At 58.1% G+C, this 57063-nt stretch carries 54 protein-coding genes, 1 tRNA gene and 1 pseudogene (1 of these 56 only partly in view); 40 read left to right on the top strand and 16 right to left on the bottom strand.

Annotated elements, in window-relative coordinates; genetic code table 11:
- The 16 genes from rseP to ispD form a co-directional block, all read left to right on the top strand.
- Positions 1-7: the 3' portion of a sigma E protease regulator RseP gene (rseP, locus tag BZL43_RS07235; RefSeq protein ID WP_095631668.1), read on the top strand. Its footprint begins 1346 nt before the window's first position; 7 of the gene's 1353 nt are visible here — the last part of the coding sequence; its start codon lies off the left edge, out of view; its stop codon occupies positions 5-7.
- A 72-nt stretch (positions 8-79) separates the two neighbouring features.
- Positions 80-2470, top strand: coding sequence for an outer membrane protein assembly factor BamA (gene bamA / locus BZL43_RS07230; RefSeq protein WP_095631667.1), 2391 nt, complete (start codon positions 80-82; stop codon positions 2468-2470).
- Between the two features lie 45 nt (positions 2471-2515).
- Positions 2516-3019, top strand: a complete 504-nt coding sequence (locus BZL43_RS07225; RefSeq protein WP_007907155.1) for an OmpH family outer membrane protein — start codon at positions 2516-2518, stop codon at positions 3017-3019.
- A 3-nt stretch (positions 3020-3022) separates the two neighbouring features.
- Positions 3023-4078 (top strand): UDP-3-O-(3-hydroxymyristoyl)glucosamine N-acyltransferase, encoded by a 1056-nt coding sequence (gene lpxD / locus BZL43_RS07220; protein ID WP_095631666.1) that lies wholly within the window; start codon positions 3023-3025, stop codon positions 4076-4078.
- Between the two features lie 108 nt (positions 4079-4186).
- Positions 4187-4627, top strand: a complete 441-nt coding sequence (gene fabZ / locus BZL43_RS07215; RefSeq protein WP_007907157.1) for a 3-hydroxyacyl-ACP dehydratase FabZ — start codon at positions 4187-4189, stop codon at positions 4625-4627.
- Positions 4624-5400, top strand: a complete 777-nt coding sequence (gene lpxA, locus BZL43_RS07210) for an acyl-ACP--UDP-N-acetylglucosamine O-acyltransferase (RefSeq protein ID WP_008010226.1) — start codon at positions 4624-4626, stop codon at positions 5398-5400. Before fabZ ends, lpxA begins: the two co-directional genes overlap by 4 nt.
- 2 nt (positions 5401-5402) lie before the next feature.
- Positions 5403-6530, top strand: a complete 1128-nt coding sequence (gene lpxB, locus BZL43_RS07205) for a lipid-A-disaccharide synthase (RefSeq protein WP_095631665.1) — start codon at positions 5403-5405, stop codon at positions 6528-6530.
- Entirely contained in the window at positions 6530-7171 is a 642-nt protein-coding gene (gene rnhB, locus BZL43_RS07200; RefSeq protein ID WP_095631664.1) for a ribonuclease HII, read from the top strand. The genes lpxB and rnhB overlap by 1 nt, the downstream gene beginning before the upstream one ends.
- Positions 7172-7253: 82 nt before the next feature.
- On the top strand, positions 7254-10775 hold the full coding sequence (gene dnaE, locus BZL43_RS07195) for a DNA polymerase III subunit alpha (RefSeq protein WP_095631663.1): 3522 nt from the start codon (positions 7254-7256) through the stop codon (positions 10773-10775).
- Between the two features lie 151 nt (positions 10776-10926).
- The gene (locus tag BZL43_RS07190) at positions 10927-11874 is read left to right on the top strand and encodes an acetyl-CoA carboxylase carboxyltransferase subunit alpha (protein ID WP_095631662.1); all 948 of its coding nucleotides are present in this window, start codon (positions 10927-10929) and stop codon (positions 11872-11874) included.
- Positions 11875-12021: 147 nt separating this feature from the next.
- A complete protein-coding gene (gene tilS / locus BZL43_RS07185; RefSeq protein ID WP_095631661.1) occupies positions 12022-13350 on the top strand; it encodes a tRNA lysidine(34) synthetase TilS in 1329 nt (442 codons plus the stop codon).
- Between the two features lie 274 nt (positions 13351-13624).
- Positions 13625-15256 carry a CTP synthase gene (locus BZL43_RS07180; RefSeq protein ID WP_095631660.1) on the top strand — a complete coding sequence of 544 codons (1632 nt, stop codon included), beginning with the start codon at positions 13625-13627 and terminating at the stop codon, positions 15254-15256.
- A 5-nt stretch (positions 15257-15261) separates the two neighbouring features.
- A complete protein-coding gene (gene kdsA / locus BZL43_RS07175; RefSeq protein WP_095631659.1) occupies positions 15262-16107 on the top strand; it encodes a 3-deoxy-8-phosphooctulonate synthase in 846 nt (281 codons plus the stop codon).
- Positions 16108-16263: 156 nt separating this feature from the next.
- On the top strand, positions 16264-17553 hold the full coding sequence (eno, locus tag BZL43_RS07170) for a phosphopyruvate hydratase (RefSeq protein WP_095631658.1): 1290 nt from the start codon (positions 16264-16266) through the stop codon (positions 17551-17553).
- 242 nt (positions 17554-17795) lie between these two features.
- Positions 17796-18074: a cell division protein FtsB gene (gene ftsB / locus BZL43_RS07165; protein WP_007907178.1), complete on the top strand. Its 279-nt coding sequence runs from the start codon at positions 17796-17798 to the stop codon at positions 18072-18074.
- Positions 18071-18778 (top strand): 2-C-methyl-D-erythritol 4-phosphate cytidylyltransferase, encoded by a 708-nt coding sequence (gene ispD / locus BZL43_RS07160; RefSeq protein ID WP_095631657.1) that lies wholly within the window; start codon positions 18071-18073, stop codon positions 18776-18778. Before ftsB ends, ispD begins: the two co-directional genes overlap by 4 nt.
- Here ispD and BZL43_RS07155 read toward each other — a convergent pair.
- Complete coding sequence (locus BZL43_RS07155; protein WP_095631656.1) at positions 18765-19673, bottom strand: LysR substrate-binding domain-containing protein; 909 nt, start codon at positions 19671-19673, stop codon at positions 18765-18767. The two genes, ispD and BZL43_RS07155, sit on opposite strands and share 14 nt — an antisense overlap.
- 106 nt (positions 19674-19779) lie before the next feature.
- Between BZL43_RS07155 and BZL43_RS07150 the strand changes: the two genes are divergently transcribed.
- From BZL43_RS07150 to rpoS, 8 genes are all read left to right on the top strand, one after another.
- Positions 19780-20892, top strand: coding sequence for an S-(hydroxymethyl)glutathione dehydrogenase/class III alcohol dehydrogenase (locus BZL43_RS07150; RefSeq protein ID WP_095054145.1), 1113 nt, complete (start codon positions 19780-19782; stop codon positions 20890-20892).
- Between the two features lie 90 nt (positions 20893-20982).
- A complete protein-coding gene (fghA, locus tag BZL43_RS07145; RefSeq protein WP_095631655.1) occupies positions 20983-21837 on the top strand; it encodes an S-formylglutathione hydrolase in 855 nt (284 codons plus the stop codon).
- Positions 21838-21928: 91 nt separating this feature from the next.
- On the top strand, positions 21929-22402 hold the full coding sequence (gene ispF / locus BZL43_RS07140; RefSeq protein ID WP_095631654.1) for a 2-C-methyl-D-erythritol 2,4-cyclodiphosphate synthase: 474 nt from the start codon (positions 21929-21931) through the stop codon (positions 22400-22402).
- The gene (truD, locus tag BZL43_RS07135) at positions 22399-23457 is read left to right on the top strand and encodes a tRNA pseudouridine(13) synthase TruD (protein ID WP_095631653.1); all 1059 of its coding nucleotides are present in this window, start codon (positions 22399-22401) and stop codon (positions 23455-23457) included. Before ispF ends, truD begins: the two co-directional genes overlap by 4 nt.
- Positions 23445-24194, top strand: coding sequence for a 5'/3'-nucleotidase SurE (gene surE / locus BZL43_RS07130; protein ID WP_095631652.1), 750 nt, complete (start codon positions 23445-23447; stop codon positions 24192-24194). The genes truD and surE overlap by 13 nt, the downstream gene beginning before the upstream one ends.
- Before the next feature lie 41 nt (positions 24195-24235).
- Positions 24236-24871 carry a protein-L-isoaspartate(D-aspartate) O-methyltransferase gene (locus BZL43_RS07125; protein WP_177409319.1) on the top strand — a complete coding sequence of 212 codons (636 nt, stop codon included), beginning with the start codon at positions 24236-24238 and terminating at the stop codon, positions 24869-24871.
- Positions 24872-25081: 210 nt separating this feature from the next.
- Positions 25082-25939, top strand: a complete 858-nt coding sequence (locus BZL43_RS07120; RefSeq protein WP_095631650.1) for a peptidoglycan DD-metalloendopeptidase family protein — start codon at positions 25082-25084, stop codon at positions 25937-25939.
- Positions 25940-26045: 106 nt separating this feature from the next.
- On the top strand, positions 26046-27053 hold the full coding sequence (gene rpoS, locus BZL43_RS07115; protein ID WP_095631649.1) for an RNA polymerase sigma factor RpoS: 1008 nt from the start codon (positions 26046-26048) through the stop codon (positions 27051-27053).
- Positions 27054-27551: 498 nt separating this feature from the next.
- Here rpoS and fdxA read toward each other — a convergent pair whose 3' ends face one another.
- Positions 27552-27875, bottom strand: coding sequence for a ferredoxin FdxA (gene fdxA, locus BZL43_RS07110; RefSeq protein WP_095631648.1), 324 nt, complete (start codon positions 27873-27875; stop codon positions 27552-27554).
- Between the two features lie 142 nt (positions 27876-28017).
- A complete protein-coding gene (gene mutS / locus BZL43_RS07105) occupies positions 28018-30597 on the bottom strand; it encodes a DNA mismatch repair protein MutS (RefSeq protein WP_095631647.1) in 2580 nt (859 codons plus the stop codon).
- Positions 30598-30798: 201 nt separating this feature from the next.
- On the opposite strand from mutS, the gene BZL43_RS07100 reads away from it, so the two are divergent.
- The 7 genes and pseudogenes from BZL43_RS07100 to recX all read left to right on the top strand — a co-directional run bounded on the left by BZL43_RS07100 (position 30799) and on the right by recX (position 35632).
- Positions 30799-31533 (top strand): XRE family transcriptional regulator, encoded by a 735-nt coding sequence (locus tag BZL43_RS07100; protein ID WP_095631741.1) that lies wholly within the window; start codon positions 30799-30801, stop codon positions 31531-31533.
- A 521-nt stretch (positions 31534-32054) separates the two neighbouring features.
- A complete protein-coding gene (locus BZL43_RS07095; protein ID WP_095631646.1) occupies positions 32055-32402 on the top strand; it encodes a phage holin family protein in 348 nt (115 codons plus the stop codon).
- A gap of 217 nt (positions 32403-32619) precedes the next feature.
- A complete protein-coding gene (locus BZL43_RS07090; protein WP_095631645.1) occupies positions 32620-33162 on the top strand; it encodes a glycoside hydrolase family 19 protein in 543 nt (180 codons plus the stop codon).
- Positions 33144-33439: pseudogene (locus tag BZL43_RS28510) on the top strand (hypothetical protein). The gene BZL43_RS07090 and the pseudogene BZL43_RS28510 overlap by 19 nt, the downstream one beginning before the upstream one ends.
- Positions 33440-33519: 80 nt before the next feature.
- Entirely contained in the window at positions 33520-34020 is a 501-nt protein-coding gene (locus BZL43_RS07080) for a CinA family protein (RefSeq protein WP_095631644.1), read from the top strand.
- 83 nt (positions 34021-34103) lie between these two features.
- Complete coding sequence (recA, locus tag BZL43_RS07075; protein ID WP_095631643.1) at positions 34104-35156, top strand: recombinase RecA; 1053 nt, start codon at positions 34104-34106, stop codon at positions 35154-35156.
- Positions 35157-35164: 8 nt separating this feature from the next.
- Entirely contained in the window at positions 35165-35632 is a 468-nt protein-coding gene (gene recX / locus BZL43_RS07070; protein ID WP_095631642.1) for a recombination regulator RecX, read from the top strand.
- A gap of 44 nt (positions 35633-35676) precedes the next feature.
- Here the strand turns inward: recX and BZL43_RS07065 are convergent, their stop codons facing one another.
- The gene (locus BZL43_RS07065; protein ID WP_095631641.1) at positions 35677-36795 is read right to left on the bottom strand and encodes a TIGR00730 family Rossman fold protein; all 1119 of its coding nucleotides are present in this window, start codon (positions 36793-36795) and stop codon (positions 35677-35679) included.
- Between the two features lie 487 nt (positions 36796-37282).
- Between BZL43_RS07065 and BZL43_RS07055 the strand changes: the two genes are divergently transcribed.
- On the top strand, positions 37283-37477 hold the full coding sequence (locus BZL43_RS07055) for a hypothetical protein (RefSeq protein WP_095631639.1): 195 nt from the start codon (positions 37283-37285) through the stop codon (positions 37475-37477).
- Here the strand turns inward: BZL43_RS07055 and BZL43_RS07050 are convergent, their stop codons facing one another.
- Positions 37478-37903: a PA3611 family quorum-sensing-regulated virulence factor gene (locus BZL43_RS07050; RefSeq protein WP_095631638.1), complete on the bottom strand. Its 426-nt coding sequence runs from the start codon at positions 37901-37903 to the stop codon at positions 37478-37480.
- Positions 37904-38092: 189 nt separating this feature from the next.
- Between BZL43_RS07050 and BZL43_RS07045 the strand changes: the two genes are divergently transcribed.
- From BZL43_RS07045 to BZL43_RS07035, 3 genes are all read left to right on the top strand, one after another.
- Positions 38093-38836, top strand: a complete 744-nt coding sequence (locus tag BZL43_RS07045) for a tRNA-uridine aminocarboxypropyltransferase (RefSeq protein ID WP_095631637.1) — start codon at positions 38093-38095, stop codon at positions 38834-38836.
- A 229-nt stretch (positions 38837-39065) separates the two neighbouring features.
- The gene (gene erdR, locus BZL43_RS07040) at positions 39066-39716 is read left to right on the top strand and encodes a response regulator transcription factor ErdR (protein WP_095631636.1); all 651 of its coding nucleotides are present in this window, start codon (positions 39066-39068) and stop codon (positions 39714-39716) included.
- Between the two features lie 76 nt (positions 39717-39792).
- Entirely contained in the window at positions 39793-40155 is a 363-nt protein-coding gene (locus tag BZL43_RS07035; RefSeq protein ID WP_019580981.1) for a diacylglycerol kinase, read from the top strand.
- On the opposite strand, the gene BZL43_RS07030 is transcribed toward BZL43_RS07035, so the two are convergent.
- A complete protein-coding gene (locus BZL43_RS07030) occupies positions 40152-41078 on the bottom strand; it encodes a LysR family transcriptional regulator (protein WP_095631635.1) in 927 nt (308 codons plus the stop codon). The genes BZL43_RS07035 and BZL43_RS07030 overlap by 4 nt on opposite strands.
- Positions 41079-41199: 121 nt before the next feature.
- Here BZL43_RS07030 and fpr point away from each other — a divergent pair, with 121 nt between their 5' ends.
- Positions 41200-41979 carry a ferredoxin-NADP reductase gene (gene fpr / locus BZL43_RS07025; RefSeq protein WP_003443014.1) on the top strand — a complete coding sequence of 260 codons (780 nt, stop codon included), beginning with the start codon at positions 41200-41202 and terminating at the stop codon, positions 41977-41979.
- Positions 41980-42074: 95 nt separating this feature from the next.
- Here the strand turns inward: fpr and tsaA are convergent, their stop codons facing one another.
- The 6 genes from tsaA to rimO form a co-directional block, all read right to left on the bottom strand.
- Positions 42075-42788, bottom strand: a complete 714-nt coding sequence (tsaA, locus tag BZL43_RS07020) for a tRNA (N6-threonylcarbamoyladenosine(37)-N6)-methyltransferase TrmO (RefSeq protein ID WP_095631634.1) — start codon at positions 42786-42788, stop codon at positions 42075-42077.
- Positions 42789-42973: 185 nt separating this feature from the next.
- Positions 42974-43744, bottom strand: a complete 771-nt coding sequence (locus BZL43_RS07015) for an SDR family oxidoreductase (protein ID WP_095631633.1) — start codon at positions 43742-43744, stop codon at positions 42974-42976.
- Positions 43745-43897: 153 nt separating this feature from the next.
- Positions 43898-44365: a DUF1456 family protein gene (locus tag BZL43_RS07010; RefSeq protein WP_095631632.1), complete on the bottom strand. Its 468-nt coding sequence runs from the start codon at positions 44363-44365 to the stop codon at positions 43898-43900.
- A gap of 77 nt (positions 44366-44442) precedes the next feature.
- Positions 44443-45153, bottom strand: a complete 711-nt coding sequence (locus BZL43_RS07005; RefSeq protein WP_095631631.1) for an rRNA pseudouridine synthase — start codon at positions 45151-45153, stop codon at positions 44443-44445.
- Positions 45154-45341: 188 nt separating this feature from the next.
- Entirely contained in the window at positions 45342-45815 is a 474-nt protein-coding gene (locus tag BZL43_RS06995; protein ID WP_095631629.1) for an acetyltransferase, read from the bottom strand.
- A 113-nt stretch (positions 45816-45928) separates the two neighbouring features.
- Complete coding sequence (rimO, locus tag BZL43_RS06990) at positions 45929-47266, bottom strand: 30S ribosomal protein S12 methylthiotransferase RimO (RefSeq protein ID WP_095631628.1); 1338 nt, start codon at positions 47264-47266, stop codon at positions 45929-45931.
- A gap of 289 nt (positions 47267-47555) precedes the next feature.
- On the opposite strand from rimO, the gene BZL43_RS06985 reads away from it, so the two are divergent.
- The gene (locus BZL43_RS06985) at positions 47556-49457 is read left to right on the top strand and encodes a potassium transporter Kup (protein WP_095631627.1); all 1902 of its coding nucleotides are present in this window, start codon (positions 47556-47558) and stop codon (positions 49455-49457) included.
- A gap of 238 nt (positions 49458-49695) precedes the next feature.
- Here the strand turns inward: BZL43_RS06985 and BZL43_RS06980 are convergent, their stop codons facing one another.
- Positions 49696-50022, bottom strand: a complete 327-nt coding sequence (locus BZL43_RS06980; RefSeq protein WP_095631626.1) for a DUF3077 domain-containing protein — start codon at positions 50020-50022, stop codon at positions 49696-49698.
- A gap of 483 nt (positions 50023-50505) precedes the next feature.
- Here BZL43_RS06980 and BZL43_RS06975 point away from each other — a divergent pair, with 483 nt between their 5' ends.
- From BZL43_RS06975 to BZL43_RS06965, 3 genes are read left to right on the top strand one after another with little or no spacing between them, the layout of a single operon-like run.
- Positions 50506-51273: a MarR family transcriptional regulator gene (locus BZL43_RS06975; protein WP_095631740.1), complete on the top strand. Its 768-nt coding sequence runs from the start codon at positions 50506-50508 to the stop codon at positions 51271-51273.
- Between the two features lies 1 nt (position 51274).
- Positions 51275-51973 (top strand): hypothetical protein, encoded by a 699-nt coding sequence (locus BZL43_RS06970; protein WP_095631625.1) that lies wholly within the window; start codon positions 51275-51277, stop codon positions 51971-51973.
- Positions 51970-52641 carry a PP2C family serine/threonine-protein phosphatase gene (locus BZL43_RS06965; RefSeq protein WP_095631624.1) on the top strand — a complete coding sequence of 224 codons (672 nt, stop codon included), beginning with the start codon at positions 51970-51972 and terminating at the stop codon, positions 52639-52641. The genes BZL43_RS06970 and BZL43_RS06965 overlap by 4 nt, the downstream gene beginning before the upstream one ends.
- 121 nt (positions 52642-52762) lie before the next feature.
- On the opposite strand, the gene BZL43_RS06960 is transcribed toward BZL43_RS06965, so the two are convergent.
- The 3 genes from BZL43_RS06960 to BZL43_RS06950 form a co-directional block, all read right to left on the bottom strand.
- Positions 52763-54058, bottom strand: coding sequence for a virulence factor family protein (locus BZL43_RS06960; RefSeq protein ID WP_095631623.1), 1296 nt, complete (start codon positions 54056-54058; stop codon positions 52763-52765).
- Complete coding sequence (gene mprF / locus BZL43_RS06955) at positions 54058-56688, bottom strand: bifunctional lysylphosphatidylglycerol flippase/synthetase MprF (RefSeq protein ID WP_095631622.1); 2631 nt, start codon at positions 56686-56688, stop codon at positions 54058-54060. The genes BZL43_RS06960 and mprF overlap by 1 nt, the downstream gene beginning before the upstream one ends.
- Before the next feature lie 278 nt (positions 56689-56966).
- Positions 56967-57043: transfer RNA gene (locus BZL43_RS06950), tRNA-Met, on the bottom strand.
- Positions 57044-57063 lie beyond the last annotated feature (20 nt).

Here is a 57063-nt window from a genome sequence, read left to right as displayed (position 1 = left end):
ACTGTAACGCTTCGCTTAATTGCGAATCTGCCGCATTTTGCGGCAGTTTTTATTGCCAGTTGGAATAAGAAAGGACTTCATGAAACGTCTGCTGCTAACTGCGGTTCTCACCGTATTGATGATCGCCGAAGTTCACGCCGAGTCCTTCACTATCTCTGATATTCGCGTCAATGGCCTACAGCGGGTCTCCGCGGGTAGCGTCTTTGGTGCCTTGCCGTTGAACGTCGGCGAACAGGCGGATGATCGTCGCCTGGTGGAATCCACTCGGGCGTTGTTCAAAACCGGGTTCTTTCAAGATATCCAGCTGGGGCGCGATGGCAACGTCCTCGTCATTACTGTAGTCGAGCGTCCGTCAGTCGCCAGTATCGAGATCGAAGGCAACAAGGCGATTTCCACTGAAGACCTGATGAAGGGTCTCAAGCAATCCGGTCTGGCCGAAGGCGAAATCTTCCAGCGCGCCACCCTTGAAGGTGTGCGTAACGAGCTGCAGCGTCAGTACGTCGCTCAAGGCCGCTACTCCGCGACCGTCGATACCGAGGTGGTGCCACAGCCGCGTAACCGCGTGGGCCTGAAAGTCAACATCAACGAAGGCACCGTTGCAGCTATCCAGCACATCAACGTGGTGGGTAACACGGTTTTCCCTGAAGAAGACCTCATCGACCTGTTCGAACTCAAGACCAGCAACTGGTTGTCGTTCTTCAAGAACGACGACAAGTACGCTCGTGAAAAACTCTCCGGTGACCTGGAGCGTCTGCGTTCCTACTACCTGGATCGCGGCTACATCAATATGGATATCGCCTCGACCCAGGTATCCATCACCCCGGACAAGAAACACGTCTACATCACCGTCAACGTCAACGAAGGCGAGAAGTACACCGTTCGTGACGTCAAGCTCAGCGGCGACCTGAAAGTACCTGAAGACCAGGTCAAGTCCCTGTTGCTGGTTCAGAAAGGCCAGGTGTTCTCGCGCAAGCTGATGACCACCACGTCCGAACTGATCACCCGTCGCCTGGGTAACGAGGGTTACACCTTCGCCAACGTCAACGGCGTGCCTCAGCCTCATGATGAAGATCATACGGTCGACATCACGTTTGCTGTCGATCCGGGCAAGCGTGCCTACGTGAACCGCATCAACTTCCGTGGCAACACCAAGTCCGAAGACGAAGTGCTGCGCCGTGAAATGCGTCAAATGGAAGGCGGTTGGGCTTCGACTTACCTGATCGATCAATCCAAGACGCGTCTGGAACGTCTGGGCTTCTTCAAGGAAGTCAACGTCGAAACGCCAGCCGTGCCCGGTGTCGATGACCAGGTTGATGTGAACTACAGCGTTGAAGAGCAGGCGTCCGGTTCGATTACCGCCAGCGTCGGTTTCGCCCAGAGTGCCGGTCTGATCCTCGGTGGTTCGATCACCCAGAACAACTTCCTCGGTACCGGTAACAAGGTCAGCGTCGGTTTGACCCGCAGCGAATACCAGAGCCGCTATAACTTCGGTTATGTCGATCCGTACTGGACTGCAGACGGCGTGAGCCTGGGTTACAACGCTTTCTACCGCACTACCGACTACGACGACCTCGATGTCGACGTGGCCAGCTATGCCGTAGACAGCCTGGGTGCTGGCGTGAGCGTCGGCTACCCGATCAGCGAAACTTCGCGTCTGACCTTTGGTCTGACGGCGCAGCAGGACGAGATCAAGACCGGCCAGTACACCGTTGACGAAATTTTTGACTTCGTTAACCGTGAGGGCGACAGCTACCTGAACTTCAAGGCTTCGGCCGGTTGGTCCGAGTCCACGTTGAACAAAGGTGTATTGGCGACCCGTGGCCATTCCCAGAGCCTGACTCTGGAAACCACCACCCCGGGTAGCGACCTGTCGTTCTTCAAGCTTGATTACCGCGGCCAGTTGTTCCAGCCCATTACTGAAAACTACACAGTGCGTCTTCACACCGAACTGGGTTATGGCGATGGCTACGGTTCGACCGATGGCTTGCCGTTCTATGAGAACTACTATGCTGGTGGTTTCAACTCGGTTCGTGGTTTCAAGGACAGTACACTTGGTCCACGCAGTACACCTAGCCGTGGTGAGGCTGTCACGGGTAACGCCGGTACGCTCGCCGACCCGGACCAGGATCCGCTGCCATTCGGTGGTAACGTCCTGATCCAGGGTGGTGTCGAAGTATTGTTCCCGCTGCCCTTCGTCAAGGATCAGCGTTCCCTGCGTACTTCGGTATTCTGGGACGTGGGTAACGTATTCGACTCCAATTGCGACAAAACGACCAACGCCAATGTCGGCTCGACCGCTCAAACCGAATGCAACGACATTAGCCTGAGCAACGTGGCCAGCTCCGTCGGTCTCGGCGTGACCTGGGTTACCGCGCTGGGTCCTTTGAGCTTCGCGTTGGCCATGCCGATCAAGAAACCGGATGACGCTGAGACTCAAGTGTTCCAATTCTCCCTCGGCCAGACGTTCTAAGCGTCTGACCCAAGATAACGACAATGGATTTTGTAGGAGTGCATCGTGCGTAAGTTGACTCAATTGGTTCTCCTGGCGACCGTACTGGTTGCAGGACCGGCTTTTGCCGACATGAAAATCGCCGTTCTGAATTATCAGATGGCCCTGCTGGAATCTGATGCGGCGAAAAAATACGCCGTGGACGCCGAGAAGAAGTTCGGCCCGCAACTGACCAAGCTCAAGAGCCTGGAAAGCAGCGCCAAGGGTATCCAGGACCGTCTGATGGCTGGTGGCGACAAGATGCAGCAAGGCGAGCGTGAACGTCTGGAACTCGAGTTCAAGCAAAAGGCCCGTGATTTCCAGTTCCAGTCCAAGGAGCTGAACGAAGCCAAGGCTGTTGCCGACCGTGAAATGCTGAAGCAGCTCAAGCCGAAACTGGACAGTGCTGTGGAAGAAGTCATCAAGAAAGGTGCTTTTGACCTGGTCTTCGAGCGTGGCGCAGTGATTGATGTCAAGCCTCAGTACGACATCACTCGCCAGGTTATCGAGCGCATGAATCAGCTGAAGTAACCCATGACAGCGACTATAAAGCTCGGCCAGTTGGCCGAGTTCCTCGGCGCCACCTTACGTGGCGACCCGAAGAAAGCAATTACTGGGCTAGCCACTTTGCAAGAGGCTGGCCCAGCTCAGTTGAGCTTTCTGGCAAATCCTCAATACCGCAAATACCTGGCTGACTGTCAGGCCGCCGCCGTATTGCTCAAGGCCGCTGATGCTGAAGCGTTTGCCGGTGATGCCTTGGTGGTGCCGGATCCTTACCTGGCCTACGCACGGGTTTCCCACCTGTTCGATCCCAAGCCCAAGGCGCCTGCCGGTATTCATCCGACAGCGGTGGTGGCGGCGGATGCAGTGGTCGATCCGGCGGCGAGCATCGGTGCTTTTGCGGTGATTGAAAGTGCCGCGCGTATTGGCGCGGGTGTGACCGTTGGGGCTCATTGCTTCATTGGTGCGCGCTGCGAACTCGGCGAAGGCGGCTGGTTGGCCCCACGTGTCACGCTGTATCACGACGTGCGCATCGGCAAACGGGTGGTGATTCAATCCGGTGCCGTGCTTGGTGGTGAAGGCTTCGGCTTTGCCAACGAGAAAGGCGTCTGGCAAAAAATCGCCCAGATTGGCGGTGTCTCGATCGGCGATGACGTAGAAATAGGCGTGAATACCGCTATTGATCGCGGAGCATTGGCCGATACCGTTATCGGTAATGGTGTGAAGCTCGACAACCAGATTCAGATCGCTCACAACGTCCAGGTCGGTGACCATACCGCCATGGCCGCCTGTGTGGGGATCTCCGGGAGCACGAAAATCGGCAAGCATTGCATGCTCGCCGGTGGCGTAGGGCTGGTGGGCCACATCGAGATTTGCGACAACGTTTTCCTGACCGGGATGACCATGGTGACCCACTCCATTACCGAGCCGGGTTCATATTCTTCCGGTACGGCGATGCAACCGGCAGCCGAATGGCGCAAAAGCGCGGCCCGTATCCGTCAGCTCGATGACATCGCGCGACGTTTGCGACAGCTGGAAAAGCGTGTAGGGGACGTGACCCCTGGCGGTAATGCTTCATCAGATGGCTGATACCATTTCCATATCAAGTGTGCACAGCCGTTAGACTGCCTCCTTGATTTGCTAGAGGAGTGCGCGTCAGTCGCGCGCTCCCAATCTTTACATAGGCTTCCCCCCGAAATGATGGACATCAACGAGATTCGCGAATACCTGCCTCACCGTTACCCGTTCCTGCTGGTGGACCGGGTTGTGGATCTGGATGTGGAAGGCAAGCGCATTCGCGCCTACAAGAATGTCAGCATCAACGAACCGTTCTTCAATGGTCACTTCCCTGCGCATCCAATCATGCCGGGCGTACTGATCATCGAAGCGATGGCTCAGGCTGCCGGGATCCTTGGTTTCAAAATGCTCGACGTGAAGCCTGCCGACGGCACGCTTTACTACTTCGTAGGCTCCGACAAACTGCGCTTCCGTCAGCCCGTGCTGCCGGGTGATCAATTGATCCTGGAAGCCAAGTTCCTGAGCTGCAAGCGTCAGATCTGGAAATTCGAATGCCAGGCGTCGGTTGATGGCAAGCCAGTCTGCTCCGCTGAAATCATCTGCGCGGAACGCAAACTATGAGTTTGATTGACCCTCGCGCAATCATCGATCCGACGGCCATTCTGGCCGACGACGTCGAAGTCGGCCCTTGGTCGATCATCGGCGCAGGTGTGGAAATCGGCGAGGGGACAGTGATCGGGCCGCATGTGATTCTCAAGGGCCCGACCCGAATCGGTAAGCACAACCGCATCTACCAGTTTTCTTCGGTAGGCGAGGACACGCCCGATTTGAAGTACAAGGGCGAAGAAACCCGTCTGGTCATCGGCGACCACAACGTCATCCGTGAAGGCGTGACGATTCACCGCGGGACCATTCAGGACCGTTCGGAAACGACCCTGGGCGATCACAACCTGATCATGGCCTATGCCCACATCGGTCACGACAGCGTTATTGGCAACCACTGCATTCTGGTCAACAACACCGCGTTGGCCGGCCATGTGCACGTTGAAGACTGGGCGATCCTGTCCGGTTTTACCCTGGTTCACCAGTATTGCCATATTGGCGCCCACAGCTTTTCGGGCATGGGCACTGCCATTGGCAAGGACGTTCCAGCCTACGTAACGGTATTCGGCAACCCGGCCGAAGCCCGCAGCATGAACTTCGAAGGCCTGCGCCGTCGCGGTTTCAGCGAAGATGCGATCCACGCCCTGCGTCGTGCCTACAAGGTGGTTTACCGCCAGGGCCTGACGGTCGAGCAGGCGCTTGCCGAATTGGCCGAACCCTCGCTGCAGTTCCCGGAAGTCGCGGTGTTCCGTGACTCCATCCAGTCTTCGACCCGCGGCATCACCCGTTAACCATGGCCAATTTGCGTATTGCGCTGGTGGCGGGAGAGGCTTCCGGTGACATTCTGGGTGCGGGGCTCATGCGCGCGCTCAAGGCCCGGCATCCGGCAGTCGAATTCATCGGTGTCGGCGGTCCGCTGATGCTGGCTGAAGGCTTGGCGTCGTATTTCCCGATGGAGCGCCTTTCTGTCATGGGCTTGGTGGAAGTGCTGGGCCGTTTGCGCGAGCTGTTGGCACGTCGCAAGAAGCTGGTCGCGGACCTGATCGCCCAGAAGCCGGACGTGTTCATCGGTATCGATGCTCCGGATTTCAACCTCAATATCGAACTCAAACTGCGTCAGGCCGGGATCAAGACCGTGCATTACGTCAGCCCGTCGGTCTGGGCCTGGCGGCAGAAGCGGGTGCTGAAGATTCGCGAAGGTTGCGACCTGATGCTGACGCTGTTCCCGTTCGAAGCTAAATTTTATGAAGAGAAGGGTGTGCCGGTGCGGTTTGTCGGCCATTCCCTGGCCGATGCGATTCCGCTTGAGGCTGATCGCGCCGCAGCGCGGGCCGAACTTGGCTTGCCGGAGGGGCCGCTGGTCGCCCTGATGCCGGGTAGCCGGGGTGGCGAGGTCGGGCGCCTGGGGGCGCTGTTCCTCGACACCGCCCAGCGCGTGCGCGCCATGCGCCCGGGCGTGCGGTTCGTCATGCCCTGCGCGAGCCCGGAGCGGCGGGCTCAGCTTGAAGAACTGCTGGCCGGTCGTGATTTGCCACTGACCTTGCTCGACGGCAAGTCCCATCTGGCCCTGGCTGCTTGCGACGCCGTGTTGATTGCTTCGGGCACCGCTACGCTGGAAGCATTGTTGTACAAGCGGCCCATGGTGGTCGCTTATCGTTTGGCACCGCTGACGTTCTGGATTCTCAAGCGGATGGTGAAGAGTCCCTACGTCTCGTTGCCGAATCTGCTGGCCCAGCGCCTGCTGGTGCCGGAATTGTTGCAGGACGATGCGACGGTAGAGGCCTTGGCCCAGACCCTGTCGCCACTGATCGAAGGTGGCCAGGAGCAGACCCGAGGCTTTGACGAAATCCACCGAACGCTGCGCTTGGATGCCTCCAATCAGGCTGCGGATGCGGTACTGAACCTGATTGGCAGAGCATAATGAGCAAAGCGAGTAAGCAGCTGGGCCTGGATTTTATGCTAGTCGATGAACTTGAAGATCTGGTGGCGGGTGTCGATGAAGTCGGTCGCGGCCCGCTGTGCGGTGCAGTGGTGACGGCGGCAGTGATCCTCGATCCGAGCCGCCCCATCCTCGGCCTCAACGATTCGAAGAAGCTCACCGAAGCCCGTCGCGAAGAGCTTTACGACGAAATCTGCGAAAAAGCCCTGAGCTGGTATGTCGCTCGCGCCGAAGTCGAAGAAATCGACGAGCTGAATATACTTCACGCCACCATGCTGGCCATGCAGCGCGCGGTCGAAGGGCTGCACATCCAGCCGAAACTGGCGATGATCGACGGCAACCGTTGCCCGAAACTCTCGATGCGTGCGCAAGCGGTGATCCAGGGTGATGGCAAGGTACCGGCCATTGCTGCGGCATCGATTCTGGCCAAGGTCAGCCGTGATCGCGAAATGGCCGCGTTCGAATTGATTTATCCGGGGTACGGCATCGGCAGCCACAAAGGCTACGCGACGGCCGTTCATCTTGAGGCGCTGGTGCGCCTCGGTCCTACGCCCATCCACCGCCGTTCGTTTGCGCCAGTGCGTGAGGCTTACGAAGCGTTGGAAAACCTGATGGGCAGTTAGGCGCAGGCTGATGTTTTACTCAAGGCCCGGTACAATCCGGGCCTTGTTGTCTTTACGTTTCTAGTTTCTAGACAGGATCACTATGCCGGCTTCATTCGTTCATCTACGCCTGCACACTGAATATTCCCTGGTCGACGGTCTGGTGCGGATCAAACCGCTGGTCAAGACCCTGGTCGGCATGAACATGCCTGCCGTGGCGGTCACGGACCAGAACAACATGTGTTCCCTGGTCAAATTCTATAAAGCGGCCATGGGGGCGGGGATCAAGCCGATCTGCGGCGCCGACCTGTGGTTGTCGAACAAGGATCCGGACAACCCCTTGAGCCGGATCAGTCTGTTGGCGATGAATGCGGTGGGTTACCGCAACCTCACCGAGCTGATCTCCCGTGGCTTCATCGACGGCCAGCGCAATGGTTCGGTGATCATCGAGCGCGAGTGGGTGGCTGAAGCCAGTGAAGGCTTGATCATGCTGTCGGCGGCGAAAGAGGGCGAGATCGGTCTGGCCATGCTCAGCGGCAACCCGGATGAAGCCGAAACCCTGGCTCGCGAGTGGATGGCGGTGTTCCCGGATCGCTTCTATCTGGAAGTGCAGCGCACCAGTCGCCCCAATGATGAAGAGCAACTGCACGGCGCCGTGGCCCTGGCAACGAAAATCGGCGCGCCGCTGGTGGCGACCAACGATGTGCGTTTCATCAAGCAGGAAGACTTCGAAGCCCACGAAACCCGCGTTTGCATCGGTGAGGGCCGCGCCCTCGACGATCCGCGGCGTTCGAAGAATTACAGCGATCAGCAATATCTGAAAAGCGCCGAGGAAATGGCCGAGCTGTTCAGCGACCTGCCCGAGGCGTTGGAAAACACGGTCGAGATCGCGAAACGCTGCAACATCGAGGTGAAACTGGGCAAGCACTTCCTGCCCAACTTCCCGATTCCCGATGGCATGACCATCGACGAGTATTTCCGCAAGGTGTCCTTCGACGGTCTGGAAGAGCGCCTCAGCGTTCTGTTGCCCAAGGACACCACCGAAGACTACGAAGCCAAGCGTCAGGTCTATGTCGACCGGTTGAATTTCGAACTGGATATCATCATCCAGATGGGCTTCCCCGGTTACTTCCTGATCGTGATGGACTTTATCCAGTGGGCCAAGAACAACGGCGTGCCGGTGGGCCCCGGCCGTGGGTCGGGCGCCGGGTCGCTGGTGGCCTATGTGCAAAAGATCACCGACCTCGACCCGTTGGAATATGACCTGCTGTTTGAACGTTTCCTTAACCCGGAACGGGTTTCCATGCCCGACTTCGACGTCGACTTTTGCATGGACGGTCGTGATCGGGTGATCGATTACGTGGCCGAAAAATACGGCCGTAACGCGGTTAGCCAGATCATCACCTTCGGTTCCATGGCGGCAAAAGCGGTGGTCCGTGACGTGGCGCGGGTGCAGGGCAAGTCCTACGGCTTGGCGGATCGTCTGTCCAAGATGATTCCGTTCGAAGTCGGCATGACCCTGGAAAAAGCCTACGAGCAGGAAGAAATCCTGCGCGACTTCATCAAGGTCGATGAAGAGGCAGCGGAAATCTGGGAAATGGCGCGTAAGCTTGAAGGCGTTGTGCGTAACGTCGGCAAGCACGCCGGTGGTGTGGTGATCGCGCCAACCAAGCTGACCGACTTCTCGCCGATTTATTGCGACGAAGCGGGCGATGGCCTGGTAACCCAGTTCGACAAGGACGACGTCGAGGCGGCCGGCCTGGTGAAATTCGACTTCCTGGGGCTTCGGACCCTGACGGTCATCGACTGGGCGCTGAAAACCATCAACCGCGATCGCGCCAAGGCCAACGAGCCGCCGCTGGATATCGCGTTCATTCCGCTGGACGACAAACCGACCTATACGCTGTTGCAAAAAGCTGAGACCACCGCGGTGTTCCAGCTCGAGTCGCGCGGCATGAAAGAGCTGATCAAAAAGCTCAAGCCCGACTGCCTGGAAGACTTGATCGCACTGGTGGCCCTGTTCCGTCCGGGCCCGTTGCAATCAGGCATGGTTGACGACTTTATCAACCGTAAGCACGGTCGCGCGGAACTGGCGTACCCGCACTCGGATTACCAGTACGAAGGCCTCAAGCCAGTCCTGGCGCCGACTTACGGCATCATCCTGTATCAGGAACAGGTGATGCAGATTGCCCAGGTCATGGCTGGTTACACCCTTGGCGGTGCAGACATGCTGCGTCGCGCCATGGGTAAGAAAAAACCCGAAGAGATGGCCAAGCAACGTGGCGGTTTCATTGAAGGTTGCGCCACCAACAATATTGACGCCGACCTGGCCGGTAACATCTTTGACCTGGTAGAAAAGTTCGCCGGTTACGGCTTCAACAAATCCCACTCCGCCGCCTATGGTCTGGTGTCATACCAGACCGCGTGGCTGAAAACCCACTACCCGGCGCCGTTCATGGCCGCGGTGCTGTCGGCGGATATGCACAACACCGACAAGGTCGTGACCTTGATCGAAGAAATTCGCACCATGAAGCTGCGTCTCGACGCGCCGGATGTGAATACTTCGGAGTTCAAGTTCACGGTGAATGACGAAGGCCGCATTATTTATGGCCTCGGCGCAATCAAGGGTGTGGGCGAAGGGCCGGTGGAAGCGATCACCGAGGCGCGTCTGGATGGACCGTTCAAAGATCTGTTCGATTTCTGCGCCCGTGTCGATCTCAAACGGATCAACAAGCGCACCCTGGACGGTTTGATCCGCAGTGGCGCGCTGGATCGTCTGGGCCCGTATTTCCATGACGAACCCAAAGCCTATCAATCCGGCATCGACCGCAATCGCGCGGTGTTGTTGAACGCGATGGAAGGAGCGATCAAGGCTGCCGAACAAACCGCGCGCACCCACGACAGTGGCCACGCCGACTTGTTTGGCGGGCTGTTTGTCGAAGAAGACGCCGATGTCTACGCCAATCATCGCAAAGCCAAGGAACTGACCCTCAAGGAACGCCTGAAAGGGGAGAAAGACACCCTGGGCCTGTACCTGACCGGCCATCCGATCGACGAATACGAAGGCGAGATCCGTCGCTTCGCCCGTCAACGCATCATCGACCTGAAGCCGGCTCGTGATACCCAGACGGTCGCGGGCATGATCATCGCCCTGCGTGTGATGAAGAACAAAAAGGGCGACAAGATGGGTTTCATTACCCTTGATGACCGCTCCGGGCGGATCGAAGCCTCGCTGTTCGCCGATGCCTTCCATTCCGCGCAGTCGCTGTTGCAGACCGACGCGATGGTGGTGGTCGAAGGTGAAGTCAGCAATGACGATTTCTCTGGTGGCCTGCGGCTGCGGGTCAAGCGCGTGATGAGCATGGAAGATGCCCGCACCAACCTGGCTGAAAGCCTGCGCCTGAAATTGCACACCAAGGATTTGAAGGGTGATCAGCTACGCTGGCTGGGTGAGCTGTTCAAGCGCCACCGCGGCGCGTGTCCGATCACCATGGAGTACACCAGTCCCGATGCGAAGGCCTTGTTGCAGTTCGGCGAGACCTGGCGAATCGACCCGGCGGATGCCTTGATTCAAGCCCTGCGTGACCAGTTCGGGCGAGACAACGTCTTCCTCCAATACCGTTGACGGCCAGGTGCCATTCCTTGCATTGGAACGCGCCTGACCCCGACCCGAATTTTTAATCTCGACCTGAACGCGCCTGTCCCTTAAGGTAAGGCGCGAATAGACAACCGGCCGGCCCAAGCTCTTTTGGAAGGTCGACCCAAGACGGACGCCTATGAACCCGAATTTTCTAGATTTCGAACAGCCGATCGCCGACCTGCAAGCCAAGATCGAAGAGTTGCGCTTGGTCGGTAATGACAATTCGCTGAATATCGGCGATGAGATTTCCCGCCTGCAGGACAAAAGCAGCACGCTGACCGAAGACATTTTCGGCAAGCTGACCAGCTGGCAGATCGCACGTCTGGCGCGTCACCCGAAACGTCCATATACCCTGGACTATATCGAACACATCTTCACTGAGTTCGATGAACTGCACGGCGACCGTCACTTCTCCGACGACGCTGCCATCGTGGGAGGGGTTGCCCGTCTGGATGATCAGCCGGTGATGATTATCGGTCACCAGAAAGGCCGCGAAGTGCGCGAGAAAGTTCGCCGTAACTTCGGTATGCCGCGTCCGGAAGGCTACCGCAAGGCGTGTCGTCTGATGGAAATGGCCGAGCGTTTCAAAATGCCGATCCTGACGTTCATCGACACACCGGGTGCTTACCCGGGCATCGACGCCGAAGAGCGCAACCAGAGCGAAGCGATCGCATGGAACCTGCGCGTCATGGCGCGTCTGAAAACCCCAATCATTGCCACCGTGATCGGTGAAGGTGGTTCCGGTGGTGCATTGGCGATCGGCGTCTGCGATCAGCTGAACATGCTGCAATACTCGACCTACGCGGTGATTTCGCCGGAAGGTTGCGCTTCGATTCTGTGGAAAACTTCCGAGAAGGCTCCGGATGCCGCTGAGGCCATGGGCATTACTGCCGAGCGTCTGAAGGGCCTGGGTATTGTCGATAAGGTGATTAGCGAGCCATTGGGCGGCGCTCATCGCAACCCGGCTGCTGCGGCTGCCTCGATCCGCGCTGAGCTGAGCTCGCAACTGGCGATGTTGAAGAAGTTCGATAATGAGGCGCTGTTGGCCCGTCGTTACGAGCGTCTGATGAGCTACGGTCTCTGATCTGACGCAGATTCGGCTGACAATAGAAAAAACTGTGGGAGCGGGCTCGCCCGCGAAAGCGATGTAACATTCAACGAATTTGTTGGCTGTTCCGCCGCCTTCGCGGGCAAGCCAGCTCCCACATTTTATTTGTGCGAAGTGATAGATATGAGTCAGCCCCCGATTGATCTGTCTACCAGGCTCCTGCGCAATCTCACGCCTTGGCGCAACGCCACAACCTGGCGCATCGCCTTTTCCGGTGGTCTCGACTCCACCGTCCTGCTGCACCTTCTCGCCCATCTCGCAAAAACCCAATCCCTGCCGGCGTTGACCGCCATTCATGTTCACCACGGCCTGCAGGCTGCGGCTGATGCGTGGCCGGAGCATTGTCAGTCGATCTGTGATGCGTTGGGGGTGCCGCTGGAGGTTGTGCGGGTTCAGGTTGAACCCGGTGCGAGCCTTGAGCGCGCGGCGCGGGATGCGCGTTATGGCGCCTTCATCGCGGCGACTCAGGTCGGTGAGGTGCTGCTCACTGGCCAGCACCGCGACGATCAGGCGGAAACCCTGTTGTTTCGGCTGATGCGTGGGGCAGGGGTGAGAGGGTTGGCGGGGATGCCGAGGGAGCGTCCTTTGGGGCGTGGGCATCTGCTGCGACCCCTGCTCGATGCCACTCGCGCCGAGCTTGAGGCCTACGCGACTGAGTACCAATTGAGCTGGATCGAGGATCCGTCGAACCAGGACTGCCAATTCTCGCGCAATTATCTGCGTCATCAGGTGTTCCCCATGCTGACCGTGCGCTGGCCGCAAGCGGTGGCGACCATGGCCCGCAGCGCTGCGCACCTGAGCGAAGCGCAAGAACTGCTCGACGAATTGGCGCAAATCGATCTGGCCCACGCCAGCACTGTCAGCGATTTCGATTGGCTGGGTTTGCCGTCGCTGGAGCTGGCACCGCTGGAAAAACTGTCTGATGCACGTCAGCGTAACGCGCTAAGCCATTGGCTCAAACCGCTGACGACTTTGCCGGACAGTGACCATTGGTCGGGTTGGGAGAATGTGCGCGATGCGACCGGCGATGCGCGTCCGGTCTGGCGGCTGGCGGGGGGGGAATTGCATCGCGCCGGTGGGCGTCTGTGGTGGTTGTCGGGTGGCTGGCTGCGCATTCCGCCATCCCCGGTGTCATGGGCTGAGCCCTCGGTATCGCTGGCGTTGCCGGATAATGGCGTACTCAAATTTACCGGTCAGATCCCCGCGGGCCCACTGCAAATTCGCTATCGTGAGGGAGGCGAGGTCATGAGCCTGCCCGGTCGCGGCCACCGTGACCTGAAGCGTTTGCTCAACGAAAGCGGTGTGCCAGGCTTCGCCCGTGGCAGATTGCCGCTGGTCTACAGCGGCCAGCAATTGCTGGCGGTGGCGAACCTGCGGGGGCTAAATGGCGGTGAGCAAGATGGCTGGCATTTGCATTGGCAGCCGCAAGTCGAAGATCAAGGTTTGAGCTGAAAGGGGCTTTCCGGTAGACTACGCTCCCTTCTTGATACAACTTCTGTGGATTCGCCTGAATCGCAGGAGTTGCCGATTACCAAGCAGTCTTTGCTGGGCGATTCCAAAAAATGTGTAGCGAGCAACCTACCGGTGTTTCATCTACCGGTCTGTCCCAACGCGGCGGTTTTTTTGAAAGGTGCACTGTAATTAATGCAGGTGATCGGGGGCTTCGGCCTTCCTTCGCTTTCCCCGGCGGCTCGGACCGCTTTAACGCAGACTTCTAGGGTTTTTCATGACGCGCTACATATTCGTCACGGGCGGTGTTGTTTCTTCATTGGGGAAAGGCATTGCCTCGGCTTCATTGGCGGCCATCCTGGAGGCGCGGGGACTTAAGGTCACCATGCTGAAGCTGGACCCGTACATCAACGTTGACCCGGGCACCATGAGCCCGTTCCAGCACGGTGAAGTGTTCGTCACCCACGACGGCGCCGAGACCGACCTGGACCTGGGCCACTACGAGCGGTTCATCCGCACGACCATGACCCAGAACAACAACTTCACCACCGGCCGTGTCTACGAGCACGTCCTGCGCAAAGAGCGCCGTGGTGATTACCTGGGCGCAACCATTCAGGTGATCCCGCACATCACCGACGAGATCAAGCGCCGGATCATCAAGGGCGCCGGCGATGCCGACGTGGCCATGGTCGAGATCGGTGGCACCGTGGGTGACATCGAATCGCAACCGTTCCTCGAAGCGATCCGTCAATTGCGTTTCGAAGTCGGCGCCAAGCGCGCGATGCTGATGCACCTGACGCTGGTGCCGTACATCGCCACTGCCGGCGAAACCAAAACCAAGCCAACCCAGCACTCGGTCAAGGAACTGCGTTCCATTGGCCTGCAGCCAGACGTGCTGGTGTGCCGTTCCGATCACCCGATCGACATTTCTTCGCGTCGCAAGATCGCGCAGTTCACCAACGTTGAAGAACGTGCGGTGATCGCGCTGGAAGACGCCGACACCATCTACAAGATCCCGGGCATTCTGCATTCCCAGGGCCTGGATGATTTCGTCGTCGAGCGTTTCGGCCTGCAATGCGACAGCGCCGATCTGTCCGAGTGGGAAGCGGTAGTTGATGCCAAGCTCAACCCGGAGCACGAAGTCACCATCGCCATGGTCGGCAAATACATGGAACTGCTGGACGCCTACAAGTCGCTGATCGAAGCGATGAGTCACGCGGGCATCAGCAACCGCACCAAGGTCAACCTGCGTTACATCGATTCCGAAGACATCGAAAACCAGGGCACCGCGCTGCTGGAAGGCGTCGACGCGATTCTGGTACCGGGCGGCTTTGGCCTGCGTGGCGTTGAAGGCAAGATCACTGCCGTTCAATTCGCTCGTGAAAACAAGGTCCCGTACCTGGGTATCTGCCTGGGCATGCAAGTGGCCGTTATCGAGTTCGCTCGTAACGTCATGGGCTGGAAAGACGCCAACTCCACCGAATTCGATCGCACCAGCGGTCACCCGGTCGTGGGCCTTATCACCGAGTGGGAAGATGCCACCGGCGCAGTCGAAACCCGTACCGAAAGCTCCGACCTGGGCGGCACCATGCGCCTCGGCGCTCAGGATTGCCTGCTTGAACCAGGTTCCCTGGTGCACGATTGCTATGCCAAGGACGTGATCGTCGAGCGTCACCGTCATCGCTACGAAGTGAACAACAACCTGCTGCCGCAAATCATCGAGGCCGGTCTGAAAATTTCCGGTCGTTCCGGTGATGGCGCATTGGTTGAAGTGGTCGAAGCGCCGGATCATCCATGGTTCGTCGCTTGCCAGTTCCACCCTGAGTTCACCTCGACGCCACGCGACGGTCACCCGTTGTTCAGCGGCTTCGTCAAAGCCGCTTTGGCCCAACACCAGAAGAAGGCGTAAACCCGATGGCACAGAAGATCATCCGCGTAGGCAACATCGAAATTGCCAACGACAAGCCAATGGTGCTGTTCGGTGGCATGAACGTGCTGGAAAGCCGCGACATGGCGATGCAGGTCTGCGAAGAGTACGTAAAGGTCACCGAAAAGCTCGGTATCCCTTATGTGTTCAAGGCCAGTTTCGACAAAGCGAACCGTTCTTCTGTGACCTCTTACCGTGGCCCCGGCCTGGAAGAGGGCATGCGGATTTTCCAGGACATCAAGCAAGCCTTCGGCGTGCCGGTCATCACCGACGTCCACGAGCCTGATCAGGCCGCGGTTGTCGCTGAAGTCTGTGACATCATCCAGTTGCCGGCCTTCCTGTCGCGCCAGACCGACCTCGTGGTCGCGATGGCCAAGACCGGCGCGGTGATCAACATCAAGAAAGCCCAGTTCCTTGCGCCTCAGGAAATGAAACACATCCTGAACAAATGCGTAGAAGCCGGTAACGATCAGTTGATCCTTTGCGAACGCGGTTCGAGTTTCGGCTACAACAACCTGGTCGTCGACATGCTTGGCTTCGGCATCATGAAGCAGTTCGAATACCCGGTATTCTTCGACGTGACCCACGCGCTGCAAATGCCAGGTGGTCGCTCCGATTCAGCCGGCGGTCGTCGCGCCCAGGTCACCGATCTGGCCAAGGCCGGCATGAGCCAGTCGCTGGCCGGTCTGTTCCTGGAAGCGCACCCGGACCCGGACAATGCCAAATGTGACGGCCCTTGCGCCTTGCGTCTGGACAAACTGGAGCCCTTCCTGACCCAGCTCAAGGCACTGGACGAATTGGTTAAAAGTTTTCCGACAGTAGAAACCGCGTAAACCCCGATTCTCCGGTAAAGTACTGCACGGTTTAACGCTCAGGCCCTCGGGCTTGAGCCTTGTCGTCTGCAAGCCTGCCCCCTGTCTGTCACTTGCCGACGATCAAAGATTTCCTTCAGCTGCGTCGTTTTCGTCAACTTTGGAGTGTTCACAACAATGGCAAAAATCGTCGACATCAAAGGTCGTGAAGTTCTCGACTCCCGTGGCAATCCCACTGTGGAAGCCGATGTGCTTCTCGATAACGGCATCATCGGCAGCGCTTGCGCGCCATCCGGTGCTTCCACTGGCTCGCGTGAAGCACTCGAGCTGCGTGATGGCGACAAGAGCCGTTACCTGGGCAAAGGCGTTCTGAAAGCCGTCGCCAACATCAACGGTCCGATCCGTGACCTGTTGCTGGGTACCGACCCAAGCGACCAGAAAGCGCTGGATCACGCGATGATCAAGCTGGACGGCACCGAAAACAAAGCGACCCTGGGCGCCAATGCGATCCTCGCCGTTTCCCTGGCTGCGGCCAAGGCAGCAGCACAGGACCAGGACCTGCCGCTGTACGCTCACATCGCCAACCTGAACGGCACCCCGGGTGTTTACTCGATGCCGGTTCCGATGATGAACATCATCAACGGTGGCGAGCACGCCGATAACAACGTCGACATCCAGGAATTCATGGTTCAGCCAGTTGGCGCCAAGTCTTTCTCGGAAGGTCTGCGCATGGGCACCGAGATTTTCCATCACCTCAAAGCCGTTCTGAAGGCTCGCGGCCTGAGCACTGCCGTCGGTGACGAAGGTGGTTTCGCACCGAACCTGGCTTCCAACGAAGACGCTTTGAAAGTGATCTCCGAAGCAGTAGCCAACGCCGGTTACAAGCTGGGCACCGACGTGACCCTGGCCCTGGACTGCGCAGCCAGCGAATTCTACGAAGATGGCAAGTACAACCTGTCCGGCGAAGGCCAGGTGTTCACCGCTGAAGGTTTCGCCGATTACCTGAAAGGCCTGACCGAGCGTTATCCGATCATCTCCATCGAAGACGGTCTGGACGAATCCGACTGGGCTGGCTGGAAAATCCTCACCGACAAGATCGGCGAGAAGACTCAGCTGGTAGGTGACGACCTGTTCGTGACCAACACCAGGATCCTGAAAGAAGGCATCGATAAAAAGATCGCCAACTCGATCCTGATCAAGTTCAACCAGATCGGCACCCTGACCGAAACCCTGGAAGCGATCCAGATGGCCAAGGCCGCTGGTTACACCGCCGTCATCTCGCACCGCTCCGGCGAAACCGAAGATTCGACCATTGCCGACCTGGCGGTGGGCACTGCGGCTGGCCAGATCAAAACCGGTTCGCTGTGCCGTTCCGACCGCGTCTCCAAGTACAACCAACTGCTGCGTATCGAAGAGCAGTTGAATGGCAAAGCCAAGTACAACGGTCGTAGCGAATTCCGCGGCTGAGTAAAGTGCCCGGACTCGCCAATACTCATTCTTTTTGACGGTGTCAAAAGGCTGCGTATCAGCGAGGCGGGGCATGAGATAGTAAAAAGACACCGGATTGTGTCGGAAAAATCGCAGCAGCGACGGATTTGCCACTAATCTGATGCCTTAAGAGCACAAGCCTGGTTTTTCCAGGCTTCGTGCTATCAGAAGCTTCAAAGTTATGGCATGGCTGTCTTTTTTCACTGGATACCTGATATTCGATGCGCAGTCCCAATTGGTTGTTTCTCGTCTTGCTCTTGCTGCTGGCCGGCCTGCAGTACCGCCTGTGGGTGGGTAATGGCAGCCTGGCGCAAGTGGCTGAGCTGAAGCAGCAGATTGCGGATCAACACGCCGAGAACGAGGCATTGCTGGAGCGCAATCGGGTGATGGATGCCGAAGTCAGCGAACTGAAAAAGGGCATGGAGACCGTTGAAGAACGGGCTCGTCATGAGTTGGGCATGGTCAAGGACGGTGAAACCCTTTACCAGTTGGCCCAATGATTAATTCGCTACCGGCCTTCTGGGCCGTGATTCCCGCCGCGGGCGTTGGTGCCCGTATGGTCGCGGACCGTCCCAAGCAATATTTGCAACTGGGCGGGCGCACTATTCTCGAACACAGCCTCGGCTGTTTTCTCGATCATCCTGCCCTGAAAGGGTTGGTGGTCAGTCTTGCAACCGACGATCCTTACTGGCCGAACCTGGCGTGTGCTGCCGATCCGCGTATTCAACGGGTTGAGGGCGGCGCCGAGCGTTCCGGATCGGTGCTCAATGCCTTGCTGCATCTGCACGCCCAAGGCGCTGACGATGAGGATTGGGTGTTGGTTCACGATGCCGCGCGACCGAATCTGGCGCGTGATGATCTCGATAAATTGCTCAGTGAGCTGGCTGACGATCCGGTAGGCGGTCTATTGGCGGTGCCTGCTCGCGATACCCTCAAACGGGTCGACAAGCATGGACGCGTACTGGAAACGGTCGATCGTAGCGTGATCTGGCAGGCCTATACGCCGCAGATGTTTCGTCTGGGTGCATTGCATCGGGCATTGGCGGACAGTCTGGTGGCGGACGTTGTTATCACCGATGAAGCTTCGGCCATGGAGTGGTCAGGCCAGGCGCCGCGCTTGATTGAAGGGCGATCCGATAACATCAAAGTCACTCGTCCCGAAGACCTTGAGTGGTTGCGCCAGCGTTGGGCTAACCGCCGCTAAAAGATCGATACTCCGGCCGTTCGGCCAACCCTTCCTTCAAATAATCCACCAACTTGCGCACTTTGGGCGACAGATGCCGTTGCTGTGGATAAAGCGCCCACACGGCTGTGTTCGGCGGCTGATGGGCTTCCAGCAACGAGATCAGTCCACCGTTTTTCAGGTATTCCAGGACGTAATAATCCGGCAGCTGACATAACCCGACTCCTTGTAATGCGGCATCCAGCACTGCCTGCCCACTGTTACAGCGCCAGTTTCCCTGCACTCGCTGGGAAAATTCCCGCCCGTTCTGTTCCAGTTGCCAGATGTCCGAGCTGCCGATGAGGCAGTTATGGCGACTCAGTTCCGACAAACTGTGTGGGCGACCGTACCTTTCCAGGTAGGACGGTGAGGCGCACAGGTACATGCGCCGTGGTGCCAGACGTGTGGCGACCAGTCTTGAGTCTTGCAGGCGGCCGAGGCGGATGGCCAGGTCCAGCCCTTCATGCACCAGATCGAGCGGACGGTTGCTCAGCTCGATGTCGACGCGCAGTTGTGGATACAGCCCCATGAAGCGAGTCACCAGTGGCACGATGAAGCGTTCGCCGTAGGCCACGGCACAGGTCATGCGCAGCATGCCCTTGGGTTCGCTGGTCAGGTCGCCGACAGCCCGCAAGGCTTCTTCGCGACCGTCCTGCAAACGCTGGCAATGTTGCAAAAAGGTTTGCCCGGCTTCGGTCAGTGTGACCCGACGGGTGCTGCGATAAAGCAAGCGGGTCTGCAGGCGCTCTTCCAGGCGTACGATTTGGCGACTGATATGTGAGGAAGACACCCCAAGGCGTTCGGCCGCGGCAGTGAATTGGCTGCACTCGGCGACAGCAACGAACTCATCGATGCCTTCCCAGCGGTTTTCGGACATCAGGATTATCCCTGTACGGCAATAATGTTTTGCTTTTGTCCTGATTATTCATCGTATGTCGCTGTATTACACTCCTTGTCTCGTTTTTATTCACTGGAGAGTCAGCATGATCAAGTCGCGCGCCGCCGTTGCCTTCGAGGCCAAGAAACCCCTCGAGATCGTTGAAGTCGATGTCGCCATGCCCAAGGCTGGGGAAGTTCTGCTGCGCGTCGTCGCCTCCGGTGTCTGCCATACCGATGCCTACACCCTCTCGGGCGCTGACCCGGAAGGCATCTTCCCGTCGATCCTGGGTCATGAAGGTGGCGCGGTGGTCGAAGCGATTGGCGAGGGCGTGACTTCGGTCGCGGTCGGCGACCATGTGATCCCGCTGTACACCCCGGAATGCGGCAAGTGCAAATTCTGTCTGTCGGGCAAAACCAACCTCTGCCAGGCCATTCGTGCGACCCAGGGTAAAGGCCTGATGCCGGATGGCACTTCGCGTTTTTCCTACAAGGGCGAAACGATTTTCCACTACATGGGCACCTCGACTTTCTCCGAGTACACCGTGCTACCGGAAATCTCCGTCGCCAAAATTCCTAAAGAAGCACCCTTGGAAAAAGTCTGCCTGCTGGGTTGTGGCGTCACCACGGGCATCGGCGCGGTCATCAACACCGCCAAGGTCAAACCGGGTGACACTGTTGCCATTTTCGGTCTGGGCGGCATCGGTCTGTCGGCTGTGATTGGCGCGGTCAAAGCCAAGGCAGGGCGGATCATCGCCATTGACATCAACCCGGCCAAGTTCGAGATCGCCAGGCAATTGGGCGCGACCGATTGTGTAAACCCGAAAGACTTCGATCGTCCGATTCAGGAAGTGATCGTTGACATGACCGATGGCGGCGTCGACTTTTCCTTCGAGTGCATTGGCAACGTCCAGTTGATGCGTGCTGCGCTCGAGTGCTGCCACAAGGGATGGGGTGAGTCGGTGATCATCGGTGTTGCAGGCGCCGGTCAGGAGATCTCCACCCGGCCGTTCCAGCTGGTAACCGGTCGCGTGTGGCGCGGTTCGGCGTTCGGTGGCGTGCGTGGGCGCACCGAATTGCCAAGCTATGTCGAAATGGCCCAGACCGGCGAAATCCCGCTGGATACCTTCATCACCCACACGATGGGACTGGAAGATATCAACAAGGCGTTTGACCTGATGCATGAAGGCAAAAGCATCCGTACTGTCATCCATTTCTAAAGGAGCAGCAGAAAGCTTCAAGCCGCAAGCTGCAAGTGAGCTCGACGCCCACTTGCAGCTCGAAGCTTGAAGCTTGCAGCTGAAAAGCCCATGAGCCTGGAAAATATCTCCTGTCAGAAAAGCTTCGGCGGCTGGCACAAGCGCTATCGGCACCGCTCCGACGTGCTCGGCTGCGACATGGTGTTTGCCGTGTACCTGCCGCCGCAAGCGGAGCAGGGCGGCAAACTGCCGGTGTTGTACTGGTTGTCTGGCCTGACCTGCACCGACGAAAACTTCATGCAAAAGGCCGGCGCCATGCGCATGGCCGCCGAACTGGGTCTGATCATCGTCGCGCCGGATACCAGCCCGCGCGGCCCCGATGTGCCGGGTGATCCGGAGGGGGCCTGGGACTTCGGTCTCGGAGCCGGGTTTTATCTGAATGCTACGCAGGAACCTTGGTCCCGCCACTATCGGATGCATGACTATGTCGTGCAGGAATTGCCGTCATTGGTCGAAGCGCATTTTCCGGCATCGGACAAGCGTGGCATCAGCGGTCACTCCATGGGTGGCCACGGTGCGTTGGTCTGCGCGTTGCGTAATCCAGGGCGTTATCTGTCGGTGTCGGCGTTCTCGCCGATCAACAATCCGATTGATTGCCCTTGGGGGCAGAAAGCCTTTTCCCGTTACCTGGGCGAAGACCGTTCGAAGTGGCGCGAGTGGGATGCTTGTGTGTTGATCGCCGAGGCGGACGAGCAATTGCCACTGCTGGTCGATCAAGGTGATCGCGATGATTTCCTGGCTACCCAGCTCAAGCCTGACGCTTTGCAGCAGGCCGCCAAACTGGCGGGTCACCCGCTGACGTTGCGTCTGCAACCGGGCTACGACCATAGTTATTTCTTCATCGCCAGCTTCATTGACGACCACCTGCAACATCATGCGCGCGCTCTAGGTGGGACGCTCAGTTAGTTTCCCTACCGCGCCGGGGAAACTAATTGGGAGCACCCCCTCGCCTAATGCAGGTAGAATCACGCCCTGACAAAAATCGGGGCGTTTTTTTATGCGTATTGGCCACGGCTATGATGTGCACCGTTTCGCTGAAGGCGATTTCATCACTCTGGGCGGCGTGCGGATTGCACACAGCTTCGGGCTGCTCGCCCATTCCGACGGCGACGTCCTGCTGCACGCCTTGAGCGACGCGTTGCTCGGCGCTGCTGCGCTGGGTGATATCGGCAAGCACTTCCCGGACACCGACCCGCAATTCAAGGGTGCCGACAGTCGCGTACTGTTGCGTCACGTCGTCGCACTGGTCCATGCCAAAGGCTGGAAAGTCGGCAACGTGGATAACACCATCGTCGCCCAGGCGCCGAAAATGGCCCCCCATATCGAATCGATGCGCGCGCTGATTGCCGCGGATCTTCAAGTTGAGTTGGATCAAGTGAACGTGAAAGCTACCACCACCGAAAAGCTTGGCTTTGTCGGTCGCGAAGAGGGCATTGCGGTGCACTCCATTGCCCTGTTGTTGCGCGCATGAACGAAGCGCAATTGCTGGGCCCGCGGGCCTATGGTGAAGCCCTGGGCAGCGCGGTACTGAAAGCCACGGCGGAAGATTTCCAGGTCGATGAAGTCCTTGATATTCCTTTGAGCGGCGATGGCGAACACCTGTGGATCTGGGTGGAAAAGCGCGGACTGAATACTGAGGAAGCGGCACGGCGCATCGCCAAGGCGGCGGGTGTGCCATTGCGCACCGTCAGTTATGCCGGCCTCAAGGACCGCCAGGCCCTGACGCGCCAGTGGTTCAGCGTGCAACTGCCGGGCAAGGCCGACCCTGATCTGTCGCCGGCGGAAAACGACACGTTGAAAATCCTCAAGACCGGTCGGCATAAACGCAAACTGCAACGCGGTGCCCACTCGGCCAACGGCTTTACCTTGCGCTTGACCCAGTTCACCGGTGACAAGGCGGCGATCGACGCGCGTCTGCAACTGATCGCCAAGCAAGGTATTCCCAATTATTTCGGCGCCCAGCGTTTCGGCTTTGATGGCGGCAACGTCGTCGACGCTCGTGCCTGGGCGGCGCGCAAAGCCCTGCCGGAGCAACGCAATGTGCGTTCGCGGCTGCTTTCCGCTGCGCGCAGTTTTCTGTTCAATCAAGTGTTGGCGGCGCGCGTCGCCGATGACACCTGGCAGCATGCGCAGGTGGGCGATCTGCTGGCGTTCACTGACAGCCGCAGTTTTTTTCCGGCCGGTGAAGCCGAATGCAACGACCCGCGCTTGGCGATTCTCGACCTGCACCCGACCGGCCCGCAGTGGGGCGAAGGTGACTCGCCGACGTCAGGCGCTGTCCATGAATTGGAACAGGCAATCGCCGCGCGCGAAGCGGATTTGCGCGATTGGTTGATTAACGCCGGAATGAGCCACGAACGTCGCATCCTGCGGCTGCCCATTGGTGGGTTGACGTGGCATTATCCCGAGCCTGACATTCTGCAACTGGAATTCGTCCTGCCGGCCGGATGCTTCGCCACCGTATTGGTGCGTGAACTCGTCGATCTGGTGCCGGTGGGGCAGACGGACAGCCCATGCGTATTCTGATTTCTAACGACGATGGGGTAGCCGCACCCGGTCTCGCCGCGCTTTATGCTGCGCTGGCGGATTACACCGAATGTGTGGTTATCGCCCCGGACCAGGACAAAAGCGGCGCCAGCAGCTCACTGACGCTCGACCGTCCGTTGCACCCGCAAACCCTGGCCAACGGCTTTATCAGCCTTAACGGCACACCCACCGACTGCGTGCACCTGGGCCTTAACGGCTTACTGGAGCTTGAGCCGGACATGGTAGTGTCCGGCATCAACCTGGGGGCCAACCTGGGGGATGACGTGCTGTATTCCGGCACTGTGGCGGCGGCCCTCGAAGGGCGCTTCCTTGGGCGTCCTTCGTTTGCCTTTTCATTCGTCTCACGACAAGTAGAGAACCTTCCCACAGCCGCTTATTTTGCGCGCAAGCTGGTAGAGGCTCACGCGGACCTTGATCTGCCACCGCGCACGGTACTGAACGTGAACATTCCCAATTTGCCGCTGGAGCACATCCGCGGTATCCAGTTGACCCGCCTTGGCCATCGCGCCCGCGCTGCGGCACCGATGAAAGTGGTCGACCCGCGGGGCAAATCCGGTTACTGGATCGCCGCGGCCGGGGATGCGGAAGATGGTGGCCCGGGTACCGATTTCCATGCGGTGATGCAAGGCTATGTTTCGATCACGCCACTGCAACTGGATCGCACCTTTAATGATGCCTTCAGAAGTCTGGATGGCTGGCTGGAGGGGCTGCGTTAATGGCTCGTGACCAAGACCACATTCTGCATCGCGGTATCGGAATGACCTCGCAACGGACCCGCGAACGTTTGATTCAGCGCCTCTATGAAGAAGGTATCTCCAACGCCAAGGTGCTGGAAGTCATCCGCCGCACGCCGCGTCACCTGTTCGTCGATGAGGCGTTGTCTCATCGAGCCTATGAGGATACGGCGCTACCGATCGGTCATAACCAGACCATCTCGCAGCCTTATATGGTGGCGCGCATGAGCGAGTTGCTGCTGGAAGCCGGTCCGTTGGACAAGGTCCTGGAAATCGGCACCGGTTCGGGTTACCAGACGGCGGTCCTGTCGCAATTGGTCGAACGGGTTTTTTCCGTGGAGCGCATCAAGGTTCTGCAAGACCGGGCCAAGGAGCGTCTGCTGGAACTGAACCTGCGCAACGTGGTATTTCGCTGGGGCGATGGTTGGGAAGGCTGGCCGGCATTGGCACCTTACAACGGCATCATCGTGACCGCCGTGGCCACCGATGTGCCTCAGGCATTGCTCGATCAGTTGGCACCGGGTGGGCGACTGGTCATTCCGGTCGGCTCTGGTGAAGTTCAACAATTGATGTTGATCATCCGGGAGGAGCAGGGCTTTTCCAGGCGTGTTCTGGGGGCAGTGCGCTTTGTCCCGTTGCTCAACGGGCCATTGGCCTGAGCATTTGTTTCAACGCGCTGAATTCTCTTCGATTGCCCGGGTCTTACAGCGGCATCGATTAGTTAAACGCAATTCATCTTCAGGCAGCAAACGTGTGCGCGAAGCGAATCCGCTTCATTAAAGTTAAAGCCTGTTTGGCCCGTTATACTTGCGACATTTCGTGCCGGAGCACGGCAATCCATATTTCAGCCACCACAAAGGGAGCGGCGGGTGAGTCTCACAGTCATTGCGCAGCGAATGGGTATAACGAGCTTTCAGCGTCTGGTGACTGGCCTTGTCTTGAGTACCTTGCTGGTCGGATGTTCCAGCACCAAATCAGGTAGTGCGAGCGTCGTCGATCGCAACAAGGCGGTCGCCCAGCGTCCGGTCGTGACCACTGGCCAATACGTTGTCCGACCCAAGGACACGTTGTTCTCCATCGCTTTTCGCTACGGTTGGGACTACAAAGCCCTCGCAGCACGGAACAACATTCCTACGCCTTACACGATCCATCCGGGTCAGATAATTCGCTTCGATGGTCGCACCGGTACAACGCCGACGGCGGTGGTCAGTTCGTCCAGTTCTTCGCCTTCGTCATCGAGTAAAACCACCGTCATTCGGCGTCAGGCAAATGGCGCGACGACTACCACAACGGTGCTTGCACCGTCCGTCGCCAACAAGCCGGCACCTGCTCCACTGCCTCCTGCCGGTCCGGCCCCGACGGGCTGGGGGTGGCCTTCTAATGGCATTCTGATTGGAAAATTCTCTTCAAACGGTAGTTTGAATAAAGGAATTGATATCGCCGGAGATTTGGGACAGCCTGTTTTAGCTGCGTCTGATGGGACGGTGGTATACGCCGGGAGTGGCTTAAGGGGCTACGGCGAATTAGTCATCATCAAACACAGCGACACCTACGTCAGTGCCTACGGACATAACCGCAGGCTGTTGGTTCGGGAGGGGCAGCAGGTCAAGGTCGGACAGACAATTGCCGAAATGGGGTCAACGGGTACAGACCGGGTGAAACTGCATTTTGAGATTCGCCGACAAGGTAAACCTGTAGATCCGCTGCAATTCCTGCCACGTCGTTGATTTGTTAGCCAGCCTGTTCCGTCACGTAGAGGGAACAGGCTCCAGCGTTGCCAGGGATCAAGGCGCCGCTCGAGCTTGAGGTCGAACTCACCAAAGGACTATAACAATGGCTCTCAGTAAAGAAGTGCCGGAGTTTGACATCGACGATGAGGTTCTCCTGATGGAGACCGGCATCGCCACGGATTCGATGTCGAATGATGAAGGGGATGCATCACCTTCCGTTCGTGCAAAATCCAAACACTCCGCTTCGCTTAAGCAACACAAGTACATCGATTACACACGGGCACTCGATGCCACTCAGCTGTACCTCAACGAAATCGGCTTTTCCCCATTGCTGTCCCCGGAAGAAGAAGTTCATTTTGCGCGCTTGTCGCAAAGTGGCGATCCGGCCGGACGCAAGCGCATGATTGAAAGCAACCTGCGGCTGGTAGTGAAAATCGCCCGTCGTTACGTCAATCGTGGGCTGTCGCTGCTGGACCTGATCGAAGAGGGCAACCTCGGCCTGATCCGGGCTGTAGAAAAGTTCGATCCTGAACGCGGTTTCCGCTTTTCGACCTACGCCACCTGGTGGATTCGTCAGACCATCGAGCGCGCGATCATGAATCAGACCCGGACCATCCGGTTGCCGATTCATGTGGTCAAAGAGCTCAACGTGTACTTGCGGGCTGCACGGGAGCTGACGCAAAAGCTCGATCATGAACCCTCACCCGAAGAAATCGCCAACCTGCTGGAGAAACCGGTAGGCGAAGTCAAGCGCATGCTTGGCCTGAACGAGCGGGTTTCTTCGGTCGACGTCTCGCTGGGTCCGGATTCGGATAAAACCCTGTTGGACACCCTTACCGACGACCGCCCCACCGACCCGTGCGAACTGTTGCAGGATGACGACCTGTCACAAAGCATCGATCAATGGCTCTCGGAGCTGACCGACAAGCAACGCGAGGTGGTCATTCGGCGCTTCGGCTTGCGAGGTCACGAGAGCAGCACGCTTGAAGACGTAGGCCTGGAAATCGGCTTGACCCGGGAGCGGGTCAGACAAATTCAGGTTGAAGGTCTTAAGCGTCTTCGGGAGATTCTCGAGAAAAACGGCCTGTCGAGTGAGTCGTTGTTCCAATAAGCGACTCGATCAGCAGGAAACAAAAGCCCCGACTGGTTTGGGGTTTTTTGTTGCCTGAAACATGGGAGGTAAGTTGCCCCCGACATCACCTCGGGTTTGTAGTCTTGTTCTGTAAGTCTTTGCTTACTCTTTCGTAAGTGTTCGTTATTTTTACACGTTGGCAGTTGTCTATTTGATTTGTGATATTTTTTTATATTATTGATTTATATAGGTATTTTTTTAGATTAACGGCGTGTGACAGGCGCTTTCAGCGACAGCGGCCGATTGCTCTTGATGGGGAATTCTCTAGTATCTGAACTGTGTCGACGGATAGACACGCCCTTCAAGGAAGAGGGGAACGGACATCGCAGGAAGCGATTCATCAGGACGATGAAAAGGAACACAAGGAATAGGGAAAAAATGTGGGCGGGTCATACCGCCCCTTTTTTTGTCTGCGATTTCTTGAGCACCAACAAACAAAAAGGCCCGTAAGGGCCTTTTCGATGAATGCAGAAAGGATCAGCGTTCGAGGTCTGCAATCTTGCCTGGCTTGCCATCCCACTCTTCGGCGTCCGGCAGGGCATCTTTCCTCTCGGTGATGTTCGGCCAGATATCCGCCAGCTCGGCGTTCAGCTCGATGAAGTTCTCCATGCCGGCCGGCACTTCGTCCTCCGAGAAGATGGCTTGTGCCGGGCATTCTGGTTCGCACAGGGCGCAGTCGATGCACTCATCCGGGTGAATCACCAGGAAGTTCGGGCCTTCGTAAAAGCAGTCCACCGGACAGACTTCTACGCAGTCGGTGTACTTGCACTTGATGCAGTTGTCGGTGACGACGAAGGTCATTTCTAATTTTCTCCTCAGGCGGCGGCAGCGGAGCCCCTTCACGTTGGGGTCGCCAGGTTTGGGAGCGATAGTCTGCAGGTCAGGCTATTGGCCTGCAGCATCCCAAACCGCGCGAGATTCTAACAGCTTGCACGCAAGTGCGTTAGATCCGTGTCTTTAGTGTATAGAGCATTTCGAGTGCACGACGCGGTGACATGTCGTCCAGATCCAGTTTGGCCAGTTCATCCAGCACCGGATGCGGCAGGCTGGCGAACATGTCGCTCTGCTGCGGCGTGACCGGTTTGCCTTTGGCAGGCGTGGGAACTTCATGAGGCAGCGCTGTGGATTCCAGTCGGCTCAGATGTTCGCGAGCCCGCACGATCACTTCGCTCGGTACGCCGGCCAACTGCGCAACCGCCAAGCCGTAACTCTGGCTGGCAGGCCCAGGCAACACGTGGTGCAGGAACACGATGCGTTCGTTGTGTTCGGTGGCATTGAGGTGCACGTTGGCCACCAGGGGCTGGGCTTCCGGCAGCACTGTCAGCTCGAAATAGTGAGTAGCGAACAGGGTGTAGGCCCGCAGGTGTGCCAGACGCTCAGCCGCCGCCCACGCCAGGGACAGACCGTCGAAAGTGCTGGTGCCGCGACCGACTTCGTCCATCAGCACCAGGCTGCGTTCGGTGGCGTTGTGCAGAATGTTCGCGGTTTCGCTCATTTCAACCATGAAGGTCGAACGACCGCCCGCCAAGTCATCGCTGGAGCCGATCCGGGTGAAGATTCGGTCTACCAGAGACAATTCGCAACTGGCCGCCGGGACGAAGCTGCCGATATGCGCCAGCAACACGATCAACGCGGTCTGGCGCATGTAGGTGGATTTACCGCCCATGTTCGGACCGGTAATCACCAGCATGCGGGTATTGTCGTCAAGGCTCAGGTCGTTGGCCACGAACGGCGTGGTGAGTACTTGCTCGACCACCGGGTGACGACCCTGGGTGATGCGCATGCACGGCTCGCTGACAAAGCGTGGGCAGTTCAGGTCCAGGTTTAGTGCGCGCTCGGCGAGGTTGCTCAGTACGTCCAGTTCGGCCAGTGCGGCGGCCGTGTCTTGCAAAGGCGGCAACTGAGCGATCAGGTCTTCGAGCAGTGCTTCGTAGAGCATTTTCTCGCGAGCCAGGGCGCGGCTCTTGGCAGACAGCGCCTTGTCTTCGAAGGCCTTCAGTTCCGGCGTGATGAAACGCTCGGCACCTTTAAGGGTCTGTCGGCGAATATAGTCCGCGGGCGCCGATTCGGCCTGCTTGCTCGGCAACTCGATGAAGTAGCCGTGAATCCGGTTGTAGCCGACCTTCAAGTGCGACAGGCCGGTGCGGGCCTTCTCACGCGCTTCGAGATCGATCAGGAACTGCCCGGCGTTTTCGCTGAGCGATTGCAGTTCGTCGAGTTCGCTGTCGTAACCGGTTTTCAAAACACCGCCGTCACGGATGACGGCGGGCGGGTTGTCGATAATGGCTTTTTCCAGCAGCGCCGCCAGTTCCGGATAGGTGCTGGTGGTGACCGCCAGTTGGATGATGTGCGGGGCTTCAAGCTCGGTCATCGCTACCTGCAACTCTGGCAACGCCCCAAGGGCATCGCGCAGACGCGCCAAGTCACGAGGACGGGCATTGCGCAAGCCGATCCGCGCCAGAATCCGCTCGATGTCACCGATTTCCTTGAGCTGCGGTTGCAGTTTTTCGAAGCGGTAACCGTCGAGCAGGCAAGAGATCGAACTCTGACGTGCCAGCAATACGCCCAGATCCCGCAGCGGACGGTTCAGCCAGCGAGTCAGTAAGCGGCTGCCCATGGCGGTCTGGCAGCGATCAACCACCGATTGCAAGGTGTTGTCGCGACCGCCGGCCAGGTTGGTGTCCAGTTCCAGGTTGCGACGACTCGCACCATCGAGCACCACGGTGTCGTCCAGGCGTTCATGACGCAGGCTACGCAAATGCGGCAGGGCGGTGCGCTGGGTTTCCTTGGCATAGCTGAGCAGGCAACCGGCGGCACCGATTGCCAGCGTCAGGTTCTCGCAGCCGAAACCTTTCAGGTCCTGGGTGGAAAACTGCTGGCAAAGACTTTTCAGCGCCGAGTCACGCTCGAAATCCCACGGCGCACGGCGCCGAACCCCACGACGTTTTTCCGCCGGCAGGTCTTTCGGCCAATCGTCCGGGATCATCAGCTCTACCGGATTGACCCGCTCCAGTTCCGCCAGCAGGTTTTCCCAGCCCTTGATTTCCAGCACGGTGAAGTTGCCGCTGGTGATGTCCAGCACCGCCAGCCCGAACAGACGCTCGTCGCCTAGCACCGCCGCGATCAGGTTGTCCCGGCGCTCATCCAGCAGCGCTTCATCGCTGACGGTGCCGGGGGTGATGATTCGCACCACCTGGCGATCCACCGGCCCTTTGCTGGTGGCCGGGTCGCCGACCTGCTCACAAATCACCACCGACTCGCCGAGCTTCACCAGTTTCGCCAGATAACCTTCCGCGGCGTGGTAAGGAATCCCACACATCGGAATCGCCTGCCCCGCCGATTGCCCACGAGCCGTCAGGGTAATGTCCAGCAACCTGGCGGCTTTCTTTGCGTCTTCATAGAAGATTTCGTAGAAGTCACCCATGCGGTAGAACATCAATTGATCAGGGTGCTGGTTCTTCAGGCGCCAGTACTGCTGCATCATCGGGGTGTGGGAGGACAGATCGGAGAGGGCTTTATTCATCGGAAATTCAGGAAAACTCGTTGAAAGGTGTAGGGCAAAGGAGGGGCATCGGCCCGGCTTTTCCGCGATGGGCGCAAGGTTAACATGGGCAGTCCGACCTACGCAGGCATGAAAGCTCCAAGGCACATTTCTGCTGTTCTATGCACGATCTATGCAAATCAGCATTTGTCTTCCGAAAAAAGATCAAGCACTATGCGCGTTATGCAAAAACGCAATGTTTCTACTGTCTTAAGAGCGCTGCTCGATCAAAACGGAATCTCCCCCACGGAGCTTCACCGTCGCACCGGCGTGCCTCAGTCCACTCTCTCGCGGATCCTCAGCGGGAAGATCGTCGATCCTTCGGATAAACATATTTCGAAGATTGCCGACTACTTTGCCGTGAGCACCGACCAGTTGCGTGGCCGTGCGGATGTCACGCACGCCGCCAGCGTTGGGCGCGATGAGTCGCATTCGGAACTCAAGGACATAAGCCTGTGGGACGACGATACGCCAGTCGATGACGACGAGGTGTCGGTCCCCTTTCTTCGCGAGGTTGAATTGGCTGCTGGATCAGGAAGATTCGTCATCGAAGAGAGTGAGCGCTCTAGCCTGCGCTTCGGCAAGCGCAGCCTGCGCCACAATGGTGTGCAATTCGACCAGGCCAAATGCGTGACCGTGCGCGGCAACAGCATGTTGCCGGTGTTGCGCGATGGCGCCACGGTCGGGGTGAATGCCGGTAAATGCGGGATTGGCGACATCATTGACGGCGACCTGTACGCCATCAATCACAACGGCCAGTTGCGGGTGAAACAGCTTTATCGCCTGCCGACAGGGATTCGCCTGCGCAGCTTCAACCGCGATGAGCATCCGGACGAGGACTACAGCTTCCAGGAAATCCAGGAAGAGCAGATTGTCATCCTCGGTCATGTCTTCTGGTGGGGCATGTACGCCCGTTAACCTCGCCGCTGTCAGATAAAACCCGCTTTTCGGCGGGTTTTTTTTCGCCTGTCGAAAACCGCCAACGCCTTTGCTTGCGGGACTTTCATGCGTCTGTGCATTACCAGTGCATAAATAAATGCATTTGTGCATTGACTGTATATGCATCCATGCATATTCTTTGTCTCAAGCGGCCCAACAAGGCGGCTCGAAACGAAGCTCTTTAGTTCCACCACAAAGGCAGCGATGAACCGGCCTCAACGGTTCAGAGGGTTGGCAACTGGCCCGGGTGTGCAGCGTAAAGCACCACAAGCAGTTATCCGGCGGGCAGGGACCGCGGTCGGAAAAACAATTTGAATGGACTCGTACCGCGCCAGTAGCGCTGAAAGGTCAGCTTCCTTTTTTGTACACAGGATTAAAGGAAGGCGAAGGACCGCATTACTGAAAAGCCTGGGCAACCGGGCTTTTTGGAATGCCGACCTCAAGAGACATCGCTTTATCCCAACACACATCACTCATCAATCACCCCCAGGAGGCGTGACATGACAAACGAGCAACAAGCGTTGCTGGACATGCCGATCTGGCTGGTCATCGTTCTCGCCCTGGTGGGCGGGGTGTCCGGCGAAATGTGGCGCGCCGACAAGGAGGGCGCCCGTGGCTGGTCGCTGCTGCGACGCCTGGCGCTGCGCTCCGGGGCCTGCATGATCTGCGGGGTCTCGGCCATCATGCTGCTGTACGCCGCCGGCATGTCGATCTGGGCAGCAGGGGCGTTCGGTTGTCTGACGGCGATGGCCGGAGCGGATGTCGCCATCGGCCTTTATGAGCGCTGGGCGGCCAAGCGGATTGGCGTTTGCGAAGTGCCGCCGCCAGATACCCGCCAGGATCACTGAATACAAAGCCCAATGGAATGGCGAGCAGCGATGCCTACCGGCATCCGACCCGCACGGACGCGGGTTTCCCACGGCCAGTACCTTTCACTCAAACCCGCACTCAAGCGGGGTTTTATTACCCGGTGAAAACGATGAAGATCATTCCACTGATTGACCAACTGCGTGATCACTGCCCAAGTCTTGTAGATCGAGTCGCCGCCGGCATTCTGGAGGCTATATGACCGTTACGCAGCAACAACTACAGATCGTTATGCCCAACGCCAGCTCCCAAGCAGGCGTTTTCATTTCTGCGCTCAACATCGCCATGAACCACCGCAACATCAATACCCCGAAACGCATCGCTGCGTTCCTTGCGCAAGTCGGTCATGAGTCGGGGCAGTTGCAGTACATACGTGAGTTGGGCTGCGCTCAATACGCACTGGCTATGCGCTTGGGTAATACGCCAGAGCCCGACGGCGACGGTCAAAAATACCGTGGCCGAGGCCTGATTCAGATCACGGGTCGCGACAATTACCGTCAGTGCAGTCTCGGACTCTTCGGTGATGATCGTTTGCTGTTTTTGCCAGAACTTCTGGAAAAGCCCCGGTGGGCCGCTGAATCGGCTGCCTGGTTCTGGGAGCAAAATGGCTTCAATGAACTGGCCGACCGCGACCAGTTCAACAGCATCACCCGCCGCATCAACGGCGGCCTGAACGGTTTGCACGATCGCTTGCATCTCTGGGCGCGGGCGAGGGCGGTGTTATGCCAGCCTTCGGTTTGATCCTGATGTCTTACCGCATCATTGGCGTTGTTGTGTTTCCGGTTGTGTTGGCCGGCGGCTCGGCGGCGCTGGCCTGGCGACTGCAGGACTGGCTTTATGGCCGGCAACTGGCGGAACGGGTTGCAGGCCGAGAAACTCGACCAGTTGACAGTGGCAGTCGCGACGTAGCGAGCCCCCGGTGCATGCTCAACGAATTATCGCCATCACCGACGCAGGCGATAGCGGACTGATTGCCCTGCAGGCGTGTCAGGCCCATGTCAGAGCCCTCGCTCCCTAACATTTTGATCGATTCTGAACCTTGCAAGCGTGATCGGCTCGTGTACGGTAGGCCTCATTCCGCTCGATCAGGAGAGAGCCGTGAAAGATATCACTCAGCTGGCCGCTGAACTTGGCAGACGCTTGCAGGTTCTCAATGCCCACGTCACCACGGCCGAATCCTGTACCGGTGGTGGGATTGCCGAGGCGATCACCCGTATTCCAGGGAGTTCGGCCTGGTTCGAGGCAGGTTACGTTACGTACTCCAACCGTCAGAAAACCCAGCAACTGGATGTCCCTGCCGAATTGTTTTCGACCGTTGGTGCGGTCAGTCGGGAGGTGGTCGAGGCCATGGTCCGCGGCGCGCAGGAAAAAAGCCGGGCGCGTTTTGCCGTGGCCGTTAGCGGTGTGGCGGGGCCGGATGGCGGTTCGCCGAGCAAGCCTGTGGGCACGGTTTGGCTGGCCTGGGGCGTCGGTGAGCAGGTGTTCAGCGAGGTGCAGTACTTTGCCGGTAACCGTGACGAGGTCCGCCGACAAACGGTGAAGGCCGCGCTAGAGGGGCTGCTGCGCCATGCCGCTGGAGAAATCTCAAATCAGGGGTAGGCGATCCTGAAACGCTGTGGAATAATACTGGCTACTTATACAGGTGTTGGCCGTCAGGCCTTATTGATTACGTGAGGACTTTAATGGACGACAACAAGAAGAAAGCCTTGGCTGCGGCCCTGGGTCAGATCGAACGTCAATTCGGCAAGGGTGCCGTAATGCGTATGGGCGATCAGGACCGTCAGGCGATCCCGGCTATTTCCACTGGCTCTCTGGGTCTGGACATCGCGCTCGGCATTGGCGGTCTGCCAAAAGGCCGTATCGTTGAAATCTACGGTCCTGAATCCTCCGGTAAAACCACCCTGACACTGTCGGTGATCGCCCAGGCTCAAAAAGCCGGCGCGACCTGCGCATTCGTCGACGCCGAACACGCTCTTGATCCTGAGTACGCCGGCAAACTGGGCGTCAACGTCGACGACCTGCTGGTTTCCCAGCCGGACACCGGCGAGCAGGCCCTGGAAATCACCGACATGCTGGTGCGTTCCAACGCGGTTGACGTGATCATCGTCGACTCCGTGGCCGCTCTGGTGCCAAAGGCTGAAATCGAAGGCGAAATGGGTGACATGCACGTGGGCCTGCAAGCCCGTCTGATGTCCCAGGCGCTGCGTAAAATCACCGGTAACATCAAGAACGCCAACTGCCTGGTGATCTTCATCAACCAGATCCGTATGAAAATCGGTGTAATGTTCGGCAGCCCGGAAACCACCACCGGGGGTAACGCGCTGAAGTTCTACGCATCGGTTCGTCTGGATATCCGCCGTACAGGCGCGGTGAAAGAAGGTGATGAAGTTGTCGGTAGCGAAACTCGTGTCAAAGTCGTAAAGAACAAGGTGGCTTCGCCGTTCCGTCAGGCCGAGTTCCAGATTCTTTACGGCAAGGGCATCTACCTCAATGGTGAGATGATCGACCTGGGTGTGCTGCATGGTTTCGTTGAGAAGTCCGGCGCCTGGTATGCCTATGAAGGCACCAAGATCGGTCAGGGTAAGGCTAACTCGGCCAAGTTCCTGGCAGACAATCCGGAAATCGCCGCCAAGCTCGAGAAGCAACTGCGTGACAAGTTGCTGACCCCAGCGCCGGACGCCAAAGCATCGCCAATCCAAGAGACGGCTGATGACATGGCTGACGCTGATATCTGATTGATCCGATGACCGCCGTACTCGATACACTCGTCGCGGTGCGGCGAACCGCAATGGACCTGCTCGCGCGACGCGAGCATGGTCGAGTCGAGCTGACGCGTAAACTGCGTCAGCGCGGCGCCCTCCCTGAAATGATCGACACAGCGCTCGACCGCTTGACGGAAGAGGGTCTGTTGTCCGAATCCCGTTACCTCGAGAGCTTCGTTTCCTATCGTGCCCGTTCCGGTTATGGCCCTTTGCGAATTCGCGAAGAGTTGAGTCAGCGCGGCCTGCAACGTACTGACATCGAACTCGCTTTGCGCGAGAGCGGTATCAACTGGCAGGAACAACTGGAAGACACCTGGCGGCGCAAATTTTCCGGGCATTTACCGATAGATGCCCGGGAACGTGCCAAACAGTGCAGGTTCCTGAATTATCGGGGATATTCCATGGAAATGATCAGTCGCTTGTTCAGTGGCCGAGGGATGGACGATTAAATAAAACGGCCCGCTATTTCGATAGCGGGCCGTTTTTTTTTGCCTCACGTCACCTTGAATGGCTCACGCGCGCGTTGTTGCGCCTGGGGTTTGGATTGGGCCCAATTTTCCGGCAGATTGATGTAATCCACCAATTCCCGCAGACGGCCATGATCGCGGGCGTTGAAGGTGAAGGAAAGTCGCGCCAGATGGCTGAACTGCGGTTCGTCGTGCTCCTCGCCATTGTAGGCATGCTGATGGAAGTGATCGCTCAGGCACAGGTCGGCGAATGCCTTCTGCATGTGTTCCAGCGCCCGATCGCTGAGTTTGTGGTTCATGCGAATCACGAACTGATGCTTGAGCCAGCGGCTGGAGTGGAAATTGCTGTAGAACTGATTGATCTGCTCCACGGCCTCTTCGGCACTGTAGACCAGACTCAACAGCTTCATGTCAGTCGGCAGGATGTAGCGATTTTCCTCCAGTTGATGGTGAATGAAGTCCAGCGCGCCTTGCCAGAATTTGCCGCCCGGCGCATCCAGTAGCACCACGGGCACCAGCGGACTCTTGCCGGTCTGTATCAGAGTCAGCACTTCCAGTGCTTCATCCAGCGTACCGAAGCCGCCCGGGCACAGGACCAGCGCATCGGCCTCCTTGACGAAGAACAGCTTGCGGGTAAAGAAAAAGTGGAAGGGCAGCAGATTCCCGGTGCCATTGACCGTGGGATTGGCATGCTGCTCGAAAGGCAGGGTGATATTGAATCCCAGGCTGTGTTCCAGGCCTGCACCTTCGTGGGCTGCCGCCATGATGCCGCCGCCGGCACCGGTGATGACCATCATGTCCGAGCGCGCCAGAGCGGCGCCAAGCTCCCGCGCCAAACCATACAGTGGGTGTTCTATCGGCGTGCGGGCCGAGCCGAAAACGGTGACTTTGCGTCGCCCCTTGAACTGCTCCAACACACGGAAGGCATGTTCGAGTTCGCGTAGGGTTTGCAGGGTGATCTTGGCATTCCAGCGGTTGTGATCTTCCTGGGCCATGCGCAGCACAGTCAGGATCATGTCGCGGTAAATCGGGATGTTGGGGCTATTGGGGGAAACCAGGTTGAGTTGTTCTTCGACCTTGCTGGTGAGGTCGTGGCCGCTTTCTTGAAAATGACGGCTTAGGAGGTCATTCGGTTGGTAAGGCATTCAACTTCTCCTTCTGCACAGAACCCTTGGCCCGACAAAACAATCGTCGGTGCCGCGACACCCCTTGTGTCGCTGTCTGCCCAAGCCCTTGCCTGGGCGCTCCACTTGACTCGTTTGCAATCGAGCCATCCATACGGGCTCTGCTTATTCCTTGAATGAAAGAAACGTTCGCACAATAAGACCCACAATGGGCAGCCCCTTTTCTGCCCTGAAAAAAATCAACGTGAACACTTTGAATTTAGACCCTCACAACGATTTGCGCTGCCTGATCATTGCGCCGCAAAGTCTTTCCTGGCAATCGCTTATTGACTATTTGCAAGGTGCTTTCACCGCTCGTCTGAACGCAAGCCGTTTGTCCTGCGCTCTGATTTACTAGATGACAGGCGTGACACGACAAGTTTGCGTCACCGGTAGACGTAACATTCAAGTAATTCAGGGATTTAATCGCGTGATCAAGATGATCAATGCGTGCACGGAGGCGGGAACCATGCCCAGAATCACTCTGGAAATCGATGCGCAATTGTATCGATTGCTGAAGTTATCAGCCGAGACCAATCATTTGAGTCTCGAAGAGGAGTGCTGTCGGCGTCTGGAGGGCGGAGAGCGACGTTCGCGTTACCTGCAGGCGTTGTTGGCAGAGCTGCGCGCCGAAGATGAACAGCGGCGCGCCAACGCCCGTTGATTATTTCTTCTTCGTCGGGGTGGCTTTCGGGCAATCCGATTCCTGAAAGCTTGCGGAGCCGACCGGGCGATTGGTTTTCACTTCGGTGAAATCGTAGCGCATGACCGCCCCCTTCGCCATCAGCTTGCGGAATCCCTCGTTTCTGCAAACGGAGGCGCCAAGCTGGAAGTACACGGCTTTCGGATCGGCGCGCATCTTGTCGGCGTGGCTGCTCTGAACGCTCAGATGATTGATCAGCTGATTGCCTTCGACGGTATAACCCTGATCCAGAAGGTCTTCGTTGATCGCCCGTGGAGTGCCGACGCTGCTTTGTACGGCGACGTTTCGCAGCTCTTTGTTCAGATTCTGCTCACTCAAGGAAGCAGCCTGAGCATTGAAGGACGACGCCAGCAGAATGGCAGCGGTGGGAACGATAAGGCGCAGCATGAAACTCTCCTGGTTCAGTGACTGGTGATTCGACCCGTCACGTGACTGTGCGTTCAGTGGCGGCGAATTATAGGGGAGGCCGCCTGGAGGGTACAGGCTTGCGCCGGCTGCTCTGATAAACTGCTGGCCTTTATTGCCTTGCCGAGTACCGTTTGTGTCGAGTTTTCCTGTCTGCCGGTGTTGTCAACGATGAACCACGCCCCCAACGCCGTAGCCCGCTTGCGCGATCAGCGAGAGGAAGAGGGTATCAAGCCGATTCAGGCCCGTGGCTGGCGAGCAACCCGTTGCCGGGCCTGCCGTGTGATCGAGAGCCACTGCCTGTGCGCCTGGCGCCCGCAGGTCGACACCCGCAGCGGTGTGTGCCTGATCATGACCAATAAAGAAGTGTTCAAACCGAGCAATACCGGCTGGCTGATTGCCGATGTGGTGCGCGACAACCATGCATTCATCTGGTCGCGCACGGAAATCGATGAACAATTGCTGGCGCTGTTGGCCGACCCGCAATGGCAGCCATACTTGGTGTTTCCGGGCGAATACGTCGAACCCGAGCGAGTTACCCACAGCGTCGAAGTCGATAGCACCAAACGCCCATTGTTCATTCTGCTGGACGCCACCTGGACCGAAGCCCGGAAGATATTCCGCAAAAGCCCCTACTTTGATGCGTTCCCGATTCTGAGCCTGCTTCCCGAGAAGCTTTCCCGGTACCGGTTACGCAGGTCCACCCGCAGCGAGCACCTGTGCACGGCCGAAGTGGCGGCGCTGTGCCTTGATCTGGCTGGCGATACAGACGCTGCGTCGGCGCTGGACGCTTATTTTGATGTGTTCAGCCAGCATTACCTGGACGCTAAACATCAGTTGGATATGAATGTTGCAACACCGGCCCATGCTGAGCTGATGCCCTTTGTACAGCACGCTGCGCCCGCCATTTTCTGATCATCGCCCATACTGCAAAAGAACCAGGCTTGCTGGCAACTTGACCACCCTGGCTTGGCTGGGCATGCTGGGCGCCGATTAGGGCGCGGCCAAGTTTGAAACGCTGCTTTTTTTAGGTAATTGGCGTTGAACGTGCCCTGTTGGTGCCGCTGCGTGGCTGCACCTCGAGTTGTTTTGGCGAGGCCTGAAATGCATCAGGCATCCCATAAAAAACAGGATCATTTGAAAAATGGCCACATACGAAATCCTGATTGCCGATGACCATCCTCTTTTTCGTAGCGCCCTGCATCAAGCGTTGACCCTGGGTCTGGGCCCGGATGTCCGTCTGGTGGAAGTGGCGAGCATTGCCGAGCTGGAAACCCGTCTGGACGAAAAGGCCGACTGGGATCTGGTATTGCTGGACCTGAACATGCCGGGGGCTTACGGTTTTTCCGGGTTGGTGCTGTTGCGTGGGCAGTACCCGCAGATTCCAGTGGTGATGGTGTCGGCTCAGGAGGAAGCGTCGATCATGGTGAAATCCCGTGAGTTCGGCGCCAGCGGTTTCATTCCCAAGTCCAGTGATTTGAATGTCATTCAAAAAGCCGTACGCGCGGTACTCGATGGCGATGTTTACTGGCCGCCACAGGCCTTTGAAACGGTGAGCGTTTCCGCCGAAGCCAAGGCTGCCAGCGAAGGTCTTGCCAGCCTGACACCTCAGCAATTCCGGGTGTTGACCATGGTTTGTGAAGGTTTGCTGAACAAGCAGATTGCTTACGAATTAAACGTTTCCGAAGCGACGATCAAGGCCCATGTCACGGCCATTTTCCGTAAGCTGAATGTGCGGACCCGGACTCAGGCAGCGCTGCTCTTGCAACAACTTGAGTCAATTTCGAGTAACTAAGGGCGCTACGTGTTCACGCTTTTTTGACTTTGCTTCATCTAGTTTCCCCACTCCTTTTTGATCAGTTGCCTACTTTATGTCACCTTTCAAAGGCCAGACCGGCCTCAAGCGTATCCTCAACGCCTCCGGCTATTCCCTGGACGGCTTGCGCGCAGCCTTCACCGGTGAAGCGGCCTTCCGGCAGTTGGTATTGCTTAATGCCATCCTGATTCCGCTGTCATTCTTCCTCAACGTCAGCCGTGTCGAGCAGGCGCTGCTGATTGCTGTCTGCCTGTTAGCCTTGATTGTCGAGTTGCTCAATTCGGCGGTGGAAGCGGCCATCGACCGCATTTCCCTTGAGTTGCACCCACTGTCCAAGAACGCCAAGGACATGGGCAGCGCTGCTCAACTCGTGGCGTTGAGCATGATCGCGCTGGTATGGGCGGTGATTCTTCTTTAAGCGATAGTGGGCAAGACGATCTCGTCGCTGCGCTGAACCCCGGCAGTGAAGGCGCGGCACAGTTCGAGGAATTCGCGCATCGCCGATGTCTGATATTTCTGTTTGTGCCAGATGAAATAGAACTGCCGAGCCAGGTCCAGATCCGGTGTTTCCACTGGCACCAGGCTGCCACGGCGGAACGCATCGCGCAGCGCCAGGCGCGAAATGCAGCCAATCCCCAAACCTGATTCCACCGCGCGCTTGATCGCTTCGGTGTGTTCCAGCTCCAGGCGAATGTTCAGCGCGCTGCGATGGTGTCGCATGGCCTGGTCGAACGTCAGCCGGGTGCCCGAGCCTTGTTCGCGCAGAATCCACGCTTCATGGCTCAGCTGCTCCATGGTCGCGATACCACGTCTGGCCAATGGGTGCTGAGGCGCACAGAACACCACCAACTCATCTTCGACCCAACTCTGCACTTCGATGTCTGGATGGCTGCAGTCGCCTTCGATTAGACCCAGATCAATTTCATAATGCGCGACCTGTTGCACGATGTTGGCAGTGTTCTGCACATGCAGCTTCACTTGGCTTTCCGGATGACGTTGCATGAAGCTGCCGATCAGCAGGGTAGCGAGGTAATTGCCGATGGTCAGGGTCGCGCCGACCGCCAGAGAGCCGAAACCGGACTTGCCATTGAGCAAGTCTTCGATCTCCTTGGCCTGATCGAGCAGGGCCACCGCCTGGGGCAACAGCTGTTTGCCGAGGGCGTTGAGGCTCAGCCGTTTGCCGGCGCGATCGAACAGTTGGCAACTGCACTGACGCTCTAGCTCGGTGATTGAAGTGCTCGCCGCCGATTGTGAGAGGTTGAGCGTTAATGCGGCACGGGATACGCTTTCCTGCTGGGCGACGGCGACGAATACTTGAAGTTGACGGAGAGTAAATCGCATATCGATATAACCGATAACCCTTATCTTAATAATCCAGTTAACAGATATTGTCGCTGCCATTAGAATGCGTTGCAATTGCGCACATCATTGGCGCAGGCAAATCTCCAGGAGTCCCACGTACATGAGCAACATGAACCACGAGCGTGTCCTCAGTGTTCACCACTGGAACGACACTCTGTTCAGCTTCAAGTGCACCCGCGATCCGGGCCTGCGCTTCGAGAACGGTCAGTTCGTGATGATCGGCCTGCAACAGCCCAACGGCCGCCCGCTTATGCGCGCTTACTCGATTGCCAGCCCGAACTGGGAAGAGCATCTCGAGTTCTTCAGCATCAAAGTGCCTGATGGCCCGCTGACTTCCCAGTTGCAGCATCTGAAGGAAGGCGACGAGATCATCATCAGCAAAAAGCCAACCGGCACCCTGGTGCTGGATGACTTGAAACCTGGCAAACATTTGTACCTGCTCAGCACCGGTACCGGTCTGGCGCCATTCATGAGCGTCATCCAGGACCCGGAAACCTACGAGCGTTTCGAAAAAGTGATCCTGTGCCACGGCGTGCGTTACGTCAATGAAGTCGCTTACCGCGAATTCATCACCGAGCACTTGCCGCAGAACGAGTTCTTCGGCGAGGCCCTGCGTGACAAGTTGATTTACTACCCGACCGTGACCCGCGAGCCATTCGAGAACGAAGGCCGCCTGACCGATCTGATGCGCAGCGGCAAGCTGTTCAGCGACATCGGTCTGCCACCGATCAACCCGCAGGACGACCGCGCCATGCTGTGCGGCAGCCCAAGCATGCTCGACGAGACCAGCGAAGTGTTGAACAGCTTCGGCCTGAAAGTCTCGCCGCGGATGCGCGAGCCGGGTGATTACCTGATCGAGCGTGCGTTCGTCGAGAAGTAAGCCATTGTTTGGGTGACGCAGAGCGTCACTGTGCATTTCACGCGGAGCGTGGGAACGATCAGCCCCCATTGCCTGTGCAGGCAATGGGGGCTTTTTTATGCCGAACACAAACCTGTAGGGGCAGGGATGACTTCGAGAACGCGAATCACATCAGGCGTCGGATAATGCCAGCGCACATCCACATCCCAGAACTGCGCGCCATATTCCCTTTCTGGTGTAGGAATCTGGTACGCCGGACGTGGGTCTTGTGCCAGGCATTGCTCAATCAGCTCGACCAAGGGCTCCTCAAGCCGCTGAGCGTGACCATGAGCCTGTTGCAGCGCTGAGTCTGTCCACTGCACGGGAATCAGCGATGGCGGGGCGCTGGCGATGCTGTTGGATGCCGTGTCGATGATGTCGGCATAGGGCACGTAAGGTTTGATGTCGAGAATCGGCGTCCCGTCGAGCAGGTCGATGCCGGAGATCCACAGCCGATTGGCTTCGACCTTGTCCAGTTTGACCACCGATTGACCGATGCCATTGGGTCGGTGCGTCGCCCGAGTGGCGAATACGCCCATGGATTTGTTGCCGCCCAGGCGTGGCGGGCGGACTTTCAGGCGTGGTTTTTCTTCCAGGGCCTGATGAAACAGGAACAACAGCCAGACATGACTGACCTGTTCCAGCCCCTGCACCGCTTCACCCTGATCGAACGGCGCCACCAGTTCCACCACGCCTCGTGCCGCCGGGGCCAGTTGCGGCTGGCGCGGAATGGCGAACTTCTCCTTGAAACAGGAACGCACGAAGCCGATGGGGGAAACGGTGTAGGTCATGGTTTGGGGTCGAGGCGGACTTGAGGCGGCATGATAACCCGACGGGCCTCGAGTCGGGTGGTGGCAGAGCCGGCCTCATCGCGGGCAAGCCACGCTCCCACAGGGCTCTCTAGCGAACACAGATTTTGTATACGACATAAAACCGGTGGGAGCGAGGCTTGCCCGCGATGGCCGCACCGCCAATATCAGAGGCTGAACCCACCATCCAAAGGAATAATATTCCCAGTCATATACGCCCCCGCGGTACTCGCCAAACTGATCGCCAAGGCAGCCATCTCTTCCTCCCGGCCCCAACGCTTCATCGGAATCAGCGCCGTATCCTCGGCCAACGCCTGCTCATCATTGCCAATGTGCTGCGTCATCTTGCTCGGAAAACGTCCCGGTGCGATCACATTAACGTTGATGTGTTCGCTCACCAGCTCCCGCGCCAGAATCCGCGACAGTTGATGCAGGGCAGCCTTGCTCGGGCCGTAGGCATACGCCTGTTCGCCGAAGGACGAAATCCCGGCGACCGAACCAATGTTGATGATCCGTGCCGGATTCGCCGCCGAACCGGCCTTGCGCAGCAGCGGCAGAAATTGCTGGATGCAGTTGAACACCGAGGTCACGTTCAGCTGCATGACCTTTTCCCAGCCCTTGACCGGGTAACTCTCCAGCGGTGCGCCCCAGGTGGTGCCGGCGTTGTTCACCAGAATATCCAGCTGACCGATCTGTTCACTCAGGTGCGCGGCCAATTGCTGGACGCCTTCTTCGTGGGCCAGGTTGGCAGCTACCGCATGACAAATCCCGAAAACACTCAGTTCGTTGGCAGTTTGCTGGCAGGCGTCGGCATCGCGGGCACACACGTAAACGGTGGCGCCGGCCTCGACGTAGGCCTTGGCGATCATTTTGCCGATACCGCGAGTGCCGCCGGTCACCAGAGCGGTGCGGCCTGCGAGAGAAAAATACGGGTGCATAGGGCGAGTCCTGAGGGCAAAGGGTTAGTACACCCTAGTCGTCAGCCGCCAGAAGCGGAGCCACTATTTTTGCGAGGAATGGGGGGCCATACGGCCCAGCTACAAGCTACAAGCTAGACACTATCCGCTTGCGGCTTGTAGCCTGCAGCTGCTTTACGCTCTCACTCGAAGAGTGAGTCCCTTGAGGAAGTTGCGCAGCAACTGATCGCCGCACGCACGGTAGTTGGTGTGGCCGAATTTGCGGAACAGTGCGCTCAGCTCTGGCTTGGACACCGGGAACTCGGCCGCCTTGAGAATCGCGTGCATGTCGTCTTCCTTCAGTTCGAAGGCCACACGCAGTTTTTTCAGGATGATGTTGTTGGTCACCGGCACTTCGATCGGCTGCGGTGGACGGCTTTCGTCCTTGCCGCGCTTGAAGATCACCAGGCCATCGAGGAAATGCGCCATGACTTCGTCCGGGCAGCGCACGAAGCCTTCCTCGTCTTCCTCTTTCTTGTCGAGGTACGCCCGCAGGTCTTCCATGGACACGTCCATGCCGCCGAGCTTGATGATCTCGATGACTTTCTTGTCGCTGATGTCGAGCATGTAGCGCACGCTGCGCAGTACGTCGTTATGAATCATGGTGTGCAATCCTGATATTCAGCAGTGGGCGCCCCGCATAACTAGCGGCGCCGAAATGTAGGGCGGCGGGAAAAGTCTTAGAACTTTTCTTTGCCGGACAGGTAGCGCCATTGCCCCAAAGGCACTTTGCCGATGGACACGCCGCCAATGCGGATGCGGCGGATGGCGACGACCTTCAGGCCGACGGCCTGGCAGAACAGGGCAATCACGCCCGGTTGTGGGTTCTTCATCGCAAAGCGCAGGCGGTTTTCGTTCTGCCAGCTGGCTTTGACCGGCGGCAGTTCCTTGCCCTTGTAGGTCAGGCCGTGGTTCAGGCGGTTGAGGCCGTGAGCCACCATGTCGCCTTCAACCTCGACCACATACTCTTGCTCGATCTTGGCGGAGTCGGCGGTGAGTTTGCGCAGGATTTTCCAGTCCTGGGTGAATACCAGCAGACCGCTGGCATTGGCCTGCAGATCGGTGCTGGCAGTCAGGCGCAGGAAGTGGCCCTTGAGCGGGCGTTTGCCGAAGCGGTGTTCTTCGCTCAGGGTCTCGGCGCTGATAGTCGCCATGGCCGTGTCCGCATCCATGCCCGCAGGGACATTGAACAGGATGGTCACCGGCTCCGGCGCTGTGGCCTTGGCTTCGGGATCGAGCTCGACTTTCTGGGTGTCGACCTTGAACTGCGGCTCATCGATGACTTCGCCGTCCACGGTGACCCAGCCGCCCTCGATGAACAGCTCAGCCTCCCGACGGGAACAGCCGACGAGTTCGATGAGGCGTTTGGAGAGACGAATCGGGTCAGTCATGACAGGGCCGTAACAAAAAAGGGGTGGGCATTGTACCTGCTGGGCGCCGGTTAATCCCGGCTCCATTTGCGCCGTGCGGCTTTTTTGTGGGAGTTGGCTTGCCTGCGATGCAGACAACGGGGTATGTCAGTTGCATCGAGGTGATGCAATCGCAGGCAAGCCAGCTCCCACATTTGTTCTATGGTGCGTCAGCCATTGCGCGTCAATTGTTGAGACTGACGCAAACGCATGTGCAACAACGGATAGGGCTGCCCCATGCCATCGACTTCCGAGCGTCCGATCACCTCAAAACCCTGTTTGAAGTAAAACCCCAACGCCTGCGGGTTCTGTTCGTTGACGTCCAGCTCGTCGGCATTCAGGTGTTCCAGGGCATAACGCAGCAATTGCTTGCCCAGGCCTTTGCCGCGATGCGTTGGGTCGATGAAGAGCATTTCGATCTTGCCCGCCGCCACACCGGCGAACCCGGTGATGCGTTGGCGTGAGTCTTTGGTGCAGATCAGCATCACCGCGTCGAGGTAGCGGGTCAGCACCAGATTCTTCAGCAGTTCGATGTAACTGTCGGGCAGAAAGTCATGGGTGGCGCGCACCGAGGCTTCCCACACTTGGGTGAGTTCTTCGTAGTCGCTCTGTTTCGGTGTGTGAATGACCGAGTGTTGGCGCATGCCCGCGGGCCTCTCTTGCGTGAAATGACGCGAGTTCTTTCTCTCACAAAACGATAGACGTAAAAAAGCCCCGCATCTCGTCAAGAGATCGGGGCTTCTTTTATTTTTTGCGTTTAGATCTGTTCAGCCCACAGGTCGTATTCGTCGGCGTCGGTCACTTTGCACCAGACTTTGTCGCCTGGCTTCAAGTTGCTGCCGTTGTCGATGAACACGTTGCCGTCGATCTCCGGGGCATCGAAGAAGCAGCGGCCAACCGCGCCTTGCTCGTCGACTTCATCGACCAGCACTTCGATTTCACGGCCAATGCGCATTTGCAGACGTGCCGAGCTGATGGCCTGCTGGTGCGCCATGAAGCGGTCCCAACGGTCTTGCTTGACGTCGTCCGGCACAATGGCCGCGTCCAGCAGGTTGGCCGGTGCGCCTTCGACCGGCGAGTACTGGAAGCAGCCAACGCGGTCCAGTTGCGCTTCGGTCAGCCAGTTCAGCAGGTACTGGAAGTCTTCTTCGGTTTCGCCAGGGAAGCCGACGATGAAGGTCGAACGGATGATCAGGTCCGGACAGATTTCGCGCCAGTTCTTGATGCGGGCCAGGGTTTTGTCTTCGAAGGCCGGGCGTTTCATGGCTTTGAGGACTTTCGGGCTGGCGTGCTGGAACGGAATGTCCAGGTACGGCAGGATTTTCCCGGCGGCCATCAGCGGGATCAGCTCGTCGACGTGGGGGTATGGGTAAACGTAGTGCAGACGCACCCAGACACCGAGAGTGCTGAGGGCTTCGCAGAGTTCGGTCATGCGGGTTTTCACCGGCGCGCCGTTCCAGAAGCCGGTGCGATATTTCACGTCGACGCCGTAGGCGCTGGTGTCCTGGGAAATCACCAACAGCTCTTTGACGCCGGATTTGACCAGGCGCTGGGCTTCGTCGAGCACGTCACCGACCGGGCGGCTGACCAGTTTGCCGCGCATCGAGGGGATGATGCAGAAGCTGCAGCTGTGGTTGCAGCCTTCGGAAATCTTCAGGTAGGCGTAATGGCGCGGAGTCAGTTTGATCCCTTGCGGCGGCACCAGGTCGATCAGCGGGTTGTGATCCTGACGCGGCGGCACTACATCGTGCACGGCATTGACCACTTGCTCGTACTGCTGCGGACCGGTCACGGCCAGCACGCTTGGGTGCACGTTGCGAATGTTGCCTTCTTCGACGCCCATGCAGCCGGTCACGATGACCTTGCCGTTTTCCTTGATGGCTTCGCCGATCACTTCCAAAGACTCAGCCTTGGCCGAATCGATGAAGCCGCAAGTGTTGACCACCACGACGTCGGCGTCCTGGTAGGTGGACACAACGTCATAGCCTTCCATGCGCAGCTGGGTAAGGATGCGCTCGGAGTCGACCAGTGCTTTCGGGCAACCCAGGGATACGAAGCCAACTTTTGGATTGGCCGGCGCAGGAGTGGTGGACATGTCTAACCTCGGTATTTGTGACGCCTCCAGCCGAAGACGGCAAGGCGACAGACGGACGCTATGTTGCGTCTCTGGTCAAAAAGTGCGCAATTCTAGCGATGAGACGCGCACTTGACCAGCTTTATGCAGGGAAATACGACGAGTGCTGCGCTATGCTTCGCGCCTTTAGGCTTTAGCGATTCTCTGTAGTCAATAAAACGTCTGTAACAACAAGTAAAACAGCGCATGCTGCGCCACAAAGCATGTGCTTCTTATAAGAAGTCCGAGTCTGAGCAGTAGGAGTTTTTGGATGGGGCAGGCAAGTAGTCAGGTGGCGGCCAGCGAGCATTCGGCGGCGAAGCCGATCGGTATGCTGGTCGCAGCAGTCGGGGTGGTTTATGGCGATATCGGCACAAGCCCGCTGTATACCCTCAAAGAAGTGTTTTCCGGTGACTATGGCGTGCCCGTCAACCATGACGGCGTGCTGGGCATTCTGGCGCTGATCTTCTGGTCGCTGATCTGGGTCGTCTCCATCAAATACATGATGTTTGTGCTGCGTGCCGACAACCAGGGCGAGGGCGGGATCATGGCCTTGACCGCGCTGGCGCGGCGAGCGGCGGCGGGGCATGCGAAGTTGCGTACCTTGCTGGTGGTCTGCGGGCTGATCGGTGCGGCGCTGTTCTATGGCGACAGCATGATCACACCGGCGATATCCGTGCTGTCGGCGATTGAAGGCCTTGGGCTGGCATTCGAGGGCATCGACCATTGGGTGGTTCCGCTGTCGTTGATCGTGCTGGTGGCGCTGTTTTTGATTCAGCGTCACGGTACGGCGCGGATCGGCATTCTGTTCGGGCCGATCATGGTCACCTGGTTTGTGGTGCTGGGCGCGCTGGGCGTGTATGGCATCAGCCAGCATCCGGAAGTGTTGCAGGCGATGAATCCGGTGTGGGGCGTACGCTTCTTCATGGTCCACCCGGGCATGGGGATCGCGATTCTTGGCGCCGTGGTGCTGGCCTTGACCGGTGCCGAGGCGTTGTACGCCGACATGGGCCACTTCGGTCGCAAGCCGATCGCCCGGGCCTGGTTCATTCTGGTGCTGCCGGCTCTGGTGCTGAACTACTTCGGCCAGGGCGCGTTGCTGCTCGGTGATCCGGAAGCCGCCCGCAACCCGTTCTATCTGCTGGCGCCAAACTGGGCGTTGATCCCCTTGGTGGGATTGTCGACGATGGCCACGGTGATTGCCTCGCAAGCGGTCATTTCCGGCGCGTTCTCGCTGACTCGTCAGGCGATCCAACTCGGCTACATCCCGCGTATGCACATTCAGCACACGTCCAGTGCCGAGCAAGGCCAGATCTATATCGGCGCGGTGAACTGGGCATTGATGATTGGTGTCATTTTATTGGTGCTGGGCTTCGAGTCCTCCGGCGCCCTGGCCTCGGCCTACGGCGTGGCGGTGACTGGCACGATGCTGATGACCACTATCCTGGTGTCGGCGGTCATGTTGCTGTTGTGGAAGTGGCCACCGATTCTTGCGGTCCCGGTGTTGCTGGGTTTCCTGTTGGTGGACGGTCTGTACTTCGCCGCCAACGTGCCGAAAATTGTCCAGGGCGGTGCGTTCCCGGTGATTGCCGGTATCGCACTGTTCGTGTTGATGACCACCTGGAAACGCGGCAAGCAACTGCTGGTGGAGCGAATGGACGAAGGCGGGTTGCCGCTGCCGATCTTCATCAGCAGCATCCGCGTGCAACCGCCGCATCGGGTCCAGGGCACGGCCATTTTTCTCACCGCTCGCCCGGATGCCGTGCCTCACGCGCTGTTGCATAACCTGCTGCATAACCAGGTGCTGCACGAGCAAGTGGTGCTGCTGACGGTGGTGTACGAAGACATCCCGCGCGTCCCGCCGCAACGGCGTTTCGAAGTCGATTCCTACGGCGAGGGCTTTTTCCGGGTGATCCTGCACTTCGGTTTCACCGACGAGCCGGACGTGCCAGAAGCCTTGAAACTGTGCCATCTGGATAACCTGGATTTCAGCCCGATGCGCACCACTTACTTCCTCAGTCGTGAGACGGTCATCGCCTCCAAACTCGAAGGCATGGCCCGCTGGCGCGAGACGCTGTTCGCCTTCATGTTGAAAAATGCCAACGGCAATTTGCGCTTCTTCAATTTGCCGTTGAATCGGGTGATTGAGTTGGGTACTCAGGTAGAGATGTAAGCCACATGAAAAAGCCCCCGTTGCCATGAAGGTAGCGGGGGCTTTTTTGTGTCCATTTTTTTTGGAGTCAAGGAGATCCCTTGTGGGAGCGGGCTGTGGCGAGGGGGCTTGCCCCCGTTGGGCTGCGAAGCAGCCCCTGAATCTCTGATGTACCAAAAATTTTGTGAGTGCTACGCACTCAAACGGGGGCAAGCCCCCTCGCCACAGCTCCCACAGAGGATCTGCGGTGTTGGCATCTTTACTGGCTTCCAGGCAGCGCTTCTTCAGATTCAGCCTTTGTCCGGGCAGGTCGCGGTGTTAGCACCTTCACCACATCATCAATCACTGCCTTACTCATCGCCGTCAGGTAATGCGCGGCCCAGGCGTGGCGGTCGGTGTCTTTTATGTAGGCTGCATCCTCGGTAAATGATTTGGGGAGGAACAACAGGTCGGAAGCTTGCGACAAGGCATCAACGATGGGGACGCCGGCGCGGACGTTGAACAACGCCTGATCGGAGCAGTAGATGAGCGGGGTGAGGCCGATGGTTTTTAGTTCTGAAATCGCGGACGTATCTGTTTTCGTCATTGTGTTACTCCAAGGTTCGAGGAGCCGACACTTTCGTTTCCAAGCGAATAGGTGGCGGCTGTACGCAGGTTGGAAAACCGGGAACCAAGGAACCGGCACGCCCAAAGGCGTCCCACGCACAGCCGCCATAACTCAGGATTGCAGTCGTAAAAAACTCTGCAGTCATGATAGGGCGCTGGTGCGATTTGGTTCGACGGGTTTCCAAGCCCGATCACTGAATGGTCAGCGACGTCCGGAGAGTATCCCGTCGAAGAAAAGCCCAACAAGGCATCAAAGTGCCCAAAAAGGACGATTCGGAGTTTGCCTACAAGGTCTGCGGGTGTCATCCGATATTGCGACACCTTGAAGCAAACAAAACTAAACGCGGCGGGGCAGGTTCCCGGTGAAACCTGATAAATATCGGATGGGCTTGACGGATCGATATTTTCAATGAGACAAGTGTCCACGTTTTATGAAATGTGGACACTCGGAGTTTTTAGCTTCATGAAGAGTCAAGACATTTTGCTTTTATTCAAGATGGCTAGCCTACATGCCCAAGAAGAAAATCTTTTTGGGAAGATGGAGCTTGAGTCGAATTCGAGCATGGTTGAGGAATTGTTGAAGCCCCAGCAAATAAATCGAATGACGGCTGGAGGGCGAGTGGGGCAGCCGCTAGTCACCTACCCCGCTGATGATGAAGAAACTGTATTCCACCGCCAGGAGTTCGACTCACCTCTGGGCGACGAGGATGGGTGGGAAGGGTGGCTGGAGCCTGTATCTTCTCCGTCGCTGGCGAGTTGGAGTGAAGGTTACTCGTTGCGTGCGTTGTCTGCGTCCCTTGGGCTAAGCAAAAGCGAGATTTCAAACTCTATAGCCAGGTGTCGTGAGTCCGGAATGCTTATTAATGACTACGACACCGGGCTTGCGAAAGTTAATCGGCGAGAGCTGCTGAAAATCACCGAGCACGCTCTGAAATACTTTTTCCCCGTGAGGCCGGGCGCAATGGTTCGAGGTATTCCAACAGGTTTCGCCGCACCCGCGCTGTCCAAAAGCATCAAGAGCGCTGGCGGACTGATTCCGGTTTGGCCTGATGCACTCGGAACTGAGCGGGGTCAGGCGATAGAGCCGCTCTACAAAACTGTGCCAGAAGCGGTGAAGAAAGACAGAATCCTTTACCACTATCTAGCGCTTGTTGATGCGATCCGTCTTGGCGGCCCGCGAGAGTGTGGTGTGGCGGTTGGCATTCTAAAAGCAGGGATGGGGCTGAAATAACATGTCATCAAATGCTGATCACAACTATGAGCTCATAGAGTTTGTTGCAGACGGCTTGGGGGAGGCGTTTCTTGCTGAGGTTGCCTTTGTCGGCGGTTGCACCACAGCCATGCTGGTCACTGATGCTGCTGTGCTGGATGACATTCGTTTCACCGATGATGTTGACTTGGTGATCGAGCTGGCAGGCATTAGCGCCTGGCAACACCTCACAGAACGGCTGGCGGCCAAGAACTTCAAGATCACCGGTGAGGATGACGTCAACTGTCGTTTCCGCTTCAACGACGTCGTCGTTGACGTGATGCCTTCTGACCCCGAAGTTCTCGGATATGCCAACCGTTGGTTCGTGGAGGGGCTGTCGAGGGCTGATAAATTTACATTGCCCAGCGGTACGGTCATCCAGATATTCAAACCGACCTACTTTCTTGCGACGAAGCTAGAGGCCTTTAGCGGTCGCGGTGAGGGCGACCCGTACCACAAAGACGTCGAAGACATCATCATCTTGATTGATGGTCGTACAGAGCTTTTGGAAGAAGTTCGCCAGGCTGAGCCTGAGCTCAAGGACTTCATCACGACTGGAATTCGAAAACTCACGGTGCTCAGTGGTATCGACTACGTGATTGAAAGCTCGGGCTCGGTGCAGGCTAATCCAGGTAGAGGGCGAATCATCCACATGCGCATGAAGGATCTGGGCAACGCATGAGATACACGACCAGGTCAGTCATCGGACGGACCAGGAAAGCCAATCATGACTGTGCTGGAGCTTTGTGCGACGGCGACACAGGGCTATTCGTCATCACGGACGGTACGTCGAAGCCCGGCAGTGGCCAACTGGCTGAATGTTTCGTAAAAGGTGTTTTAGCGGCCTACCCGAAACACATGGATCGGGAGGGTGATATCACTGAGCATGGAGCAGTTGAGCAAGTACTTGGCTCAGTGCTGGCCGAGCTTCACCCCACTTTGTATGCGCAGCAGACAGGGACTACGTGTTACCTGATCGGTTTTGCTGCTCATGGGAAGCTCACGCTTGCGTATGAGGGGGACTGTTCGTGCGGTGTAGTGACACCGGCAGGCACCATCAAGTGGATTACGCCGCCTCACTGCAAGGCCAATTGGAGGCGCGACCGTTCGCACTGTGAGCTGGCGCAAGATCCGGCTCGAAACAGGGTAACCCGGTGCCTGAAGGTTAATCGTGCCCCGGACCCTGACTTTGTCTTTCATCAATTGGCCGTCGGTGAGCGACTGGTGTTCGTAACCGATGGCTTTTGGGCGGAGTTAACGGAGTCTCAGCAAAGCAGCTTGCTGGCTGCTCCAGATGGCGACTTTATCGCTGTTGAAGACGACGTAACGTGGATAGATGTTCAGCTTTAGCCTTGGAATCACAGAGCATCGAGATGAAGTCAGGCTCGCTGATAGCACTTCATGTTTGTTCATGTAAAAAAGCCCCCGCAACCTCAAGGCCGCGGGGGCTTTTTCGTAGGCGGGACTCAGATCACTCCTGAGCCGCCGTCTCCTTCGCTTGACGCTTCTCGATCACATCCACCAAACGCCGGGCCAACGCCGGGTAGTTCTCGTCGAAGTGATGGCCGCCAGGCAGTTTCATCGCTTCGCCCACGGCGGTCTTGTCGGTGCAGCCGCTTTCGTCGACTTCTTCTTCACCGTAAATGCATACCACTTTCGCGGCGGGCAGCTTGGCCATTTCAGGGCCGGTGGCGGCTTCTTTGCCGGCGTTGCCGAGCCAGCCTTCGACTTCGATTTCGAAGCTGCCGGTGCGGGCGAAGGCCAGCAGGATGATTGCGTCGACGCGCTGCTGTTCGGCTTCCGGCAGGCGGTTGTAGAGGGCGGGCAGTACGTCGGCGCCGAACGAGTAACCGGTCAGGATGAAGCGCTTGGTGCCCCATTTCTGCCGGTAGTGCTGCATCAGTTCGGTCAGGTCCAGCGCGCTTTGTTCCGGGCTTTTGTGCTGCCAGTAGTAGCGCAGGGTGTCGATGCCGACCACCGGGTAGCCGATCTTGGCCATTTCGCCGGCTACATCACGGTCCAGGTCGCGCCAGCCGCCGTCGCCGGAAAGGAACAGGGTGACGGTGTCCCTGGCCTGGCCGGCCGGGACTTCGACCACCGGGATCTGCAGGCCACCGGCGGCTTTATCGCCACCGACGAGAATTTTGCGCAGTTCGTTGTTCAGTACTTGCGGCAGGTTGATGTCGTAGTCGCTGATGCTGGTTTCGGCATTGGGCTGGTCACGCACGAAGCCGGCGCTGGTGTCGTCCGGGTTGTCGTTCCAGGCCACCAGCCAATGGCCATGGGCGGCAGTTTTGGGTAGCAGGTGCGTGCAGCCGGGCTTTTCCAGGGCCAGGTCAACCGAAATGGCCTGGGCCTTGTCGTCTTTCTGCTCGGCCAGCCAGCGCCACGCCAGCACGGCGCCAGGGCCAATGCCGCTGACCAGGGTTGCCGGGCCTTTGAGTTGCCTGAGGCCTGCCTGCAGGGCGCGACCTTGCAGGATGCAGTCCTTGGGCAGGATCACCTGGACGATCTGCGCCGAGCCGCTGCGGCTCAGGGTCAGCAATTGTTTGTCGCTGAGCTTCTGGTCTTCATTGACCGCCACCAGCACCTGGGCGCGCGGCGTGTTGCCGGGGATGACGCGGGTCATCGCGGCGCCATCGGCCGGCGCCAGCAGTTCGAGGGTCGATTCTGGTACCGGGCGTTTGAGGTACCAGTAACCGCCACCGATCATCAGGGCCAGCACTACCAGTGTGGCCAGTACGTACCGCAGGGAGCGTTGAATCATCAGCGTTTCACCAATCCAGTCAAGCCACCTGCAATCAGGGCGGCAGTGTCGGCCAGGGCAACCAGCGGATCGAGTCCGGCGGGCACGGCCATATAGCGGGGTTCCCAGTCGGGCTGGAATTTGTCTTTGAAGCGGCGCAAACCTTGGAAGTTGTACAGCTGCTCACCACGGCGGAATACCATCGAGCCCAAGCGCTGGGTCAGTGGTGCGCCGCGCCGGGGTTGCAACCCCGACAACGGCACCATGCCCAGGCTGAAGCGCGCGTATCCATGATTTTTATAATGTTGAATCAGGCCGACCATCATGAACTCCATGGTCAGCTTGGGCGCGTCGGGGTGTGCGCGCATCAGGTCGAGGCTGGCCAGTTCATGACTGTAGGTCTCAAGCAGGTTGGCGAACGCCACCGGGCGCCCTTCGAAACGAATCACCGCGATACGGAAGTGCTTGAGGTAGTCCTCACTGAAACGCCCCAGCGAGAAACCTTTCTCGCGCACGTTCTTGCCGGTCAGCCAGGCGTCGGAAATCACCTTGAGTTCATCCATCGGCGCTTGCCCCGGTTCATGGATCTCCAGCGACAGGCCGTCACGGGTGCCGCGGTTCCAGGTGTAGCGCAGGTCTTTCATCTCTTTGCCCTTGGCTTCGAGATCAAAGCAATGCAGATCGACCCGCGCTTCTTCGCCGAGCTTGATGGCGGTCAGGCCGATGTCCATGTAGTACGGCAAATTCTCCGCGCGGACTTGATAGAACACGGGGCGGGCATGGTGGATATCGCAGAGGTCGCGGAACTGCCAGATCATTTCCGCCCGTTGCTGGCTCGGGCCGATCGGGTCGTACAAGGCCACCAGGCTGCGACCACGGCGGGCGTACATCAGAAACGCCTCTTCGTTGGGGTGAAACAGCAGCGCCTTGTCACCGGTCAGCGCCAGGCCGCCATCCGGTTGGGAGGAGGCCATGAGAATCTTTACGGCGCGGTCCAGTTCATCGGGCGTTGGCAGATGGATCACCGGGCGTGCGGTGCGCAGCAGCCAGGTCAGGGACACCACGACCAGCAACACCGCGGCGCCGAGCAGCGAGCGCAGGCCACGTGGGGCGTCGGCATCGAGGGTGAACTGCCACCAGAGTTGATGGCTGTAGGGAACGTCCTGATAGGCGAACAGCAGCAACCAGGTCGACGCGCCGAGTACGCAAAGGCTGGCCACCAGGTACAGCGGCGAAAACGGCACTTCGGTCAGGCGACTGGGGCGATAGAACGAACGCCGGAAAACCCCCAGCAAACTCGCCGTCAGGGTCATCAGGCAAGCCTCTTCCCAGTCGAAGCCTTTAAGCAGAGAGAGCAGGGCGCCGACCAACAGCAGAATGGTGGTCAGCATCCAGGCGGCTGACAGGCGGCGACGCAATCCCTGAGCCAGCAGCAGGCAAAGCACACCCACCAGACTGGCGCCAAAGTGCGAGGCGTCGACCAAGCGATGCGGGATCAGAAAGCCGATGTGTTCAAGACGGGTATCGATCTCCGGCGTCACGCCGGAAAACAGCAGCACCACGCCGGACAGGAACACCAGCACCGCCAGAATCGGCGCGGCCATGCCCGATGCAGCGCGCGATTGAAACAGGCGTTGGCCTTCGTTGACCAGCAGCAGTACGCACGCCACCAGCAACGGCAACACCACGTAGATCAGGCGGTAGAGCAGCAGGGCGGCGGCCAGTGGCGCGGCGCCGAGTTTGTCGGCGAAGGCCGCGAGCAAAATCGCTTCGAATACACCGACACCGCCCGGTACATGGCTGAGTACGCCAGCGGCCAAGGCCAATAGATAAACCAGCAGGAACGCACCAAAGGGCGGCGCTTCGGGCAGCAACAAATAGAGCACGGTCGCGGCAGCGGCCACGTCCAGGGCGGTGATGACCAATTGCAGGAATGTCAGGCGGCGACCCGGCAGGCGTAAGGTGCGCCGGCCGACCTTGACCAGCAGGTTGTCGGGGTAAGGCTGTTCCGGCAAGCGGCGGCGATAAACGCCAATGGCCAGCACTGTTGAGAGCAGCAGCACGGCCACTGCAATCGCACCCAGCAACGTCTCGGAGAAACCCAGGGCCACGGAGGCGGCGGGCAGGTTGCTGAGGGTGGCGAGGGCAGCCAGGGGCGGGAGGGCGCAGCCAAGCGAGAGGCTGGCAAACAAGGTCATGCGCGCGACTTCCGAAGCCCCCACACCATGACGTGCATATAAACGGTAGCGAACCGAGCCGCCTGACAGCAGCGACAGGCCGATGGCATTGCCAATGGCAAATGCGGTGAAGCCGCCCAGCGCCAATATTCGCGGGGCCAGCGTCACGCCGGCATAACGGCTGGCCGACCATTCGTAACCCAGCAGAATGATGAAACCGACAATGGTCGCGCCGAGCGCGCCCAGCAAGGCCGGTTTCGGCACTTGCAGAATCGAGTCGTGCAACGCGTCCAGATCGAGTTCGCTCAGCAGCTGACGACAGGCAATCAGCGCGATGGCGAACAAGAGCAATGTGATTGCCAGACCGATGGGTTGACGGTATTTGCTGATTCGATCCAGCAAGCGCAAACGCTCGGCTTTGATCGGTTGTATCGCTGTGACGGTGTCTTGTGAATCAGACGAGTTGGCGCGCATCAATCACCTCTTGGATTGTGCGCGACAGGATGGGGGTATCCAGCCAAGTTACCAATCCCTGCGGAAAAAAATAATTACAAATATTAACGCCTCTCACCGGGCGCCGGTAATGACGCGTCATCAGTCGTAGAGGCTTGCGCCTGTGGTTCATTCTGCTTTTGAACTCACAGTCTGGCGATCCCGAACGGCTCGCGGCACAGTGACAGATCATTGTTGCGAAAGGATTTTTTCAACGGACACAAAAAAGGCCACTCTTTCGAGTAGCCTTTTTTGATGTTTGGTTGCGGGAGCCGGATTTGAACCGACGACCTTCGGGTTATGAGCCCGACGAGCTACCAGACTGCTCCATCCCGCGTCTGTGTGGCGGCATTCTAC

It is taken from the genome of Pseudomonas sp. PICF141 (assembly GCF_002286815.1).
Lineage (GTDB): Bacteria > Pseudomonadota > Gammaproteobacteria > Pseudomonadales > Pseudomonadaceae > Aquipseudomonas.
Note: the sequence above shows the minus strand (reverse complement) of the source record. Positions and strands in the feature narration are given on the sequence as shown.

Coding starts and splice junctions, on each gene's coding strand:
- mutS (WP_095631647.1), bottom strand. CDS start 30,597: ATGAATAAAGCCCTCTCCGATCTGTCCTCCCACACCCCGATGATGCAG.
- lpxA (WP_008010226.1), top strand. CDS start 4,624: ATGAGTTTGATTGACCCTCGCGCAATCATCGATCCGACGGCCATTCTG.
- tsaA (WP_095631634.1), bottom strand. CDS start 42,788: ATGACCTACACCGTTTCCCCCATCGGCTTCGTGCGTTCCTGTTTCAAG.
- lpxB (WP_095631665.1), top strand. CDS start 5,403: ATGGCCAATTTGCGTATTGCGCTGGTGGCGGGAGAGGCTTCCGGTGAC.
- BZL43_RS07045 (WP_095631637.1), top strand. CDS start 38,093: ATGAACCACGCCCCCAACGCCGTAGCCCGCTTGCGCGATCAGCGAGAG.
- BZL43_RS07065 (WP_095631641.1), bottom strand. CDS start 36,795: ATGCCTTACCAACCGAATGACCTCCTAAGCCGTCATTTTCAAGAAAGC.
- tilS (WP_095631661.1), top strand. CDS start 12,022: ATGAGTCAGCCCCCGATTGATCTGTCTACCAGGCTCCTGCGCAATCTC.
- mprF (WP_095631622.1), bottom strand. CDS start 56,688: ATGCGCGCCAACTCGTCTGATTCACAAGACACCGTCACAGCGATACAA.
- BZL43_RS07005 (WP_095631631.1), bottom strand. CDS start 45,153: ATGACTGACCCGATTCGTCTCTCCAAACGCCTCATCGAACTCGTCGGC.
- bamA (WP_095631667.1), top strand. CDS start 80: ATGAAACGTCTGCTGCTAACTGCGGTTCTCACCGTATTGATGATCGCC.
- BZL43_RS07055 (WP_095631639.1), top strand. CDS start 37,283: ATGCCCAGAATCACTCTGGAAATCGATGCGCAATTGTATCGATTGCTG.
- BZL43_RS07095 (WP_095631646.1), top strand. CDS start 32,055: ATGACAAACGAGCAACAAGCGTTGCTGGACATGCCGATCTGGCTGGTC.
- rpoS (WP_095631649.1), top strand. CDS start 26,046: ATGGCTCTCAGTAAAGAAGTGCCGGAGTTTGACATCGACGATGAGGTT.
- BZL43_RS07035 (WP_019580981.1), top strand. CDS start 39,793: ATGTCACCTTTCAAAGGCCAGACCGGCCTCAAGCGTATCCTCAACGCC.
- BZL43_RS06960 (WP_095631623.1), bottom strand. CDS start 54,058: ATGATTCAACGCTCCCTGCGGTACGTACTGGCCACACTGGTAGTGCTG.
- BZL43_RS07155 (WP_095631656.1), bottom strand. CDS start 19,673: ATGTCCGAAAACCGCTGGGAAGGCATCGATGAGTTCGTTGCTGTCGCC.
- BZL43_RS07030 (WP_095631635.1), bottom strand. CDS start 41,078: ATGCGATTTACTCTCCGTCAACTTCAAGTATTCGTCGCCGTCGCCCAG.
- fabZ (WP_007907157.1), top strand. CDS start 4,187: ATGATGGACATCAACGAGATTCGCGAATACCTGCCTCACCGTTACCCG.
- ispD (WP_095631657.1), top strand. CDS start 18,071: ATGATTAATTCGCTACCGGCCTTCTGGGCCGTGATTCCCGCCGCGGGC.
- ftsB (WP_007907178.1), top strand. CDS start 17,796: ATGCGCAGTCCCAATTGGTTGTTTCTCGTCTTGCTCTTGCTGCTGGCC.
- BZL43_RS07050 (WP_095631638.1), bottom strand. CDS start 37,903: ATGCTGCGCCTTATCGTTCCCACCGCTGCCATTCTGCTGGCGTCGTCC.
- recA (WP_095631643.1), top strand. CDS start 34,104: ATGGACGACAACAAGAAGAAAGCCTTGGCTGCGGCCCTGGGTCAGATC.
- dnaE (WP_095631663.1), top strand. CDS start 7,254: ATGCCGGCTTCATTCGTTCATCTACGCCTGCACACTGAATATTCCCTG.
- BZL43_RS06965 (WP_095631624.1), top strand. CDS start 51,970: ATGAGATACACGACCAGGTCAGTCATCGGACGGACCAGGAAAGCCAAT.
- BZL43_RS07015 (WP_095631633.1), bottom strand. CDS start 43,744: ATGCACCCGTATTTTTCTCTCGCAGGCCGCACCGCTCTGGTGACCGGC.
- rimO (WP_095631628.1), bottom strand. CDS start 47,266: ATGTCCACCACTCCTGCGCCGGCCAATCCAAAAGTTGGCTTCGTATCC.
- rnhB (WP_095631664.1), top strand. CDS start 6,530: ATGAGCAAAGCGAGTAAGCAGCTGGGCCTGGATTTTATGCTAGTCGAT.
- BZL43_RS07150 (WP_095054145.1), top strand. CDS start 19,780: ATGATCAAGTCGCGCGCCGCCGTTGCCTTCGAGGCCAAGAAACCCCTC.
- fghA (WP_095631655.1), top strand. CDS start 20,983: ATGAGCCTGGAAAATATCTCCTGTCAGAAAAGCTTCGGCGGCTGGCAC.
- BZL43_RS07190 (WP_095631662.1), top strand. CDS start 10,927: ATGAACCCGAATTTTCTAGATTTCGAACAGCCGATCGCCGACCTGCAA.
- lpxD (WP_095631666.1), top strand. CDS start 3,023: ATGACAGCGACTATAAAGCTCGGCCAGTTGGCCGAGTTCCTCGGCGCC.
- kdsA (WP_095631659.1), top strand. CDS start 15,262: ATGGCACAGAAGATCATCCGCGTAGGCAACATCGAAATTGCCAACGAC.
- surE (WP_095631652.1), top strand. CDS start 23,445: ATGCGTATTCTGATTTCTAACGACGATGGGGTAGCCGCACCCGGTCTC.
- erdR (WP_095631636.1), top strand. CDS start 39,066: ATGGCCACATACGAAATCCTGATTGCCGATGACCATCCTCTTTTTCGT.
- BZL43_RS06995 (WP_095631629.1), bottom strand. CDS start 45,815: ATGCGCCAACACTCGGTCATTCACACACCGAAACAGAGCGACTACGAA.
- BZL43_RS06980 (WP_095631626.1), bottom strand. CDS start 50,022: ATGACGAAAACAGATACGTCCGCGATTTCAGAACTAAAAACCATCGGC.
- BZL43_RS07180 (WP_095631660.1), top strand. CDS start 13,625: ATGACGCGCTACATATTCGTCACGGGCGGTGTTGTTTCTTCATTGGGG.
- recX (WP_095631642.1), top strand. CDS start 35,165: ATGACCGCCGTACTCGATACACTCGTCGCGGTGCGGCGAACCGCAATG.
- BZL43_RS07090 (WP_095631645.1), top strand. CDS start 32,620: ATGACCGTTACGCAGCAACAACTACAGATCGTTATGCCCAACGCCAGC.
- BZL43_RS07125 (WP_177409319.1), top strand. CDS start 24,236: ATGACCTCGCAACGGACCCGCGAACGTTTGATTCAGCGCCTCTATGAA.
- fpr (WP_003443014.1), top strand. CDS start 41,200: ATGAGCAACATGAACCACGAGCGTGTCCTCAGTGTTCACCACTGGAAC.
- eno (WP_095631658.1), top strand. CDS start 16,264: ATGGCAAAAATCGTCGACATCAAAGGTCGTGAAGTTCTCGACTCCCGT.
- BZL43_RS06970 (WP_095631625.1), top strand. CDS start 51,275: ATGTCATCAAATGCTGATCACAACTATGAGCTCATAGAGTTTGTTGCA.
- fdxA (WP_095631648.1), bottom strand. CDS start 27,875: ATGACCTTCGTCGTCACCGACAACTGCATCAAGTGCAAGTACACCGAC.
- BZL43_RS07100 (WP_095631741.1), top strand. CDS start 30,799: ATGCAAAAACGCAATGTTTCTACTGTCTTAAGAGCGCTGCTCGATCAA.
- BZL43_RS06985 (WP_095631627.1), top strand. CDS start 47,556: ATGGGGCAGGCAAGTAGTCAGGTGGCGGCCAGCGAGCATTCGGCGGCG.
- BZL43_RS07010 (WP_095631632.1), bottom strand. CDS start 44,365: ATGATTCATAACGACGTACTGCGCAGCGTGCGCTACATGCTCGACATC.
- ispF (WP_095631654.1), top strand. CDS start 21,929: ATGCGTATTGGCCACGGCTATGATGTGCACCGTTTCGCTGAAGGCGAT.
- BZL43_RS06975 (WP_095631740.1), top strand. CDS start 50,506: ATGAAGAGTCAAGACATTTTGCTTTTATTCAAGATGGCTAGCCTACAT.
- truD (WP_095631653.1), top strand. CDS start 22,399: ATGAACGAAGCGCAATTGCTGGGCCCGCGGGCCTATGGTGAAGCCCTG.